The sequence below is a fragment of the Streptomyces sp. NPDC002499 genome (assembly GCF_053595415.1).
Genome location: NZ_JBSFXO010000009.1, coordinates 284,768 through 342,246 on the forward strand (window position 1 = coordinate 284,768; position 57,479 = coordinate 342,246).

The window sequence follows — 57,479 nt, forward strand, 5'->3', positions numbered from 1 at the left end:
GGCGGCGCCGACGGCAGGGGATCCCCGAAGCCGGGCGGCGACACGACCTGCGACGGGCGGATCGACGGCACCTCGCAGATCACCATCTGGTACCACTGGCCCACGGCTCAGGGCGAGTTGACGACCCTGCGGACCCAGGTACGGCGGTTCAACGCGTCCCAGCACGACGTGAAGGTCACCCTCATGACCCTTCCGGACGGCGACTACGACGCCGAGGTGCGCGCCGCCGCGGCCGGCGGCGGCCTGCCCGACCTGCTCGACTTCGACGCCCCGAAGCTCCTCGGCTACGCCTGGGCCGGCCGGCTGAGGCCGCTCGGCTCCTGCCTGTCCGACGCCCTGCGGGCCGACCTGCTGCCCTCGATCCTCCAACAGGGCACGTACGCGGGCCGGTTGTGGGGCATCGGCACCTTCGACTCCGGACTCGGCCTGTACGTACGGCCGTCGGTGCTGAAGCGGGCCGGCATCCGGATTCCGCAGGGCACCGCGGACGCCTGGACCGCCGAAGAGTTCACGGGCATCCTGAGGAAACTCCGCGAGGAGGGGTACGAGGCACCGCTCGACCTCGGGCTCCGGTACTCGACGCCGGGCGCCGAGTGGAACACGTACGGCTTCGCTCCCGCGGTCTGGTCGGCGGGAGGTGACCTCATCGATCCGAAGAACCACCGCACGGCCGACGGCTATCTGAACGGCGCAGACTCCGTCCGGGCGCTCACCGTGCTGCGGAAGTGGGTCGGGGCGGGTCTCGTCGACCCCGGCGCGGATGACAAGGCGTTCAGCTCGGGCCGCAGCCCCATCTCCTGGTCGGGGCACTGGAGATGGCGCGAGTACGCCGAGGCGTTTCCCGGTGACATCACGATCGTGCCGCTGCCCGACTTCGGCCACGGCACCGTCACCGGGATGGGCTCCTGGCAGCGGGCCGTCCCCGCGAACGGCGCCGACCCGGACGCCGTCTGGCGGTTCCTGGCCTTCCTGCTGAACCCCGACGAGGTGGTGCGCATGACGGACGTCAACGGCGCGATACCGGCGACCCGAACGGCGACCGAGCGCACCGCGCAGTTCCGCGGGACAGGTCCGGAGCGGCTCTACATCGAGCAGTTGCAGAACGGCACGGCCCGGCCCCGGCCGCGTACCCCCGCCTACGGCGCGGTCTCCGACGCGTTCTCTCGCGCCTTCACGAAGATCGTCCTCGACGGGGCGCCGGTCGGGCCCACACTCGACCGGGCGGTCGCGGCCGTCGACAAGGACCTGGCCGACCACCGGTACTACCCGCCCGCCGGCCGGTGAGGTCCGACCATGCGCAGCTCAGGACCCGCGGGACCGAGCGACCGGAGCGACCGGGCGCCCGGCGGGTTCGACGGGCTCGGGGGTGAACGCGTCCCCTTCCTCGCGCGCCTCCGGGTCGGCAGGAAGCTGATGCTGCTCGTCCTGCTGCCGGTGACCGGCCTGTTGGCGTTCACGGCGTTCAGCGGGGTCGCGCAGTGGGAGGAGGCGCGGACGCTGGGGCGGTTCCACACGGCGACCGAGGTGTCGTTCGCGACCACCGCGGTCTCCGACGCCGTCGCGGAGGAGCGGATCGCCGCCGTGGAGGCCCGGTTGCGCCCCGCGCCGGGCACGCTGGCCGAACGGTCCGCGGCCGAGCGGGCCACCGTCCGGGCCCTGACGCGGGCCACCGAACGGGCCGTCTCCTGGCCGGAGGTCGACGTCGCGGGCCAGCTCGACGCCGTCGGCCGCCGACTGCACGCGGTGCGGGTGCAGACGGGCACCGGCTCGCTCACCGCCCGCGCGCTCGCGCAGGAGTACCAGGGCGTCGAGGACGAACTCCTCGACACCGTCGGCGCCTTGGAGGCCGGACGCCCCACCCGGGCGTCGGGCCGGGCGGCCGACGCGCACGACGCGATCCTGGGAGCCGTCGAGGCCGCCGAACGGGAGCGGGCCGAGATCGCCATCCTGCTCGACGCGCCGCCCGACCAGCGACCCGCGGCCGTGGGACGCTGGCCCGCCCTGGAGGAGGCCCAGCTGCGGGAGTTCCGGCAGAACACCTCCGACCGGCTGCGGGCCGAGCTGTACAGCACCCAGTTCGAGGCGCCGGGCCGGGCCGTGCGCAAGGTGCGCGACCTGCTCACCGCGCCCGACCCGAAGGCCGCCGCCTGGCCGTCGTACACCCTCTGGCTGGCCGATTCCACGGCGCGGATCGACTCCCTGCGCGGCATCCAGGATCAAGCGGCGCGCGAACTCGCCGGGACGGCCGCGGACGACCTGCGCAGCGCCCGCGTCCGTTCGGTGCGCGACCTCGCCGTCTCCCTCGCCGTGCTGGCCGTCGTCACCGTCCTCGCGCTGGCCCTGCGGCGCTCGATCACCCGGCCGCTGGGCGAGGTCTCGGCCGGCGCGCGGGCCCTGTCGTCCGGCGATCTGTCGTACGACATCCGCTACGCGGGGCGCGACGAACTCGGCGACGTCGCCGACACATTCCGCGAACTGCGGGTCACCACCGAGAAGTTGGCCGCCGAGATCCGGTCCATGAACACCGCGATCGACGACAACCGGCTCGAACACCGCGCCGACGCCGTCTCCTTCGACGGCACCTGGGCCCAGCTCCTGGGCGGCATGAACGCCACGATGGCGTCCTTCGCGGCGGCACACGGCCGGCGCAGGAAGGCCGAGCGGGAACTGGAGAGCATCTTCAACCTCTCGCCCGACCTGCTGTGCATCACCGGAGTCGACGGCTACTTCAAGCGCGTCAACCCGGCCTTCGAACGCACCCTCGGCTACTCGGGCGAGGAACTGCTGGCCAAGCCGTCCATCGAGTTCGTCCACCGCGAGGACCGGCACACCACCCGGGTCGCCCTGGACCGGCTGGCCGGCGGCGTCGAACTCGCCGAGTTCGAGAACCGGTACGTACGCGAGGACGGCACCGAGTGCTGGCTGCAGTGGAGCGCCAGGGCGGTCCCCGAGGAGGGTCTCCTCTACGCCGCCGCCCGTGACGTCACCGAGAGCCGGCGCACCGCGCGGGAACAGAGCGCACTGCGCCGGGTCGCCACGCGCGTGGCCCACGGCGAGTCGCCGGAACGCGTGTTCGGGGCCGTGGCCGACGAGGTGGGAGACCTGCTGAGCGTCGGCGCCGCGGCAGTGCTGCGCTACGAGTCCGACGGCACCCTCACGGTCCTCGGCGCCTCGCCCGCTCGCGCCCCGGTCGTCGGGGGCGGGAGAGCCGAGAGCGAGGCGGCGGCGCGTGAGGTGGCCCGCACCAGGACCGCCGCGCGCGTGGGCCGCTCGGTGGGGGCGCCGATCGTCGTGGACGGCCGGCTGTGGGGCGTCGTCGTCGCGTCCTCGCCGCTGGAGCCGCTGCCCGACGGGACCGAGGCGCGCCTTGCCGACTTCACCGAGTTGATCGCCACCGCGGTCGCCAAGGCCGACAGCCGCGCCCAGTTGACGGCCTCACGCGCGCGTGTGGTCGCCGCAGGGGACGCCTCCCGGCGGCGCATCGAGCGCGATCTGCACGACGGCGTCCAGCAGCGGCTCGTCGCCCTCCAACTGGACCTGCGCCTGGCCGAGTCCATGATCACCGACCGGAGCTCCGAACTCGCCCAGCAGATCGCCCACGTGGGCAAGGGCCTCGACGACGCCTCCCAGGACCTGCTCCAGGTGGCCCGCGGCATCCACCCCGCGATCCTCTCCAAGGGCGGCCTCGGACCCGCCCTGCGCTCCCTGGCCCGCCGCTCCGCCGTGCCGGTGGAACTCGACCTCCGACTGCCCGCGCGGCGGCTCCCGGAGCAGGTGGAGGTGGCCGCGTACTACGTCACCTCCGAGTGCCTCACCAACGCGGCCAAGCACGCGCACGCCAGCGTGGTGGAGGTCGCGGCGAAGATCCACGACGACGTCCTGGAGCTGACCATCCGTGACGACGGCGTGGGCGGCGCGGAACCCGGCCGCGGCTCCGGGCTGATCGGGCTCGTCGACCGGGTCGAGGCGATCGGCGGCACGCTCGACGTCGCCGGCCCGCCGGGAAAGGGCACCACCATGGACGTACGGCTGCCGCTGACCGGACCGGCCACGCACGCGTGACCGCCCGGCCGTACGCGGGGGGAGTCGTCGAGGACGGGGGAGCCTTCGACGCGGTGACGTTGCGTACGTCCGGGCGGTCCTTCGGACGGAGAGGCGTCCGTCCGGCTCTGGGGGGCGGTCGAGGCCGCCTACTCGTCCGGCCGTGCGGCCGGTGCGGGCCGCTCCGGTCGCGGCAGCCGCTTGGCGCGCACCAGGTCGGGGTCCCTGGGGTCCAACAGGTCCCTCCACGCGTGCGTGCCGGGCGAGTACCGGCGGACGCGGACCGACCGCCGTCGTTTGTCGATCCGCGTCCGCCGCATCTCCCGCAGCCCTTCGATCCACGACCCGCCGGCTCCGGAGTGCGCCCGAACCGGCCGGTCCCCTTGCGTCTGCACTGCTACGAGAATCGCCTGTGAACGCCCCCGTGTCGTCATGGCAGGCCGCCAATTCCAGTTCCCGCTAGCCGGAACTCCGCCGGTCGGGCAGGCTGTTGAGCGCACCGCATCGGTCGGGCGATAGGTCGGGCAAGGGGAGCGGGGAGCCGGAACCATGGACGCCGCATCACAACGACCCGTGCGCGGACGGGTCGTCCTCGCCGACGACGACGTGCTGCTCAGAGAGGGACTGGCCAGCCTGTGCGAGCGGGTCGGATTCGACGTGGTGGGCCAGGCGGGTGATGCGGTCCGGCTCCTCGAGCTGGTCGCCGACGAGCGCCCCGATCTGGCGATCGTCGACATCAGGATGCCGCCGGACCACTCCACCGAAGGCCTCAAGGCCGCCCGCACGATCCGGGAGCGCCACCCCGACACCGGCATCCTCGTCCTGTCGGCGTTCGCCGAGGTGGAGGACGCCCTGGAGCTGCTGGCGAGCGGCCAGAAGGTCGGCTATCTGCTCAAGAGCCGCGTCACCGTCGTCGACGAGTTCATCGAGGCCCTGGAGCGGATCAACCGGGGCGGCTCGGTGGTCGACCCCTCCCTCGTGCAGGAGCTGTTCTCCGCCCAGCGCCGCGACGATCCCCTCTCCCACCTGAGCGCCCGCGAGCGCGAGGTGCTGGCATTGATGGCCGAGGGCCGCTCCAACGCCGGCATCGGCCGCCGGCTGTGGGTCACCGAGGGCACCGTCGAGAAGCACGTCCGGAGCATCCTGGGCAAGCTCAGCCTCCAGGAGGACACCGACGACCACCGTCGTGTCCTGGCCGTTCTCACCTTCCTGGAATCCCGCTAGGACTGTGCGGGGGTTGTCCACAGGCTCGTCGTCGTGTCAGTCCGCGCCAGTAGGGTGTGAGACATGGCCGATCCCTCCAGCTACCGCCCCAGGCCGGGTGAGATCCCGGACTCTCCGGGGGTGTACAGGTTCCGCGACGAGCACCGCCGGGTGATCTACGTCGGAAAGGCGAAGAGCCTGCGCCAACGCCTGGCGAACTACTTCCAGGACCTGGCGAACCTGCACCCGCGCACCCGGACGATGGTCACCACGGCCGCGTCCGTGGAGTGGACGGTGGTGTCCACGGAGGTCGAGGCCCTCCAGCTGGAGTACTCCTGGATCAAGGAGTACGACCCGCGGTTCAACGTCAAGTACCGCGACGACAAGAGCTACCCGTACCTCGCGGTGACGATGAACGAGGAGTACCCGCGCGTACAGGTGATGCGCGGTCACAAGCGCAAGGGCGTGCGGTACTTCGGGCCCTACGGGCACGCGTGGGCGATCCGCGACACCGTCGACCTCCTGCTGCGCGTCTTCCCCGTCCGCACCTGCTCCGCCGGCGTCTTCAAGAACGCCACCCGCACCGGCCGCCCCTGTCTGCTCGGCTACATCGGCAAGTGCTCCGCGCCCTGCGTCGACCGCGTCTCCGAGGAGGAGCACCGCGAACTGGCCGAGGAGTTCTGCGACTTCATGGCCGGCCGCACGGGCACGTATCTGCGCCGCCTCGAGAAGCAGATGACGGTGGCGGCCGAGGAGATGGAGTACGAGCGGGCGGCCCGGCTGCGCGACGACATCGGGGCCCTGAAGAAGGCCATGGAGAAGAGCGCGGTCGTCCTCGCGGACGCGACCGACGCCGACCTGATCGCGGTCGCCGAGGACGAGCTGGAGGCGGCCCTCCAGATCTTCCACGTGCGCGGCGGACGCGTCCGCGGCCAGCGCGGCTGGGTCACCGACAAGGTCGAGGAGGTCACCACCGCCGGCCTCGTCGAGCACGCCCTCCAGCAGCTCTACGGCGAGGAGAAGGGCGACTCGGTCCCCAAGGAGGTGCTCGTGCCGGCCCTGCCCGACCCGGTCGAGCCCGTCCAGGAGTGGCTCACCGAGCGCCGCGGGTCGATCGTCTCGCTGCGCATCCCGCAGCGCGGCGACAAGAAGGCCCTGATGGAGACCGTGGAGCGCAACGCCCAGCAGGCGCTCGCCCTGCACAAGACCAAGCGCGCCTCCGACCTCACCACGCGCTCGCGCGCCCTGGAGGAGATCGCCGAGGCCCTCGACCTGGTCAGCGCCCCGCTGCGGATCGAGTGCTACGACATCTCGCACCTCCAGGGCGACGACGTCGTGGCCTCCATGGTCGTCTTCGAGGACGGCCTGCAACGCAAGAGCGAGTACCGCCGCTTCCAGATCAAGGGCTTCGAGGGCCAGGACGACGTCCGCTCCATGCACGAGGTGATCACCCGCCGCTTCCGGCGCTACCTCGCCGACAAGGAGAAGACCGGGGAATGGGCCGACGGCGAGGACACGTTCACCGAGGAGGACGGCCGCCCCAAGCGGTTCGCCTACCCGCCCCAGCTCGTCGTCGTCGACGGCGGTCAGCCGCAGGTCGCGGCCGCCAAGAAGGCGCTGGACGAGCTGGGCATCGACGACGTCGCGGTGTGCGGCCTCGCCAAGCGCCTGGAGGAGGTCTGGCTCCCGGACGACGACGACCCAGTCGTTCTGCCCCGCAGCAGCGAGGGCCTCTACCTGCTGCAACGCGTCCGCGACGAGGCACACCGGTTCGCGATCACCTACCAGCGCAGCAAACGGGCCAAGCGTTTCCGCGCCAGCCCCCTGGACGACGTCCCCGGCCTCGGAGACGCACGCAAGCAGGCTCTTCTTAAGCATTTCGGTTCGCTGAAGAAACTTCGATCCGCCACCATCGACCAGATCTGCGAGGTGCCCGGCATAGGCCGCAAGACGGCCGAGACGATCGCCGTGGCACTCGCCCAGGCGGCCCCGGCCGCACCCGCTGTGAACACGGCGACGGGAGAGATCATGGAAGAGGAACCGAGCACGACGGGTTCCAGCGGGCAGCCCGTGACGACGGGCGCCCCGGACGAACGACGGGGGCAGGAGACATGAAGGTGAACAAGACCGATGGGCACGACGCGCAACAGAACCAAGGCGGAGACGGAGCACAGGTGAGTACGGGCACGACCGGCGAGACGACCGCGCCCACGGACGCGGCCATCCCCGAGCTGGTGATCATCTCCGGCATGTCCGGGGCAGGGCGGTCCACGGCCGCGAAGTGTCTGGAGGACCTCGGCTGGTTCGTCGTGGACAACCTGCCGCCGGCACTGATCCCCACCATGGTGGAGCTCGGCGCCCGCTCGCAGGGCAACGTGGCACGGATCGCGGTCGTCGTCGACGTCCGCGGCCGCCGCTTCTTCGACAACCTCCGCGAATCCCTCGCCGACCTCGACAGCCGGGGCGTCACCCGCCGGATCGTCTTCCTGGAGTCCTCCGACGACGCCCTGGTCCGCCGCTTCGAGTCGGTGCGCCGCCCGCACCCCCTCCAGGGCGACGGCCGCATCGTCGACGGCATCGCCGCCGAGCGCGAGCTGCTGCGCGAACTGCGCGGCGACGCCGACCTGGTGATCGACACGTCCAGCCTCAACGTGCACGAGCTGCGGGCCAAGATGGACGCCCAGTTCGCCGGCGAGGAGGAGCCCGAGCTGCGGGCCACCGTCATGTCCTTCGGCTTCAAGTACGGACTCCCGGTCGACGCCGACCTGGTCGCCGACATGCGCTTCCTGCCCAACCCGCACTGGATCCCGGAGCTGCGCCCCTTCAACGGCCTCAACGAGGAGGTCTCGGCGTACGTCTTCAACCAGCCCGGTGCCAAGGAGTTCCTCGACCGCTACGCCGAACTGCTGCGGCTCATCGCGGCCGGCTACCGCCGCGAGGGCAAGCGGTACGTGACCATCGCGATCGGCTGCACCGGCGGCAAGCACCGCTCGGTCGCCACCGCGGAGAAGCTCGCCGCGCGCCTGGTGGCCGAGGGCGTGGAGACGGTGGTCGTGCACCGGGACATGGGACGGGAATGACAGGACGTAGTCCACGGCTGGGCATGCTGCGCCGGGCGGTGCCCGAGGGGCGTACGACCCGGCCCGTCGAGGCCCGCGGCGGCAAGCCGCGCCGTCGCGGCGCCCAGCCCAAGGTCGTCGCCCTGGGCGGTGGCATGGGTCTGTCCGCCTCGCTCGCCGCACTGCGCCGGATCACCGGCGACCTCACCGCCGTCGTCACGGTGGCCGACGACGGCGGCTCCAGCGGCCGGCTCCGGGACGAGCTGGGCGTGCTGCCGCCCGGCGACCTGCGCAAGGCGCTGGCCGCGCTGTGCGGCGACGACGACTGGGGCCAGACCTGGGCCCGGGTCATCCAGCACCGCTTCCAGTCCAAGGGCGACCTGCACGAACACGCCGTCGGCAATCTGCTGATCGTGGCCCTGTGGGAGCAGCTCGGCGACCACGTGCAGGCCCTCGACCTGGTCGGCAAGCTGCTGGGCGCGCACGGGCGCGTGCTGCCCATGTCCGCCGTGCCCCTGGAGCTGCAGGCCCTGGTCAAGGGCCACGACCCGGACCGGCCCGAGGACGTCGATACGGTCCGCGGCCAGGCGACCGTGGCGCTGACCACCGGCGAGGTCCAGTCCGTGCACCTCGTGCCGAACGACCCGCCGGCCGTCCCCGAGGCCGTCGAGGCGGTCCTCGACGCCGACTGGGTGGTGCTCGGTCCCGGCTCCTGGTTCTCCTCGGTGATTCCGCACCTGCTGGTGCCGGAACTGCTCGACGCGCTCACCCAGACGAAGGCCCGCCGGGTCCTCTCGCTGAACCTCGCGCCGCAGCCCGGAGAAACCGACGGCTTCTCACCGCAGCGTCATTTGGAGGTTTTGGGACGACACGCCCCTAAACTCGCCCTGGACGTGGTGCTGGCCGACGAGGCCGCCGTGCCCGATCGCGATGTGCTCACCGAGGCCGCCAAGCGGCTCGGAGCCGCGGTCGAGCTGGCCCCCGTGGCCCGGAACGACGGAACTCCGAGGCACGACCCGGAGCTGCTGGCCGCCGCGTACGACCGTATTTTTCGGATGCATGGAAGGATCGGCCCATGGCGATGACGGCAGCGGTGAAGGATGAGATCTCCCGGCTCCCCGTCACCCGGACCTGCTGCAGAAAGGCGGAGGTATCCGCGATTCTGCGGTTCGCCGGCGGCCTTCACCTGGTCAGCGGGCGCATCGTGATCGAGGCGGAGCTGGACACCGCGATGGCGGCCAGGCGCCTCAAGCGGGACATCCTGGAGATCTTCGGGCACAGCTCCGAACTGATCGTGATGGCACCCGGCGGACTGCGCCGCGGCTCGCGGTACGTGGTGCGGGTGGTCGCCGGCGGGGACCAGCTGGCCCGCCAGACCGGCCTGGTGGACGGTCGGGGCCGGCCGATCCGCGGACTGCCCCCGCAGGTGGTCTCTGGGGCCACCTGCGACGCGGAGGCGGCCTGGCGCGGCGCCTTCCTGGCGCACGGCTCGCTCACCGAGCCCGGCCGCTCCTCCTCCCTGGAGGTGACCTGCCCGGGACCCGAGGCAGCGCTCGCCCTGGTCGGCGCCGCCCGCCGGCTGTCGATCGCCGCGAAGGCCCGTGAGGTGCGCGGCGTGGACCGGGTGGTCGTGCGGGACGGCGATGCGATCGGCGCCCTGCTCACCCGGCTCGGCGCGCACGAGTCGGTGCTGGCCTGGGAGGAGCGCCGGATGCGCCGCGAGGTGCGGGCCACGGCGAACCGTCTCGCCAACTTCGACGACGCCAACCTGCGCCGCTCCGCCCGGGCCGCGGTCGCCGCCGGCGCGCGCGTGCAGCGCGCCCTGGAGATCCTCGCGGACGACGTCCCCGAGCACCTCGCCGCCGCGGGCCGGCTGCGCATGGACCACAAGCAGGCCTCCCTGGAGGAGCTGGGTGCGCTCGCCGACCCGCCGCTGACCAAGGACGCGGTGGCCGGGCGGATCCGCCGGCTGCTCGCGATGGCCGACAAGCGGGCCTCCGACCTCGGCATCCCGGGCACGGAGTCCAGCATCACGGAGGAGATGGCCGACAACCTGGTCGGCTGACTCGGCGCAAGCGCAACACGCCGGTGTCGATGGCCACTTGGGTGATCGACACCGGCGTTCGGGTGTTCTCTTTCACCAGTCCTTGAGGCACCCTTGACTCGGCTGTGAACTGGCATGAGCCTGGCAACCGTTCGTCACCGTGACGAAAGATTGCTAGGGGGGTTCATGAGACCCAGAGCGAGAGCGATCCTCGCTGCCGGCGCGCTTCTGATCGGCGGCGCGAGCCTTGCGCCCGTCGCCCAGGCTCAGAGCGGAAGCCCGGCCACGTCCGACCCGAACGAGGTCAAGGTCTTCCGCGCCGACGTCACCAAGCAGCAGGTACCCCTGCTGCTGGCCGCCGGACAGGACAGCCACGAACTCGGCGAGGCGGTGCCCGACAAGGGCAAGGCGCCCGTCGAGGTCTACCTCACCGACCAGCAGGCACAGAAGCTGGAAGGGCAGGGCGTCGATCTCACCGAGCACACACTGTCGGCCAAGGCGGAGAAGCGGGTCGACGCGGCCGCCGAGGGCGTGTTCCGCCCGTACAGCGGCGCCGGCGGCCTCAAGGAGGAGATCGTCAAGGCCGGCCAGGACAACCCCGGCCTCACCAAGGTCGTCTCCATCGGCAAGACGGTCAACGGCCAGGACATCCTCGCGCTCAAACTGACCAAGGGCGCGAAGCAGTCCAAGGACGGCGCCAAGCCGTCCGTGCTCTACATGTCCAACCAGCACGCGCGCGAGTGGATCACGCCGGAGATGACCCGGCGCCTGATGCACTACTACCTGGACAACTACAGGACCGACAAGCGCGTCAAGAAGATCGTCGACTCCACCGAGCTGTGGTTCGTGCTCTCGGCCAACCCCGACGGCTACGACTACACCTTCAAGGACGCGGCCAACCGCCTGTGGCGCAAGAACCTGCGGGACGTCAACGGTGACGGCGTCATCTCCACGGGCGACGGCGTCGACCTCAACCGCAACTTCGCCTACAAGTGGGGCTACGACGACGAGGGTTCGTCCCCCAACCCCACCAGCGAGACCTACCGCGGCGCGAGCCCCGCGTCCGAGCCCGAGACCAAGGCGCTCGACGCCTTCGAGAAGCGGATCGGCTTCTCGTACGGCATCAACTACCACTCCGCCGCGGAACTCCTCCTCTACGGCGTCGGGTGGCAGGTGGCCACTCCCACCCCCGACGACGTGATCTACGAGGCGCTGGCCGGCACCCCGGAGAACTCCGCGATCCCCGGCTACCACCCGCAGGTCTCCTCGGAGCTGTACACCACCAACGGCGAGGCCGACGGACACGCGGGCAACGTCAACGGCATGTCGATGTTCACCCCCGAGATGTCCACCTGCCAGACCGCCTCGAACATCGACCCGAACGACCAGTGGAACGCGGCCGACTGCCAGTCCGGGTTCAACTTCCCGGACGACGAGAAGCTGATCCAGGACGAGTTCGCCAAGAACGTCCCGTTCGCGCTGTCGGTCGCCGAGACCGCCAAGCACCCCGACACGCCGTCCTCCTCGGTCGGCCTGAGCGCCGCCGACTTCACCCCGGCGAAGTTCACCACCTCGTACTCGCGCGGCGCCGACCAGGAAGTCTCCGTCGTCGTCCGCAAGGCGATCCGCGACAAGGAGCTCAAGTACCGCGTCAACGGCGGCCGTACGCTCGACATGGCGCTCAAGTCCTGGAAGGGCGGCGAGACCTTCGGCGGTGAGGACAACCTGCACTTCGACGAGTACCGGGCCAAGGTCAAGGACGGCGTCCCGGGCGACAAGGTCGAGGTGTGGTTCACCGGCGAGACCAAGGCCGGCAAGAAGGTCGCGAGCGAGCACTTCACCTACACCGTCGCCCAGCGCGCCAAGGCCGACACCCTGGTCGTCGCCGAGGAGGGCGCCGCGGCCACCCAGGCGCAGACCTACGTCGACGCGCTGAAGGCCAACGGCCACAAGGCGCTGGTGTGGGACGTCGCCACCCAGGGCGCGCCCGACGCGCTCGGCGTGCTGGACCACTTCGCCACCGTCGTCCACTACACCGGCGCGAGCACCCCCGGCATCGCCACCCAGCTCCAGCTGCGCGCCTTCCTCAACGAGGGCGGCAAGCTGATCGAGGCGGGCGAGCAGGCCGGCGGAAACGTCAACCTGGGCGACGGCACCCTGTCGAACGACTTCAGCCAGTACTACCTGGGCGCCTACTCGCGTACGTCCACCCCCGGGGCCACCGGCTTCACCGGCGCCGGCAAGCTCGACGGCTTCAACGGGGCCCTCGGGGCCGCCGCCGGCAACCCGCTCGACCGGGCGGGCACCTACGGCGTCACCTCCGAGGAGCTGAACCCGGCCACCTACCCGCAGTTCGCCAGCGCGGGCGCGGGCCAGTTCGCCGGGACCGTCAACCCGTACGGCCCGTACGCCGGTTCGTACATGGCCGCGGCCGTGCACACCGACGACGCGTACAAGCGCCTCACCCGCACCATCGACCTGGGCGCCGTGACCGCGGCCGACCAACCCACCCTGCGCTCCCAGCTGTTGTGGGACACCGAGCCCGGCTACGACAACGCCATCGTCGAGGTGCACACCGTCGGGGGCGACGACTGGACCACGCTCCCCGAGAAGGGCGGCGCCACCAGGACCATCGTCCCGGCCGAGTGCGGCGCCGGCTTCTACATCGGTGAACACCCGTGGCTGAAGCACTACCTGACGCTGGCCGGCGGCTCCTGCACCGCCACCGGCACCTCCGGCACCTGGAACGCCCTCACCGGCGCCTCCAACGGCTGGCAGCAGGTCAACTTCGACCTGAGCGCCTACGCGGGCAAGAACATCGAGGTCTCGATCAGCTACGTCACCGACCCCGGCAGCGGCGGTCACGGCGTGCTGGCCGACGACACCTCGCTGGTCGTGGGCGGCGCCGCCACCCAGACCGAGGGCTTCGAGACGTCGCTGGGCGCCTGGAGCGTCTCCGGACCGCCCGCGGGCAGCCCGGGCGTCCTGAAGGACTGGGCGCGCACCGGCACCCTGTTCAAGACGTACGGCGGTGTCACCACGGACCGGACCGTGCTGCTGGGCTTCGGCCTGGAGCACGTCACCGCGGTGGCCGACCGCAACGCCCTCGTCAAGAAGGCCCTCGCGGCCCTGGAAGGGTGACTTCCGGGGTGAATTCCCTGGTCAACCATGACTAGCCGACCGTAGTCAAAACGAGTGATCCGGTCGGACGGCCCGGGCGGTCCGTACCCCTACTGGCGGGTACGGACCGCCTGCCCGTGTATGGGGCATCTCGATGTCACCACGGGGGCCGCAGGGAGGTAGGGTCGTGGGTGGTCGGGGACATCCCAAAACAGCTCGCCGGCACCGCATAGTCGGCGTACCAACGAGGAGATCGGTTCGTGACGATCCGCGTAGGCATCAACGGCTTCGGTCGTATCGGACGTAACTACTTCCGCGCGCTCCTGGAGCAGGGTGCGGACATCGAGATCGTGGCTGTCAACGACCTGGGTGACACCGCGACCACCGCGCACCTGCTGAAGTACGACACCATCCTGGGCCGGCTCAAGGCCGAGGTGTCGCACACCGCCGACACGATCACCGTCGACGGTCACACCATCAAGGTGCTGTCCGAGCGCAACCCCTCGGACATCCCGTGGGGCGAGCTGGGCGTCGACATCGTCATCGAGTCGACCGGCATCTTCACCAAGAAGGACGACGCCGCCAAGCACATCGCCGGCGGCGCCAAGAAGGTCCTCATCTCGGCTCCGGCCAAGGACGAGGACATCACCATCGTGATGGGTGTCAACCAGGACAAGTACGACCCGGCCAACCACCACGTCATCTCCAACGCCTCCTGCACCACCAACTGTGTGGCGCCGATGGCGAAGGTGCTGGACGAGAACTTCGGCATCGTCAAGGGCCTGATGACGACGGTGCACGCGTACACGAACGACCAGCGCATCCTGGACTTCCCGCACAAGGACCTGCGCCGCGCGCGTGCCGCCGCCGAGAACATCATCCCGACCACCACGGGTGCCGCCAAGGCCACCGCGCTGGTCCTGCCCCAGCTCAAGGGCAAGCTCGACGGCATCGCGATGCGCGTCCCGGTCCCGACCGGCTCCGCCACCGACCTGGTGGTGACGCTGCAGCGCGAGGTCACCAAGGACGAGGTCAACGCCGCGTTCAAGAAGGCCTCCGAGGACGGCGACCTGAAGGGCTACCTGGTGTACACCGAGGACGAGATCGTCTCCTCGGACATCGTCAGCGACCCGGCCTCCTGCACCTTCGACTCCTCCCTGACCATGGTCCAGGAGGGCAACACGGTGAAGATCCTCGGCTGGTACGACAACGAGTGGGGCTACTCCAACCGCCTCGTGGACCTCACGGTCTTCGTCGGCGAACAGCTCTGATCGCCGAAGCAGGCACCTCGATGTGAGTGCAGGGCTCGGGCAGCGCACCGCCGCGCCGCCCGAGCCCTCACGCGCGTGTTCAGCCCTCGTTCGATCCAGAGCCCTCCTCAGGAGCCTTCTCCCATGAAGACCATCGACGAACTTCTCTCCGAAGGCGTGGACGGCAAGCGGGTCTTCGTCCGCGCCGACCTCAACGTCCCGCTGGCGGACGGCCTCATCACCGACGACGGCCGCATCCGCGCCGTCCTGCCCACCATCAAGGCCCTCGTCGAGGCGGGCGCCAAGGTGATCGTCGCCTCCCACCTGGGCCGCCCCAAGGGTGCCCCGGACCCGGCGTTCTCCCTGCTGCAGCCCGCCGAGCGACTCGCCGAACTGCTCGGCGCCCCCGTCGCGTTCGCCCAGGACACCACCGGCCCCGCCGCCCACGACGCGGTGCGCGGCCTGGAGCCCGGCCAGGTCGCGGTCATCGAGAACCTGCGCTTCAACGCCGGCGAGACGTCGAAGGACGACGTCGAGCGCGGCGAGTTCGCGGACCAACTGGCCGCCCTCGCCGACGTGTACGTCGGTGACGGCTTCGGCGCGGTGCACCGCAAGCACGCCTCCGTCTTCGACCTCCCGGCCCGGCTGCCGCACTACGCCGGCTACCTCATCGCCACCGAGGTCGACGTCCTGAAGAAGCTCACCGAGGACGTCCAGCGGCCCTACGTCGTCGCGCTCGGCGGCTCCAAGGTCTCCGACAAGCTCGCCGTCATCGACCAGCTGCTCGGCAAGGCCGACCGGCTGCTCATCGGCGGCGGCATGGCCTTCACCTTCCTCAAGGCCAAGGGGTACGAGATCGGCGCCTCCCTGGTCCAGGACGACCAGCTGGCCGCCGTCACCGAGTACGTCGAGCGCGCCGAGAAGAACGGCGTCGAACTCGTCGTCCCCGTCGACGTCGTGGTCGCGAGCCAGTTCCCCGATCTGAAGACGAAGGCTCCGGCCGACCCGACCACCGTCGCGGCGGACGCCATCCCCGCCGACGGGATGGGCCTCGACATCGGTCCCGAGACCGGTGCCCTGTACGCCTCGAAGATCGCCGACGCGGCCACCGTTTTCTGGAACGGCCCGATGGGCGTCTTCGAGCACCCCGATTTCGCCGAGGGCACCAAGGCGGTCGCCCAGGCCCTCGTCGACTCCCAGGCCTTCACGGTCGTCGGCGGTGGCGACTCCGCCGCGGCCGTCCGCATCCTGGGCTTCGACGAGAAGGCATTCGGACACATCTCGACCGGTGGCGGCGCCTCCCTCGAATACCTCGAGGGCAAGACGCTCCCCGGTCTCGCCGCACTGGAGGACTGACCGCAATGGCTCCATCTGTTTCTTCCGGACGCACGCCGATCATGGCGGGCAACTGGAAGATGAACCTCAACCACCTCGAAGCCATCGCGCACGTCCAGAAGCTCGCCTTCGCGCTGGCCGACAAGGACTACGAGGCCGTCGAGGTCGCCGTGCTGCCGCCCTTCACCGACCTGCGCTCCGTGCAGACCCTGGTGGACGGCGACAAGCTCAAGATCAAGTACGGCGCCCAGGACCTCTCGGCGTACGACTCCGGCGCCTACACCGGCGAGATCTCCGGCTCGATGCTGGCCAAGCTGAAGTGCACGTACGTGGCCGTCGGCCACTCCGAGCGCCGGCAGTACCACGCCGAGACCGACGAGATCGTCAACGCCAAGGTCAAGGCCGCCTACAAGCACGGTCTGACCCCGATCCTGTGCGTCGGCGAGGAACTGGAGGTCCGCGAGGCGGGCAACCACGTCGCGCACACGCTCGGCCAGGTCGAGGGCGGCCTCAAGGACGTCACGGCCGAGCAGGCCGAGTCGGTCGTGATCGCCTACGAGCCCGTGTGGGCCATCGGCACCGGCAAGGTCTGCGGCTCCGAGGACGCCCAGGAGGTCTGCAAGGCCATCCGCGGCAAGCTCGCCGAGCTGTACACGCAGGAGCTGGCCGACCAGGTCCGCATCCAGTACGGCGGTTCCGTCAAGGCGGGCAACGTGGCCGAGATCATGGCCCAGCCCGATGTCGACGGCGCCCTGGTCGGCGGTGCCTCCTTGGACGCCGACGAGTTCGTCAAGATCGTGCGCTTCCGGGACCAGTAGGTAGGCCCTGGCGGCGATCCGTCGTACCCTTGCGGGGGCACAGCCTGGCTGTGCCCCCGTCGTTCATCCGAATCCGAGAGAGTTGGTCCAGCCGTGGTTTTGGGGTTCTCGATCGCCCTGATCGTCTTCAGCCTGCTGATGATGCTGCTGGTGCTGATGCACAAGGGCAAGGGCGGCGGTCTCTCCGACATGTTCGGTGGCGGCATGCAGTCGTCCGTCGGTGGCTCCTCGGTCGCCGAGCGCAACCTGGACCGGATCACCCTGGTGATCGGTCTCGCCTGGTTCGCGTGCATCATCGTCCTCGGCATCCTGATGAAGACGAACAACTGAGCCGGGCGCTCGTTCCGCACGCATTCCGCACGTAAGGCCCCATGTTCGGTACGCGCAGCTGAGCGCGGCCTATCATGGGGCTTGCGTCTAGGTGTGGGGGCTGTAACTCCAATCACTGGACGCGCGTTGGGCCTTACGTAGACTGAGGCGCTCGCAACGAAGCGAAACGCCGACTCGCTTCGCGGCACCATCACGCAGGGAGTTACGACCGTGGCAAGTGGCAACGCGATCCGAGGAAGCCGGGTCGGGGCGGGGCCGATGGGCGAGGCCGAGCGCGGCGAGTCCGCGCCGCGTCTGCGCATCTCCTTCTGGTGCTCCAACGGGCATGAGACGCAGCCCAGCTTCGCCAGCGACGCGCAGGTTCCCGACACCTGGGACTGCCCGCGCTGCGGCTTCCCGGCCGGACAGGACCGGGACAACCCGCCGGACCCGCCGCGCACCGAGCCCTACAAGACGCACCTCGCGTATGTACGGGAGCGGCGCAGTGACGCGGACGGCGAGGCGATCCTCGCCGAGGCGCTCGCCAAACTGCGGGGCGAGATCTAGGAGTTGGGAACCGGCCGGGCACCGAGGGGTGTCGGGTCGGACCTGTTTCGGCCCCCGACGACCGGTCGACTCCGGACGGGTTGTCAGTGCTGACCTCTACGGTTCGTGTACCGCCTGGTGCGGACGCGAATCGTGAGGGGGAGCGGTGTCGAGGGTCGAGACGGGGGACGTGCGCGCGCCCGCATGGCGCGGGGGATTCGGGCTGCTGTGGACGGCCGCCGTGGTCTCCCGCTTCGGAGACGCGCTGCGGGGCTCGGCGCTGCCCCTGCTCGCCGTCTCGCTGACCGACCGCCCCCTGCTCATCGCCTCCGTGACCGCCTGCGGCTATCTGCCCTGGATCGTCTTCGGGCTGCTCGGCGGCGCGATCGCGGACCGGGTCGACCAGCGCCGCGCGATGTGGACGGTGGACGCGGTACGGGGACTGCTCGTCGCCGCCTTCGCCGGAGCCGTCGCGCTCGGTCACGTCTCGATCGCGCTGCTCATCGCGCTCGCCTTCGTGCTGACCACCCTCCAGACGCTCTTCGACAACGCCTCGACGGCGCTGCTGCCCGCCCTGGTGGACCGGGCGGCGCTGGGCCGTGCCAACGCCCGGCTGATGACCGGACAGCAGATCGCGGGCGGTCTGCTGGGGGCGCCCGTGGTGCCGCTGCTGCTCGTCGCGGGGGCCGCCGTGCCCTTCGTGGCCGACGCGGGGACCTTCCTGGTGGCCGCCGCGCTGGTCGCCTCGCTGCGGATCTCGGCGCCCGACCGAGCGCCGAGACCGGCGGGCAGCACCCTGCGCCGGGAGATCGCGGACGGGCTGCGCACCCTGTGGCGCGACCGCCCGCTGCGCGGACTGTGCGTGGCGACGGCCCTGTGCAACATCGGCATGGGCGCCCTGATCGCCACCCTGGTGATCCTGGTGACCGGGTGGCTGGACGCCGGTACGGCCGGCTACGCGGCCGCGACCACCGCGTACACCGTCGGTGGCCTGGCCGGGGGAGTGGCGAACCGGTGGATCACCGCGCGGCTCGGGCCGACGCGGGCCGTGCTGCTTGCCGGTGTCGTGCAGATCGGCGCCCTCGTCGTCATGGGGAGCGTGCGGAGCCTGCCGGCTCTCGCGGGGGCGATGGCCGTGTTCGGGTTCATGGGCATGGTGTGGAACGTCAACACGACGACGTCGATGCAACAGCGCACTCCCACCGAGCTGTTGGGCCGGGTCACCTCCGCCTTCCGCACCCTGGCCGTCGCCGGTGCCCCGCTGGGCGCCCTGCTCGGCGGGGCCGTCGCCACCGTCTGGGGACCGAACACGCCCGCGCTGCTGACCGCCGTCTTCTTCGTCCTGTCCGTCCTCGCGCTGATAACCACCGGCAAGGCGGACGTACTTGTGGGTGCGTCGCACGACGACGCCACGACAGCTAACGTCACGCGCTGATCCCATAGATTGGGACCGGCAGCGGGGCGAGGTACGAAAGAAGGCTGAAGTCCGATATGAACGCAGACGGCCGTACGAGGCTCAACCGGACGCCCGAGTGGACCGCGCTGGCCCAGCACCGCGAGGAGTTGGGGGAGGTCGGGCTGCGGGAGCTGTTCGCCGCCGACCCCGCCCGCGGCACCGGATACACGCTCCAGGTCGGTGACCTGTACGTCGACCACTCCAAGCACCTGGTCACCGACGAGACCCTGCGGCTGCTGCGCGAACTGGCCGTCGCCACCGACGTGTTCGGTCTGCGCGACGCCATGTTCCGGGGCGAGAGGATCAACGTCACCGAGGACCGCGCGGTCCTGCACACCGCGCTGCGCGCCCCGCGCGACGCGGTGATCGAGGTCGACGGCGAGAACGTCGTCCCGGCCGTGCACGCCGTCCTCGACAGGATGAGCGACTTCGCGAACCGCGTCCGCTCCGGCGAGTGGACCGGGCACACCGGCAAGCGCATCAAGAACGTCGTCAACATCGGCATCGGCGGCTCCGACCTCGGCCCCGCGATGGCCTACGAGGTGCTGCGCGCCTTCACCGACCGCGACCTCACGGTCCGCTTCGTGTCGAACGTGGACGGCGCCGACCTGCACGAGGCCACGCGCGACCTGGACCCGGCGGAAACGCTGTTCATCGTCGCCTCCAAGACGTTCACCACGATCGAGACGATCACCAACGCCACCTCGGCGCGCGACTGGCTGCTCACCGAACTGAAGGCCGGTCAGGAGGCCGTCGCCCAGCACTTCGTGGCGCTGTCGACGAACGCCGGGAAGGTGGCGGAGTTCGGCATCGACACGGCGAACATGTTCGAGTTCTGGGACTGGGTCGGCGGACGGTACTCCTACGACTCGGCCATCGGACTCTCGCTGATGATCGCCATCGGCCCGGACCGCTTCCGGGAGATGCTCGACGGGTTCAGGATCGTCGACGAGCACTTCAGGACCGCGCCCGCCGAGTCCAACGTGCCGCTGCTGCTGGGCCTGTTGGGCATCTGGTACGGCAACTTCCACGACGCCCAGTCGCACGCGGTGCTGCCCTACAGCCACTACCTCTCCAAGTTCACCGCGTACCTCCAGCAGTTGGACATGGAGTCCAACGGCAAGTACGTGGGCCGGGACGGGCAACCGGTCGACTGGCAGACCGGGCCCGTGGTGTGGGGCACGCCGGGGACGAACGGGCAGCACGCGTACTACCAACTCATCCACCAGGGCACGAAGTTGATCCCGGCGGACTTCATCGGCTTCGCCGAGCCGGTGGCCGGGCTGAGCGAGGGACTCAAGGCGCAGCACGACCTGCTGATGGCGAACTTCTTCGCCCAGACGCAGGCGTTGGCCTTCGGCAAGACGCCGGACGAGGTGCGCGCGGAGGGGGTGCCCGAGGAACTGGTGCCGCACAGGACGTTCAAGGGCGACCACCCGACGACCACGATCCTCGCCCGCGAGCTGACGCCGTCGGTGCTCGGCCAGTTGATCGCCCTCTACGAGCACAAGGTGTTCGTGCAGGGCGCGGTGTGGAACATCGACTCCTTCGACCAGTGGGGTGTCGAGCTGGGCAAGGTCCTCGCCAAGCGGGTGGAACCCGCGCTGACGGAGGGCGCGGAGGTCGAGGGACTGGACGAGTCGACCAAGGCCCTGGTGGCCAGGTACCGGGAGCTGCGCGGCCGTCGGTGACGGGTCGCTCTCAGGCCACCGCGCTCAGCGTGTCCGCCAGCCTGCGCCTCGCCGCGCGGGCCGCCGGCAGCGCGGCGAGGCCGGCCGCGCCCAGGACCGCCGCCGCGTCGAACAGCACCAGCATGGCCGGCGACGGTCCCTGGGCGATCCCCGCGCCGATGCCGCTCGACCGGCCCTGGGCGTTGATCAGCCAGTGCGCGAGCGGTGCGCCGAGGGCGGTCCCGACGAGGGCGGCGATCAGGGCGGTGCAGCCGGTGGCCGTCACGGTGACGGCGGTGATCTGGCGCGGGGACAGACCGATGGCCTTGAGCGCGAGCAGGTCCCGTTCGCCCTCGCGCACGGTCCCGCCGATCGCGGTGAGCAGTTCGATGAGGCCGATCAGGGCGAGCACGACGATCAGGCCCAGCACCACTCCGCGCAGCGGCGAGAGCCCGTCGGCCGGGTTGGTCACGGTGTGCACGTCCAGGTGGCCGGCTCCGGCGACGGTCAGCCGGTCGGCGACCTCCCGCGGGTCGGCGCCGGGGCGCAGCCGGAGTTGGTAGAGGCTCGGCGTCAGGCCGGGGTCGATCTCGCGGAGGGTGTCGAGCGAGGTGGTGACGACCCGGCCGGCGTTCTCGGGTTCGATGCTGCGGCCCACGATGTGCAGGCCGTAGGGCTGGGAGCCGACGGTGATCCGCACCCAGTCGCCGACCCGCGCGTTCGTCAGGGAGAGCAGGCCCTGGCCGGCCACGGCCTCGTGGCTGAGGCGTGCGGGGCGGCCCTCCGCCAGGGCGTACGGATACGGGTCCTCGTGGGTGCCGAGGCCGCGCAGGGCGATCGTGACGGACTGGTTGGGAATGAGGGCGGCCATCTTGACGCCCGGGTAGGCGTCGGCGACCTCTGGGTCCTCGGCCAGCAGGGCCCGGGTGTCCCGGTCGCTCAGGCCCGTGTCCGCGCGGACGGTGAGCGCGGCCGGGAGACCTATCTGCTCGGGCCTGCTGTGGAAACGGTCGATGGTGGTCCACGCGCTCATCGCCACGACGATCAGCAGCAGGGGCAGGGTCAGCCGGGCCACGGTGGCGAGCGACCGCAGCCGACGGGCGAACGCGGTGTGCCAGCCCAGCACCAACGCGGGCGGCACCCGCAGGGCGAGGGCCCGGCGGGCGGGCGCGGAGAGCCGGCCGCTGGACTGGGCGCCGCGACGGGATCCGCGGGCCGGTGGAGCGGGGTGCGGGCGCCGCACGCCCTCCGGTGCGGACGACCGTGCTGCGGATGCGCGTCCCGTCCTGGCCGACAGACCCCGCATCCCCCGTACCGAAGGAATCGGTACCGGTACCGGTGGCACCCGACCCGCTCGCCAGGCGGCCAGGCCCGTGGTCGCGGCGATGAACAGGACCGCGCCGGACGGGATGGCGAAGAGAGCCACCGCGTGGCCGGGCAGGCCCTGCCAGACGCCGATCGCGTCGCCGAGGCGGCCCGGGATCCGGTTGCCCAGGGACTGCGTCAGCGCCGCCGCGGTGACGGCGCCGAGAAGGGCGTAGGCGATGTGCTGGAAGAGGAAGACGCGGACGACCTGGCCCGGGGTGAAGCCGATCGCCTTCAGGACCGAGATGTCCCGCAGGTGCCCGCGGATACGGGTGGAGATCGCGCCGTGCACCGCGAGGCCCGCGGCGACCAGGGCGCCCAGTCCGAACAGGGCCAGCACCTGGCCGAGCAGCCGGTTGTCGCCCTGGGCCTCGGCGCGCGCCTGCTGCCAGGTGTCGACCTCGCCGATCGCGTCGGCGCCGCCCACGGCCTTGACGGCGCGCGGGGCGACGAAGTCCGTGTCGTCGGGGTCGGTCAGGCGCAGTCCTATGACCTGGCCGTTGGGGTCGCGTACGGCGTCCGGCAGGGTCCAGACGAGGCCCGGCTGGTCGCCCGGGCTGTAGCGCGACTCGGCGCTGTCGGCCACGCCCAGCACGGTCACCTTCCGCGCGGTGCCCGGCAGGGTGAGGGTGTCGCCCGGTTCGGCGAGCAGGGCACGGGCGAGGTGGCTCTCCAGGACCACGCCGTCGGGTGTCGCCGGGTCCAGCCAGTCGCCGGAGACGATCAGCGGGCGGCCGATGGCCGGCAACCGCTCGGGCATCGCGCGCAGTTCGACGGAGGCGCGGGCGCCGCGGGAGGCGAGCGTGGCGGACTCGGTCGGGTAGGGACCGGCGACGGAGTCGACACCGTCGAGCCGGGCGAGCCGGTCCGCGCGGGCGGACTCGGACGTGTGGATCCACACATGCGCGCCGTGCGTCTGGGTGAAGACCCGCTGCCAGGGGTTGGTGGCGTACCCGAACAGGGCCGTGGCCAGCAGCAGCGACACCACGATCCCGGCGGTGGCCAGCACCAGGAACAGCGCTTCACCGCGGTGCGTGCGCAGATCGGAGTGCGCCCAGCGCAGCGTGGCCCGCATGCGGCTCAGCCCTTCCGGGGGTCGTCGTACGTCCGCATGTCAGTCCCTGAGTTCCAGCACGCCGGAGATGCCGGCGCCGGGTGACGGCACGCCGTCCAGGGTCGCGTCGTCGGCTATCCGGCCGTCGAAGAAGCTGATCACCCGGTCCGCGGCGCTGGCCAGCCGGGCGTCATGGGTGACCAGCACGATCGTCTGGCCGCGCTGGTGGAAGCGGGACAGCAGCCGCATCACCTCGCGGGTGCCCTTGCTGTCCAGGCTTCCCGCGGGTTCGTCGGCCAGCAGCAGCGGCGGGTGGTTGACCAGGGCCCGGGCCAGCGCGACCCGCTGCTGCTCGCCGCCGGACAGCTCGCCCGGCATGCTCCGCTCCTTGCCCACCAGGCCCAGCTCGGCCAGCAGCTCCTCCCGCCCGGCGCGCGCCTGCTTCGGCGCGGTCCCGGCGAGCAGCGCGGGCAACTCCACGTTGTCGGCGACCGACAGATTCGACACCAGGTTGAAGAACTGGAAGACGATGCCGATCCGCTTGCGGCGCTCCATGGCCCAGCGCGCCTCGCTCCACGCGTTCGCGCACACGCCGTCCAGCCAGATGCTGCCGCCGTCCGGCCGCTGCAGGCCGCCCAGCAGATGCAGCAGCGTCGACTTGCCGGCGCCGGACGGACCGGTGACGGCCACGAACTCGCCCTGCCGGACGCGCAGATCGACCCCGCGCACGGCATGCGCCGGGGCGCCCTCGCCGTAATGGGACTTGACCAGGCCCTCGGCGCGCAGCACGGGAGCGGGACCGTCGCTCACTCCAGCTCCTCCAGCTCTTCCTGGCACCGCTCCAGCCAATCGAGGTCGGCCTGAAGGTGCAGCATCGCGCCCTCGATCAGCAGTTGGGCGATGCGGTTGTCGCGGTTCTCGGCTGCGGCCAGCTTCGACAGACTGCGCATGGCGGTCAGGTACTGGCGTCGCTGTTTGTTGATCAGGGCGATCTGGTCGGCGAGCCCCGTCTGCGGAGCGAGCGCCAGCTTCATGAAGAACTCGTCCCGCACCCGCGGCTCGTCCTCGGGCTCCTCGAACCAGGCGCGCAGCTCTTCCCGCCCGGATTCGGTGAGGTGGTAGACCTTCTTGTTGGGCCGGCTGGACTGCTCGACGTCCTCGCCCTCGATCAGTCCCTGCTTCTCGAGGCGGCCGAGGGTCACGTAGATCTGGCCGACGTTCGGCTGAGGGTACGCGGACCCCAGCAGTTGCTCAAGGTCCTGCTTGAGCTCGTAGCCGTGGGCCGGGCCGCGCGCGAGGAGAGCCAGGAGGGGCAGGCGCACGTGGGCAGTCCTCCTGTCTGTGTGATGTGCTCCAGGCCCTAGTATCGCCCATACCTAACAGGTATACATGGCTTCGGACCCAGGGCGAAGATGCCCGGCGCCGCTGTACAGGGAGGAACCTATGCGGTGGATGCGTGCCGCGGGTAGGGGCCTCCTCGTCTCCGTGGTGGTCCTGAGCGGGTACGTCGCCTCGGGCGCGCACGCCGAGGAGGGCACCGGCGAGAGCCGCGGCCCGCTGACGCTGGCCACGGCCGGAGACCTCACCGGCTATCTCGGCCCGGTCCTGGACGGCTGGAACCGCAGCCATCCCGACGAGAAGGTCAAACTCGTCGAGCTCCCGGACTCCGCCGACGAGACCCACGCGCAGATGGCCAGCGACCTGCGCGACGGCGACCGCAGCCGGTTCGACGTCCTCAACATCGACGTCAGCTGGACCGCGGAGTTCGCCGACGCCGGCTGGATCCGTCCGCTGTCCCCCGACCGGTTCCCGCTGGACACCTTCCTGGGCGGGGTCCGCAACACGGCGACCTACGACGGGCGGCTGTACGCCGTCCCGTACGTGACCAACGCCGGCCTGCTCCTCTACCGCAAGGACATCCTCGACAAGGAGGGCGTCCCGCCGCCGCGCACCTGGGCCGAGCTGGAGCACGACGCGAAGACCATCGCGCCCAAGTACGGACTCGACGGCTACGCGGGCCAGTTCCTGCCCTACGAGGGGCTCACCGTGAACGCGGCCGAGGCCGTCTACTCGGCGGGCGGAAGCATCCTGCGCGAGGAGGGTGCCAAGGTCACCGTCGACTCCGCGGCCGCCCGCGAGGGCATCGGGTTCCTCGCCCGCGGGGTGCGGGAGGGATGGATCCCGAAGGCGGCGCTGACGTACAAGGAGGAGGAGTCCAAGCAGGCCTTCCAGGACGGCCGGCTGCTCTTCCTGCGCAACTGGCCCTACGCGTACGTCGGTGCGTCGGCCAAGGGCTCGCCGGTCGCCGGGAAGATCGGCGCCGTACCGCTGCCAGGGCACGACGGGCCGGGTGCCAGCGTGCTGGGCGGCTCCAACCTGGCCGTCAACACCCATGCGCGGCACCCCGATTCGGCCGCGCGTCTGATCGCCTACCTCACCAGCGAGCCGGTCCAGCGCCAGGTCCTCACCCGCGGCGCGCTGCCGCCGGTGCGTGCCGCGCTGTACCAGGACCCCGCGCTGATCCGGCGGTTCCCGTACCTGCCGACCCTGCGCGAGGCCCTCCAGACGGCCAAGTCCCGCCCCAAGAGCCCCCGTTACGACCAGGTGAGTCTGGTGGTGCAGGCCGTCGTGCAGGACGCGATGGCCGGGCACGTGACGCCGAGGGCGGCGGTGGCACGACTGGCGGCGGAGCTGGCCGCCATCCCGGGTCTCTAGTTACTTGTTAAGTAACGCGGCGGTCTCCTTTCGTCTTCGCTCGGCCCACTAAATCACCATTTGCCGGGCCAACTCTCCGGTAGCTTCTGCCTACTCGTTGACACCCTCGCGACACACCTACTTAACATGCATGCATGCTGAGTAAGTACCGCTGGTGGCGGGACGCGGTGATCTATCAGGTGTACGTCCGTAGCTTCCTGGACAGCACCGGCGACGGCGTCGGCGATCTGGCCGGGGTCAGGGCCGGGCTGCCGTACCTCAAGAAGCTGGGCGTCGACGGGATCTGGCTGAGCCCCTTCTATCCCTCGCCGCAGCACGACCACGGCTACGACGTGGCGGACTACTGCGACGTGGACCCGCTCTTCGGCGACCTCGCCGAGTTCGACCTGCTGATGGGCGCCGCACGGCGGCTCGGCGTCAAGGTGCTCCTCGACATCGTCCCCAACCACTGCTCCCACGAGCACCCCTGGTTCCAGGAGGCGCTCGCCGCCGGACCCGGCAGCGCGGCCCGGGCCCGCTTCCACTTCGCCGACGGCCGGGGCGCGGACGGCGCCGAGCCGCCCAACAACTGGCACGCCATGTTCGGCGGTCCCGCCTGGAGCCGGGTCACCGAGGCGGACGGCCGGCCGGGCCAGTGGTACCTGCACATGTTCACGCCCGAGCAGCCGGACTGGAACTGGCGCAGCCCCGAGGTCGCCGCCGAGTTCGACCGCACGCTCCGCTTCTGGCTCGACCGGGGCGTCGACGGCTTCCGCGTCGACGTGGCCGCGGGCCTCTTCAAGCACCCGGACCTGCCCGACTCCCCGGACCCGGAGGCCGACGCCCGCACCCGCGACTCCGTCAACCCGCTGGCCTGGAACCAGCCCGAGGTGCACGACGTCTGGCGGCACTGGCGCGCGGTGTGCGAGGAGTACACCGCACGGGACGGCGACGAACGGCTGCTCGTCGGCGAGGTCTCCGTCCCCACCGCCCGCGAACACGCGCGGTACGTCCGCTCCGACGAACTCCACCAGGCCTTCTTCTTCGACCTGTTGAGCGCGCCCTGGAACGCCGACGCCTTCCGCAAGGTCATCACTGAGGCCATGCAGGACATCGCCGGCACCGGCTCCACGGTCACCTGGGTCCTCAACAACCACGACCAGGTCCGCACGGTCACCCGCTACGGCGAACCCGCCACCGAGGGCAGCGGTCTCGGTGCCGCCCGCGCCCGGGCCGCCGCGCTGCTCATGCTGGCGCTGCCCGGGGCCGCGTACATCTACCAGGGCGAGGAGTTGGGGCTGCCCGAGGTCGTCGATCTGCCCGACGACGTGCTCACCGACCCGATCTTCCGGCGCACCGGCAGCCGGGCCCGGATCCGCGACGGCTGCCGGGTGCCGCTGCCGTGGTCGGGACAGGCCTCCCCGTTCGGGTTCACCTCAGGCGCGGAGGGCGCGCGGCCCTGGTTGCCGCAGCCCGAGTACTTCGCGGAGTACGCCACCGACCGCGCCCTCGCCGACACCCGCTCCTTCTGGCACCTGTACCGCGACGGCCTCCAACTGCGCTACCGGCTGCCCCAGTTGGGCGAGGGCTCGCTCAACTGGCTGGAGACCCCGCCCGGCGTCCTCGGTTTCGTCCGCGGGGACGGCCTGGTCTGCGCCGTCAACTTCGGTACGGCGCCGGTGCCCGCGCCGGTCTCCGGCACCCCCTTGCTGTCCAGCGGTCCCTGCCCGGCAGGAGTGCTGCCCGGTGCGACGGCCGCCTGGTGGATCAACGATCTCTGACCCTCGATCTCTGCCCCTCGATCTCTGACCCTCCGTCACTCGCCCATCCCCCGAAGGGACATCAACGATGATGCTTCGACGCTCCACCCTCCTCGTCAGCTGCACCGCCCTGGTCCTCGCGCTCGGCGCGACCGCCTGCGGCAGCAGCGACCCGGTCTCGGCCGGTGGCGGCGACAAGGCGCTGGCCGGCCAGACGGTCAGCGTGGCCGGTGTCTGGTCCGGCAGCGAGCAGAAGAACTTCCAGAAGGTGCTGGACGCGTTCAGCGCCAAGACCGGCGCCAAGACGACGTTCACGTCCACCGGGGACAACGTCTCCACCGTCGTCGGCAGCAAGATCGAGGGCGGCAACGCACCCGACGTCGTGATGGTCCCGCAGGTCGGCGTGCTCCAGCAGTTCGCCGGGCAGGGCTGGCTGAAGCCGCTGTCCACGACCACCAAGCAGTCCGTGGACGCCAACTACGCCCCCGTGTGGAAGAACTACGGCAGCGTCGACGGCACCCTCTACGGCCTCTACTTCAAGGCCGCCCACAAGTCGACGGTCTGGTACAGCCCCGACGCCCTCGAACAGGCCGGCGTCACCCCGCCGACCACGTACGCCGACCTGCTGAAGGCCGGCCACACGATCTCCGACTCCGGCCTCGCCGCCTTCTCGATCGGCGGTCAGGACGGCTGGACCCTCACCGACTGGTTCGAGAACATCTACCTCTCGCAGGCCGGCCCGGAGAAGTACGACGCCCTCGCCACCCACAAGCTGAAGTGGACCGACGCGTCCGTGGTCAAGGCGCTCGGCACCCTGGGCACGCTCTTCAAGGACAAGCAGCTGATCGCCGGCGGGCAGAAGGAGGCCCTCAACACCGACTTCCCGGGCTCGGTGGAGAAGGTGTTCGGCCCCAAGCCCGAGGCCGCCATGGTCTACGAGGGCGACTTCGTCGCCGGTGTCGCCAAGGACCAGTTCGGCAGGACCATCGGCACCGACGCGAACTTCTTCCCCTTCCCCGCGGTCGACGGCGGCACGGCACCCGTGGTCAGCGGTGGTGACGCGGCCGTCGTCCTGAAGGACGGCAAGAACGCCAAGGCCGGCATGAAGCTCCTGGAGTACCTCGCGACCCCGGAGGCGGCGGCCGTGTGGGCGAAGGCGGGCGGCTTCCTGTCCCCGAACAAGAAGCTCGACCTCGCCTCCTACGGCGACGACGTCACCCGCGCGACCGCCAAGTCCCTTGTCTCGGCCGGGGATTCGGTCCGCTTCGACATGTCCGACCAGGCGCCCGCGGCCTTCGGCGGCACCAAGGGCGCCGGCGAGTGGAAGCTGCTCCAGGACTTCCTGCGCGACCCCTCGGACCCGAAGGGGACCGCGGCACAGCTGGAGAACGCGGCGGCCAAGGCCTACAAGGGCTGACGGCCATGACCGCGACCCTGGTGAAAGAGACGAGTCCACCACCCGCGTCCCCGCACGCCGAGCGCGCCCGCCGCGCCCGGCGCCGGGCCTGGATCATCGGCCTGCTCTTCGTCTTCCCCGCGCTCCTCCTGCTGGGCGCGCTCGTCGTCTACCCCGTGCTGTTCTCGATCGGCCGCAGCTTCTTCGACGCGTCCGGCGACCGTTTCGTGGGCGGCGACAACTACACCGAGATGTTCCGCGACCCGGCCACCCTCACCGCCGTACGCAACACGGCGATCTGGGTGGTGGTGGCGCCGACCCTGCTGACCGGGCTCGGTCTGATCCTCGCCGTGCTGGTGGAGAAGGTGCGCTGGGCGACCGCCTTCAAGCTGCTGCTGTTCATGCCCATGGCCGTGTCCTTCCTGGCCGCCGGCATCATCTTCCGGCTCGCCTACGACGACGACCCGAACAAGGGCGTCCTGAACGCGGCCGCGGTCGGCGTGCACGACGTCTTCAAGGGCACCTCCGAGTACCCCACCGCCCGCGCCCGCACCGGCCAGGGCCTCGCGGCGGAGCCCGACGGCTCGTACCGCACGACCGCGAGCGTGTCACCGGGCGACTCCGTGAACCTCGGCCTGGTGGGCGTCGCCCCGAAGGACCTGCCCAGCGGCGCCGAGCCCGCGTACCCGGCGGCGAACCGCACGGCGTCCGCCGGTGAACTGCGCGGTGTGGTCTACCTCGACTTCACGCTCGGCGGGGGAGGCAAGCAGGGCGTGGTCGACCCGAAGGAGAGCGGGCTGCCGCGGATGAAGGTCCAGGCGGTGCGCGACGGCAAGACGGTCGCGAGCACGAGCACCGCCTCCGACGGCTCCTTCCGCTTCACCGGCCTCGACCCCGGTTCGTACGCGGTCCAGTTGCCGGGCTCCAACTTCGCGCAGCCCTACCAGGGCATCTCCTGGCTCGGCCCGACCCTCGTCACGCCCGCCATCATCGGGGCCTACCTGTGGATCTGGACCGGGTTCGCGATGGTGCTGATCGGCGCGGGCCTCGCCGCGCTGCCCCGGGACGCGCTGGAGGCGGCGCGGATGGACGGCGCCAACGAGTGGCAGATCTTCCGGCTCATCACCGTGCCGCTGCTCGCGCCGGTGCTCACGGTGGTGTTCGTGACCCTCGTGATCAACGTGATGAAGGTCTTCGACCTCGTGTACATCATCGCGCCCGGGCCGGTGGCGCAGGACGCGGCCGTCCTCGCCACCCAGATGTGGCTCGTGTCCTTCGGCGGTGGCAACAACCAGGGGCTCGGCAGCGCGTTCGGCGTGCTGCTCCTGGTGCTGGTCATCCCCGCGATGGCCTTCAACGTCCGGCGTTTCCGAAGGAGTCAGTGATGAACGCGATCAGGCGCGGCCTGGGCAACGGGGTGGTGCAGGCCTTCCTCGTGGTGATCGGACTGGTCTGGCTCACGCCGCTCGCCGGGCTGCTGCTGTCCTCGATGCGGTCCGCCAAGGACTCGTCGAGCAGCGGCTGGTGGACCGCGTTCACCAGCCCGGGCCAGCTCTCCCTCGACAACTACTCGGCCCTGCTGAAGAACGCGGGCATCACCCGCGCCTTCTGGAACACCGTGCTGATCTCGGTCCCGGCGACGGTCCTGGTGGTCGTGCTCGCCGCGCTGGCCGCGTACGCCTTCGCCTGGCTGGACTTCCCCGGCCGCGAGCCCGTGTTCCTGATCGTGGTCGCGCTGTTGGTGGTGCCCGTGCAGATCGGTCTGCTGCCGGTCGCCAAACTCTTCGGCACCTTGGGGCTGTTCGGCACGATCCCCGGAGTGGTGCTGTTCCATGTGGCGTACGGACTGCCGTTCGCGGTGTTCCTGCTGCGCAACTACTTCGCCGAGATGCCCAAGGAGATGCTGGAGGCCGCCCGGATGGACGGCGGCAGCGAGTGGCGGATCTTCACCCGCCTCGTGCTGCCGGTGGGCCGGCCGGCGATCGCCAGCCTCGCCATCTTCCAGTTCCTGTGGGTGTGGAACGACATGCTGGTGGCGCTGCTGTTCGCGGACGCCTCCTCGCAGCCGCTGACCGTGGAACTCCAGTCGCAGATACGCCAGTTCGGCAGCAACATCGACGTGCTCGCGCCGGGCGCGTTCGTGTCGCTGATCGTGCCCGTGGTGGTGTTCTTCGCCTTCCAACGGCACTTCGTGCAGGGCGTGATGGCCGGCTCGGTCAAGTGACCTGCCGGGACGGTGAGTTGAGGCGGTAGAACGGAGGCGGGGTGCGGCGAGAAGTTCCTCGCCGCACCCCGCCCCGTGTCGATTCAGACGCCGGTCACGGGGACGCCGGTGGATACAGCGACCGCGGCAACTGCGAGGCCGCCGCCGCGTCGAGCAGCCACAGTGTGCGGGCCCGCCCGTACGCGCCGGCCGCCGGGGCCTGGATCTCGCCCGCGCCGGACAGCGCGATCGCCGCCGCCTCCGCCTTGTCCTCGCCCGCCGCGAGCAGCCACACCTCACGGGCCGCACGGATGGCCGGAAGGGTCAGCGAGACGCGGGTCGGCGGGGGTTTCGGCGCGCCGTGCACCCCGACCACCGTGCGCTGCGTCTCGCGCACCGCCGGCAACTCCGGGAACAGGGACGCCACATGGGTGTCCGGACCGACGCCCAGCATCAGCACGTCGAACGTCGGCACCGCCCCGTGGTTCTCCGGACCGGCGGCCCGCGCCAGCTCCTCGGCGTAGGCCTCGGCCGCCGCCTCGACATCGGCGCCGTACGGACCGTCGGACGCGGGCATGGCGTGCACGCGCTTCGGATCCAGCGGTACGGAGTCCAGCAGGGCCTCCCGGGCCTGCGTGACGTTCCGCTCCGGGTCGCCCTCGGGCAGGTACCGCTCGTCGCCCCACCACAGGTCCAGCCGACCCCAGTCGACCGCGTCCCGGGCGGGCTGACCGGCGAGGGCCGCGAGCAGCCCGTTGCCGTTGCGGCCACCGGTCAGCACCACGGACGCGTAGCCCCGGGAGGCCTGCGCGTCCACGATCTTCGTGATGAGCCGGGCCGCGGCGGCCTGCGCCATCAGCTCCTTGTCGCGGTGCACGACCAGCTGCGGGGTGTTCACTTCGCCGCCGCCTTCTTCTTCACCGGTGCCTCCGCCGCCGCTTCCGGCCCGGCAGCTTCCGCAAGGCCTTCGCCAGGGGTTTCGTCTCCGGCCCGTGCTCCTTTGGCCGGCGACTCCACCGCCTCGGCAGGCAGTACGGCGACCGCCGACGGCGCGTTGAGCCGGTCCACCCCGAACCGCAGCGCCGAGGCGTACGTGTCGTCCGGGTCCAGCCGCCGCAGCTCCTCCGCGATCAGCTCGGCCGTGTCCCGGCGCTTGAGCGCCACCGCACGGTCGGGCTGCCCCTGGATGGAGAGCGTCGCCAGCGAGCCGTCCGCCCGGTCGAGCACGATCGGCCCGCTGTCGGTGTGCATGCGCACCGCCGTCAGACCGGGGCCCGACGACAGCGACCGCTTCACCGGCACGTCGAGACGGTCCGCGAGCCACATCGCCAGCAGCTCGCAGCTCGGGTTGAACTCCTCGCCCTCCACCTCGACCGTCTCGACCTCGCAGACGACCTGGTCGAGCGCGGCGGCCAGCATCGAGCGCCAGGGCGTGATGCGGGTCCAGGAGAGGTCGGTGTCGCCCGGGGTGTAGGTGTCGGCGCGGGCCGTGAGGTCCCGTACCGGCTGCTCCGAGGCGTAGGTGTCCGTCACCCGGCGCTGGGCGAGGGCGCCCAGAGGGTCGCTCGCCGGGTCGATGGGCGCGTTCACCGGCCACCAGACCACCACCGGCGCGTCCGGCAGCAGCAGCGGCAGGACGACCGACTGGGCATGGTCCACGATCTCGCCGTACAGCCGCAGGATCACCGTCTCGCCGGTGCCCGCGTCCGCGCCCACCCGGACCTCGGCGTCCAGGCGGGACGCCGTGCGGTCGCGGGGGGAGCGGGAGACGCGCTTGACGACCACCAGGGTGCGCGAGGGGTGCTCGTGCGAGGCGTCGTTCGCCGCCTTGAGGGCGTCGTACGCGTTCTCCTCGTCCGTGACGATGACCAGCGTGAGCACCATGCCGACGGCCGGCGTGCCGATCGCCCGGCGGCCCTGCACCAGCGCCTTGTTGATCTTGCTGGCCGTGGTGTCCGTGAGGTCTATCTTCATGGCCGGCGCCAGCTCCGTCCGTCTCGCTCGAGCATTTCGTCCGCCTCGACGGGGCCCCAGGTCCCGGACGGGTACTGGGCGGGCTTGCCGTTGGTGTCCCAGTACTCCTCGATCGGGTCGAGGATCTTCCAGGACAGCTCGACCTCCTCCGTGCGCGGGAAGAGGTTGGAGTCGCCCAGCAGGACGTCGAGGATGAGCCGCTCGTACGCCTCCGGGCTGGATTCCGTGAAGGACTCGCCGTACGCGAAGTCCATGGAGACGTCCCGGATCTCCATCGAGGTGCCCGGCACCTTGGAGCCGAAGCGGACCGTGACGCCCTCGTCCGGCTGGACGCGGATCACGATCGCGTTCTTGCCCAGCTCCTCCGTCGCCGTGTGGTCGAAGGGGGAGTGCGGGGCACGCTGGAAGACCACCGCGATCTCGGTGACACGCCGGCCGAGACGCTTGCCGGTGCGCAGGTAGAACGGGACGCCCGCCCAACGGCGGTTGTCCACCTCGACCTTGATCGCCGCGTAGGTGTCGGTCTTCGACTTGGGGTCGATGCCGTCTTCCTGGAGGTAGCCGACCGCCTTCTCGCCACCCTGCCAGCCCGCCGCGTACTGTCCGCGCACGGTGTCCCGGCCCAGGTCCTTGGGCAGCTTCACCGCGCCGAGCACCTTGGTCTTCTCGGCGGCCAGCGCGTCCGCGTCGAAGGAAGCGGGCTCCTCCATGGCCGTCAGGGCCATGAGCTGGAGCAGGTGGTTCTGGATGACGTCACGGGCGGCGCCGATGCCGTCGTAGTAGCCGGCCCGGCCGCCGATGCCGATGTCCTCGGCCATGGTGATCTGCACGTGGTCCACGAAGGACCGGTTCCAGATCGGCTCGAACATCGTGTTGGCGAAGCGGAGCGCCAGGATGTTCTGGACGGTCTCCTTGCCGAGGTAGTGGTCGATGCGGAAGACCTGGTCGGGCGCGAAGACGTCCTCGACCGTCGAGTTGAGCTCCTCGGCCGACTTCAGGTCGTGGCCGAAGGGCTTCTCGATGACCGCGCGCCGCCAGGAGCCACCGGTCTGGTCGGCCAGACCGTGCTTCTTCAGCTGCTGGATGACCACCGGGAAGGAGCGCGGCGGCACCGACAGGTAGAAGGCGAAGTTGCCGCCCGTGCCCTGTGCCTTGTCCAGCTCCTCGATGGTGCCGCGCAGTCGTTCGAAGGCATCGTCGTCGTCGAAGGTGCCCTGGACGAAGCGCATCCCCTGGATGAGCTGCTGCCAGACCTCCTCGCGGAACGGGGTGCGGGCGTGCTCCTTGACCGCGTCGTGGACCTCCTGCGCGAAGTCCTCGTTCTGCCACTCGCGGCGGGCGAACCCGACCAGGGAGAAGCCCGGCGGCAGCAGACCTCGGTTGGCGAGGTCGTACACGGCGGGCATGAGCTTTTTGCGTGACAAATCGCCCGTGACACCGAAGATGACCAGGCCCGACGGCCCCGCGATACGCGGGAGCCGTCGGTCGGCGGGGTCACGGAGCGGATTCGCTCCGGAACCGGCAGTAGGAGCCAAGACCTCAGCCCTCCGAGGGGGCGAGACGCTGGAGCTCCGCCTCGGTCGAGTCGAGCAGGTCGGTCCAGGACGCCTCGAACTTCTCGACGCCCTCGTCCTCCAGGACCTGGACCACGTCGTCGTACGCGATCCCGAGCTTCTCGACGGCGTCGAGGTCGGCGCGGGCCTGTACGTACGTACCGGAGATCGTGTTGCCGGTGATCTCGCCGTGCTCCTCGGTGGCCTGGAGCGTCGCCTCCGGCATGGTGTTCACCGTGTTCGGCGCCACCAGGTCGTCGACGTACAGGGTCGGCTTGTAGGCCGGGTCCTTGACACCGGTCGAGGCCCACAGCGGACGCTGCTTGTTTGCGCCCGCGCTCTCCAGGGTGCTCCAGCGAGCGGTGGAGAAGACCTCTTCGTACGCCTGGTAGGCAAGGCGAGCGTTGGCGACGGCGGCCTTGCCGCGCAGCGCCAGCGCCTCGTCGGTGCCCAGCGCGTTCAGCCGCTTGTCGATCTCGGTGTCCACGCGGGACACGAAGAAGGACGCCACCGAGTGGATCAGTGACAGGTCCAGGCCGCGCTCCTTGGCCTTCTCCAGGCCTGCCAGGTAGGCGTCCATGACCTCGCGGTAGCGCTCCAGCGAGAAGATCAGCGTCACGTTCACGCTGATGCCGAGGCCGATGACCTCGGTGATCGCCGGCAGACCCGCCTTGGTGGCCGGGATCTTGATCAGGGTGTTGGGGCGGTCGACCAGCCAGGCCAGCTGCTTGGCCTCGGCGACGGTCGCCTTGGTGTTGTGCGCCAGGCGCGGGTCGACCTCGATCGACACGCGGCCGTCCTGGCCGTCGGTGGTGTCGTAGACCGGGCGCAGGATGTCGGCGGCGTCGCGGACGTCCGCCGTGGTGATCATGCGGATGGCCTCTTCGACGGTGACCTTGCGCGCGGCGAGGTCCGACAGCTGCTGGTCGTAGCCGTCGCCCGACGAGATCGCCTTCTGGAAGATCGTCGGGTTGGTGGTGACGCCCACGACGTGCTGCTGGTCGATCAGTTCCGCGAGGTTGCCGGACGTGATCCGCTTGCGCGACAGGTCGTCCAGCCAGATCGCGACGCCCTCCTCGGAGAGGCGCTTGAGTGCGTCTGTCATGGAATTACTCTCCTACGTGTCGTATGTGGGCGTCAGCGCTGGGCGGCGGCGATGGACTCGCGGGCCTTGGCAGCCACGTTCTCGGCAGTGAAGCCGAACTCGCGGAAGAGGACCTTTCCGTCGGCCGAAGCACCGAAGTGCTCCAGGGAAACGATGCGACCGGCGTCCCCGACGAACCTGTGCCAGGTGAGGCCGATGCCCGCCTCCACCGAGACCCGTGCGCGCACGCTCGGCGGCAGCACGCTGTCCCGGTACCCCTGGTCCTGGTCCTCGAACCACTCCACGCACGGCATGGACACGACCCGGGTCGGCACCCCGTCCGCCTGGAGCTGCTCGCGCGCCTCGACGGCGACGTGCACCTCGGAACCGGTGGCGATGAGGATGACCTCGGGGGTGCCGCCGTCGGCCTCGAACAGGACGTAACCGCCCTTGGCCGCGTCCTCGTTGGCGTCGTACGTCGGCACGCCCTGGCGGGTCAGCGCCAGACCGTGCGGGGCGCCCTCGCCGAAGACCTTGGTGTAGCGGCGCAGCACCTCGCGCCAGGCGATCACGGTCTCGTTGGCGTCGGCCGGACGGACCACGTTCAGGCCCGGGATGGCGCGCAGCGAGGCCAGGTGCTCGACCGGCTGGTGGGTCGGACCGTCCTCACCCAGACCGATGGAGTCGTGCGTCCACACGTACGTCACCGGCAGGTGCATCAGCGCCGACAGCCGTACCGCGTTGCGCATGTAGTCGGAGAAGACGAGGAACGTACCGCCGTAGACACGGGTGTTGCCGTGCAGGGTGATGCCGTTCATCTCGGCGGCCATCGAGTGCTCGCGGATGCCGAAGTGGATCGTGCGCCCGTAAGGGTCCGCCTCCGGCAGCGGGTTGTCGGCCGGCAGGAACGAACTGTTCTTGTCGATGGTCGTGTTGTTCGAGCCGGCCAGGTCGGCGGAGCCGCCCCACAGCTCGGGGATCACGGCACCGAGCGCCTGGAGCACCTTGCCGGACGCGGCACGGGTGGCGACACCCTTGCCCGTCTCGAAGACCGGGAGCTTCTCCTCCCAGCCCGTGGGCAGTTCGCCCTTGGCGATGCGGTCGTACTCGGCCGCCCGCTCCGGGTTGGCGGTGCGCCACTGCTGGTACGACGGGTCCCACGCGGCCTTCGCCTCGCGGCCGCGGTCCAGCGCCTGACGGGTGTGCTTGAGGACCTCGTCGGAGACGTCGAAGGACTTCTCCGGGTCGAAGCCCAGGACGCGCTTGGTGGCCGCGACCTCGTCGTCACCGAGCGCCGAGCCGTGCGCGGCCTCGGTGTTCTGCGCGTTCGGCGCGGGCCAGGCGATGATCGAGCGCATCGCGATGAACGACGGCTTGTTCGTCACCTTCTTCGCGGCCTCGATGGCGTTGTAGATCGCGTGCGGGTCGATGTCGCCGTCCGGCTTCGGGGCGACACGCTGCACGTGCCAGCCGTACGCCTCGAAGCGCTTGACGGTGTCCTCGGAGACGGCCGTCTCGGTGTCGCCCTCGATCGAGATGTGGTTGTCGTCCCACAGCAGGATCAGGTTGCCCAGTTCCTGGTGGCCGGCCATCGAGGACGCCTCGGCGGAGATGCCCTCCTGGAGGCAGCCGTCACCGGCGATCGCGTAGATGAAGTGGTCGAAGGGGGACTCGCCCTGCGGCGCGTCCGGGTCGAACAGGCCGCGCTCGTAGCGGGCGGCCATGGCCATGCCCACGGCGTTGGCGACACCCTGGCCCAGCGGGCCGGTCGTCGTCTCGACACCCTTGGTGTGGCCGTACTCCGGGTGCCCGGGGGTCTTGGAACCCCAGGTCCTGAAGGACTCCAGGTCGGACAGCTCCAGGCCGAAGCCGGCCAGGTAGAGCTGCGTGTAGAGGGTCAGGGACGAGTGGCCGGCGGACAGCACGAAACGGTCGCGCCCGACCCACTGGGGGTCGGCCGGGTCGTGCCGCATCACCTTCTGGAACAGGGTGTACGCGGCAGGAGCCAGGCTCATCGCCGTACCAGGATGGCCGTTGCCGACCTTCTGTACGGCATCGGCGGCCAGGACGCGGGCGGTGTCCACGGCCCGCTGGTCCAACTCGGTCCACTCGAGGTCTGTTGTGGTCGGCTTGGTGCTCACCCTGGGTCAGGGCTCCTCTCCACATGTCACACATGTCGAATGCCGGTGCAGTCGAATGCCGGTGCACGGGGGCGCCCACCGGCCGTTGTCGAGCCTACCCCTGTAAGAACGTGCATTTTTTCGAGTCATTCCAGACTGCCGGGACTATGGAGGATCCGCCTCCCGACTGGTCCGGATCGCATTCGGAACCTGAATACGGAACCGTTCGTCCGACTGCTCAATCGAGCTGTCGTGCGATCTTCCGGAAGACCGATGAGAGGCCCCTGCGCGCCTGGTGGGGGACCCCTCCCAACACGACCCGACCCCCGCGAGTTCCGGGGTATGGGCAACGTCTAGAGTGGCGTGGTACGCGCGGGCCTTTACCGGGACTTCACACGGGAGAGGTCTGCTGGGATGTCTCTGTAGGGGTGTGCGTGACGGCCGTCGAATCCCGTCCAGCGGGGGTGCTCGGTGCGAGCCAGAGCCCGAGTCACCGGCCGTTCGGGGCCCGTGTCAAGGCGTTCGTGGCGCTGACCAAGCCGAGGATCATCGAGCTTCTGCTCATCACCACCGTTCCGGTGATGTTCCTCGCCCAGCAGGGCGTGCCCGATCTGACCCTGGTGCTGCTGACCTGCCTCGGCGGCTACCTCTCGGCGGGCGGCGCCAACGCGCTGAACATGTACATCGACCGCGACATCGACGCCCTGATGGACCGCACCTCGCAGCGCCCGCTGGTCACCGGCATGGTCAGCCCCCGCGAGTGCCTCGCCTTCGGCATCTCCCTCGCGATCGTCTCCACCCTGCTGTTCGGCCTGGCCGTCAACTGGCTGTCGGCCTGGCTCTCCCTCGGGGCGCTCCTCTTCTACGTCGTCGTCTACACGATGATCCTCAAACGCCGTACCTCGCAGAACATCGTGTGGGGCGGCATCGCCGGCTGCATGCCGGTGCTGATCGGCTGGTCCGCGGTCACCAACTCCATGTCGTGGGCGCCGGTCATCCTCTTCCTCGTCATGTTCTTCTGGACGCCGCCGCACTACTGGCCCCTGTCCATGAAGGTCAAGGAGGACTACGCGCGCGTGGGCGTGCCGATGCTGCCGGTCGTCGCCTCCAACAAGGTCGTCGCCAAGCAGATCGTCATCTACAGCTGGGTGATGGTGGCCGTCTCCCTGCTCCTCACCCCCCTCGGCTACACGGGCTGGTTCTACACGTCCGTCGCCCTGGTGGCGGGCGGCTGGTGGCTGTGGGAGGCGCACGGCCTGCAGAACCGGGCGAAGGCCGAGGTGACGGGCGGCAAGCTCAAGGAGATGCGGCTGTTCCACTGGTCCATCACCTACGTCTCGCTGCTGTTCGTGGCGATCGCGGTGGACCCCTTCCTGCGCTGACGCCCGCGCCGGGCGCCCGTACTGACGTACGCACTGACGTACGTCACAGAGCCCTGCCCTCGCCTGTCGATCTACCGGTGAGTAGCATCCTGGCCATGGCAGACACGCAGCAGGAAGACACCCAGCAGGCCGACGCGAAGGCCGAGCGCAAGGTCGCGAAGCTCGCCAAGCGGATCGACGCCTTCGCCAAGGCGCACGGCGGTGCCGAGGCCCAGGTGGCCTACATCGGCGAGCGGGGCGCCCGCATCGTGCTCGTCGGCGAGGACGGCGGCTGGGGCGACCTGGTGGTCACCTCCTACGAACTCGCCGAGCAGGCCGTGGCGAAGTCCGGCCTCACCCTCCACGAGTCCTTCGACGGCGAGTTCGCGGCCAAGGTGAAGACGGGTCCGTACGAGTGGACCCGCATGGCGGGGATCCAGGTCGGCGGCCCGCGCAACGGCTGACGCCCTTCGGTGATTCGCACGGGGTGTGTCCCAGCAACACCTCGCAGCCGGTTCACCCGTTAGGACCTGTACGGAGTGCACGGTCCAGTACGGGGAGTCCGGATGATCGAAACGCCGTCCCTCGTGGACCAGTACTGCCACGGTGTCCTCAGAACGGAGTTGGGCCTGGGCACCTTCGAGGCCCAACTCGCCCGTACCGAGGGCCCGCCCGCCCCCGGCACCACCCTCTTCGACACCCAGACGGGCTTCGCCGTACGCCGGTGGTGTCCGCCGCTGCTCGGTCTGGAACCGCACTGCCCGCCCGCCCGCTATCTCGCCCGGCGCCGCGAACTGGGCGTGCTGGAAGCGGGCCGCAGGCTGCTGCGGGGCAGCGGCATCACCACCTACCTGGTCGACACCGGACTGCCCGGCGACCTCACCTGCCCCGACGAACTGGCCTCGGCCGGGGCCGCCGAGGCCCGCGAGATCGTCCGTCTGGAGTTACTGGCCGAGCAGGTCGCCGACACCTCGGGCACCGTCGAGTCCTTCCTCGCCAACCTCGCCGAGTCGGTGCACGGCGCCGCCGCGAACGCGGTCGCCTTCACCTCGGTCGCGGGGCTGCGGCACGGACTGGCGCTGGCGCCCGAGCCGCCGGGACCCGGCGAGGTGCGGGGCGCGGCCGGACGGTGGCTGGCGGGCCGCCGGGTCGGCGGTGAGCTGAGCGATCCGGTCCTGCTGCGCCACCTGCTGTGGATCGCCGTCGCCTCGGGGCTCCCGCTCCAACTGCACGCGGGGCTGGGGGAGCCGGGGGCCCGCATCGACCGCACGGACCCGGTGCTGCTGACGGATTTCGTCCGCGCCACGGCCGGCCTGGGCACCGACCTGGTCCTCCTGCACGGCTACCCGTACCACCGCCACGCCGCCCACCTCGCCGGCGTCTTCCCGCACGTGTACGCCGACTCCGGCGCCGCCCTCGTACGCACCGGCGCCCGCGCCGCGACGATCCTCGCCGAGATCCTGGAGCTGACCCCCTTCGGCAAGATCCTCTTCTCCAGCGGCGCCCACGGCCTGCCCGAACTCCACGTGGTGGCCGCCCGCCTCTTCCGCGAGGCCCTCGGCCGGGTCCTGGGCGGCTGGGTCGCCGAGGGCGCGTGGTCACTGGCGGACGCGCAGCGGGTGGCGGGCATGGTCGCGGCGGGGAACGCGCGGAGGGTGTACGGGCTGGAGTGAGCGGGGGCACGAGCGGGGGAGTCAGGTCGGCTGGGGCGCTAGGGGTGTACGGACCGGACCGAGCTGTCCAGACTGTCGGGGTGACGACGACCGACGCTCTGCTCGACCGTTTCCTCGACGACCTGACCCCGCTGCGCCCCATCGCCGTGTGGGCGCACGGATCCCTCGCGGGCGGCGACTACCAGGAGGGCCGCAGCGACCTGGACCTGATCGCGGTGCTCGACCGTCCCGCGGCCCTGGGCACCGTATGGCGGATCGCGACGCTGCACCCGCGCCTGCGCGCGGCCGAACCGCTGGCCGTCAAGCTGCACTGCAGCTATCTGACGCCCGCGCCGACCGCCGACGCCGATCGCTCGCATCTCACCTGGGCCCACGATCAGTTGATGCGGCGGCCCGTCACCCCGGTCACCCGTCGTGAACTGCACGCCTTCGGCCGGGTGTTGCACGGGCTCGCGCCCGCGGATCTGCTTCCGGCGGTGTCGGACCGGGAGTTGGCCGACTTCGTCGTGCGTGATCAGCGGGAGTTCTGGCGGCCGAACGTGGAGCGGGCGCGGCAGTGGACCGAGGATCCGTGGGTCGACGTCGGGATGACGACCTTCGCCCGTGCGAGCGCCACGCTGAAGGACGGGCGGCTGATCACCAAGCGCGAGGCGCTCGACCTGCTGCCCGAACTGGGCGCGCCCGTCGAGGTGGTGGAGGACATCAGACGACGGCGGTACGAGGAGCGGCCGGTGCCCGTCACCGAGGAGTGGGCGGTACGGCGGGGCGAGTTGACCCGGAGCTACCTGGGACCGGCGATCGACGGACTGGTGTCCGCGTACGCCTGATCCGGCAACTCGACCTCCGTCTGCGGGCGTTCGCGCATCGCGAGCAGCACGCGCAGCACCGCGATCCACACCAGGGCCGAGCCGAGCATGTGCAGGCCGACCAGGAACTCGGGGAGGTCGGTGAAGTACTGGACGTAGCCGATGACGCCCTGGGAGAGCAGGACCAGGAACAGGTCGCGGGTGCGGTGCAGCGGGCCCTGGGGGGCGTCGACCGCCTTGAGGACGAACCAGAGGGCGAAGGTCAGCGTGACCACGATCCAGGCCAGCACCGCGTGCAGCTTGCTGACCGTCTCCCAGTCCAGCGGCATCCGCTCGACCTCGCTGGAGTCGCCCGCGTGCGGCCCCGAGCCGGTCACCACCGTGCCCACCGCGATCAGCAGCACGGCGGCGGCGACCAGGAACCACACCATCTGCCGCACCGGCTGGCCGACCAGCGGACGGGGCTCGCCGTCGCCCTCGCGGGTGCGCTGCCACATCAAGGTGGCCACCGCGATGAGACCGGAGGAGAGCAGGAAGTGCGCCGCGACCGTGTACGGGTTGAGGCCGACCAGCACCACGATGCCACCGAGGATCGCGTTGCTCATCACGACCCAGAACTGCGCCCAGCCGAGCCGGGTGAGCGAGCGCCGGTACGGCTTCTCGGAGCGGGCGGCGATGATCGCCCAGCCGACGGCCGCGCACAGCACGTAGGTCAGCATGCGGTTGCCGAACTCGATCACACCGTGCACGCCCATCGCACCGGTGGTGGTGAGCGAGTCGTCGGTGCACTTGGGCCAGGTCGGGCAGCCGAGCCCGGAACCGGTCAGCCGCACCGCGCCGCCGGTGACCACGATCACCACCGACATGACGAGGGCGGCGAGGGCCGCCCGCCGGACCGTCCGAGGGGTCGGTGTCCAGCGTGCGGCGATGAAGGCGAGGGGGTTGCGCGCGGCGGGGAGAACGTCGGCGAGGGTCAGGTTCGGCACGCGCACCATCGTAGGGCGCCGCTTGTGCACGCTTTCACGAGGGTGGGGCCTGACGCGGGTGGTCCTGCTCACGCCCATGGTCACGCCCGTGGTCACGCCTGTGCTCACTCCCAGCGGAAGAACCTGCCGGCCGCCGCGAGACCCACGACCGCCCACACGGCGAGGATCCCCAGGTCGCCCCACGGTGTGCCGGCGCCGTGCTGGAGCACGTCCCGCAGGCCGTCCGAGAGGGCCGAGATGGGGAGCAGGCCCAGCACGTCCTGGGCGCCCTGCGGGTACTTGTCCATCGGCACGATCACGCCGCCGCCCACGAGCAGCAGCAGGAAGACCAGGTTGGCGGCGGCGAGCGTCGCCTCCGCCTTGAGGGTGCCGGCCATCAGCAGGCCGAGGCCCGAGAAGGCCGCCGTGCCCAGGACGAGGAGGAGCAGGACGGCCGCCGGGTTGCCGTGCGGGGACCAGCCGAGCGCGAAGGCGATCACCGTCAGCAGGACGATCTGGAGGACCTCGGTGACCAGCACCGACAGCGTCTTCGCGGTCATCAGGCCCCAGCGCGGGAGAGGGGAGGAGGCCAGCCGCTTCAGGACGCCGTAGCGGCGCTCGAAACCGGTGGCGATGGCCTGGCCGGTGAAGGCGGTCGACATGACGGCGAGCGCGAGGATGCCGGGGGCGAGGAAGTCCACGGACTTGCCGGCGCCCGTGTCGACGATGTCCACCGCGCTGAACAGCACCAGCAGGAGGGTGGGGATCACGACGGTGAGCAGCAGCTGTTCGCCGTTGCGCAGCAGCATCTTCGTTTCGAGGGCCGCCTGGGCCGCGATCATGCGGGGGAGCGGGGCGGCGCCGGGCCTCGGCGTGTACGTACCGACACTCACGAACGCAGCTCCTTGCCGGTCAGTTCCAGGAAGACGTCCTCCAGGGTGTGGCGCTCCACCGAGATGCGGTCCGGCATCACCCCGTGCTGTGCGCACCAGGACGTCACCGTCGCGAGCAGCTGCGGGTCGACCTTGCCGCCGACGCGGTAGGAGCCCGGCGTCAGTTCGACGGCCGTGCAGTCGGCGGGCAGGGCCTTGAGCAGGGAGCCGACGTCGAGGCCCGGGCGGCCGGTGAAGCGCAGGGTGTTCTCGGCGCCGCCGCGGCACAGCTCCTCGGGGGAGCCGTGGGCGATGACCCGGCCGGCGTCGATGATCGTCACGTCGTCGGCGAGCTGCTCGGCCTCGTCCATGTAGTGCGTGGTGAGGATGACCGAGACGCCGTCCGTGCGCAGGTCGCGGACCAGGTCCCAGGTCGCGTGCCGGGCCTGCGGGTCCAGACCCGCGGTCGGCTCGTCCAGGAACACCAGCTCCGGGCGGCCCACCACCGCCATCGCGAGGGCGAGCCGCTGCTGCTGGCCGCCGGAGAGCCGGCGGTAGGTGGTACGGCCGCAGCCGCCGAGGCCGAGCCGCTCGATCAGGGCGTCCACGTCCAGCGGATCGGCGTGCAGCTTCGCCACGTGCCGCAGCATCTCGTCGGCCCGCGCACCCGAGTACACCCCGCCGGACTGGAGCATCACGCCGATCCGGGGGTGCAGCTCACGGGCCTGACGGACCGGGTCGAGGCCCAGGACGCGCACCGTGCCGGAGTCCGGCTTCCGGTACCCCTCGCAGGTCTCGACCGTGGTCGTCTTGCCCGCGCCGTTCGGGCCGAGTACGGCGGTCACGCCCGCCTGGGCCGTCAGGTCGAGGCCGTCCACAGCGGTTTTGCTGCCGTACCGCTTCACCAGGGCCTGAACCTGGACCACGGGCTCACTTCGCATGATGGCGAGTCTAGGTACGCGGTCCGCGCCCGGGACGGGCGGGTGCAGGATCTCCACCCACCGGATCTCCGCCCATCGGCAGCTCCTCCTCGCGCGGCCGGTGCAGCGCGAGCCACCGCTCGGCGTACGCCACCGCGTCCGCGACCGGGAACAGCCGCGCGTCGGCGGCGCCCACCGTCCCCCGTACGACGGGCCGGTCGCGCTCGAAGTCGTGGCCCAGCTCGTCGAACCGCTCCGAGCTGATCGACACCTCGGTCACCGTCTCCCAGCCCCCGCCCGGCGCCGGCCGGCCGACCCGGACCAGCGGGGACGGGATGCGGTACTCGGCGAGGTGGAAGCTCGTGCACGTGTCGTAGCCGGCCCCGAGCAGCAGCACGCGCGCGTCCAGCTCCTCCAGGCGCGCCAGCGGGCTGCGCTCGCCGAGCCGGCAGTCCGGCGCGTGGCCGTCGACGATCCGCGCGGCCCTCGGGCCGAGCGCCGCGAACGAGGTCTGGGGGTGCGCGCTGCGCAACGCGCCCGGCCAGCGTCGTACGGTCTCCGGGATCACGCCCACCCCGCGCGAGGGTGTGATCAGCGGGTCGTAGTCGGGCATCGAGGACCGGATCCGCTCCCACCACTCCTCCGGCACCGGCGGATTTCCCCACAGCGCCGGGTCCGAGAGGTCGCCGGACTGGGTGGGGACGGCCAGAGTGCCGCCCGGACCGAGCGCGTCGAGAATTCCTTGGACGACCGCCACGGCACCCCCGCAGACCCAGCCGAGGCTGCTGAGGGAGGAGTGCACGAGGAGGGTCTCGCCGGTCTCGACACCCAGCAGGCGCAGCTGTGCGGCGACTGTGTCGCGGGTGACAAGTGGGCCGGTCGGAGGGGGTATCGCCATGGTTCCGGAGTGTCGCGCACGGGGTCCGGCGGCGCCACCGAATTGACCGCGCCTGATCGATCAAAGATCGTTTTCGCAGGTCAGATTAGGTATGCCTAAGTGACGCAGGGCACCGCCCATCGGCCCGGACGTGGGTTGCCCGGTCCTGAGGAATTACGCAACAATGGCGTTGTGAAAAACGTCGGCGAGGCTCGGGAGACCCCCACGGGGGCCCCTCAGGAGGAGCTCGCGACCGGTGAGCGGTCCACCCGCAACCGCGTCGCGCGATCCATCCTGGACCACGGCCCGTCGACCGTCGCCGCGCTCGCCGAGCGGCTCGGGCTGACCCAGGCCGCCGTCAGGCGCCACCTGGACGCCCTGGTCGCCGACGAGGTCGTCGAGGCCCGCGAGCAGCGGGTCTACGGGGCACGGACCCGCGGACGCCCCGCGAAGGTCTTCGCCCTCACCGACTGCGGCCGGGACGCCTTCGACCAGTCCTACGACAAGCTGGCCGCGGACGCCCTGCGCTGGATCCAGGAGCGGTTCGGCGGGGACGAGGCGGTCGTCGCCTTCGCCCGCGCGCGGATCGCCGAGCAGGCCGCCGCCTACCGCGCGGCCATCGAGGCCGCCGCCCCCGAGGAGCGGACCGAGGCCCTGGCCAGGGCGCTGAGCGCGGACGGGTACGCTGCTACGGCGCGCAGCGCGCCCCTCCCGCAACAGGGTGAGCAGCTCTGCCAGCACCACTGCCCGGTGGCCCACGTCGCGGAGAAGTTCCCACAGCTCTGCGAGGCGGAGACGGAGATCTTCTCCCAACTGCTCGGAACCCACGTCCAGCGGCTGGCGACCATCGCGCACGGCGACGGCGTCTGCACGACGTTCATCCCAAAGATTTCCAAGACGCAACTCCATAGCCAGAACGCATCTGCACGTACCGCCGGGAGGAACCCCGCATGACGCTCCCCATCGAGGAGACTGCCCACCCCGAGCTCGAGGGTCTGGGTACGTACGAATACGGCTGGGCCGACTCCGACGTGGCCGGTGCCTCCGCCAAGCGCGGCATCAACGAGGACGTCGTCCGGGACATCTCCGGCAAGAAGAGCGAGCCGGAGTGGATGACCAAGCTCCGCCTCAAGGGCCTGCGCCTGTTCGAGAAGAAGCCCATGCCGAACTGGGGCTCCGACCTCTCAGGCATCGACTTCGACAACATCAAGTACTTCGTGCGCTCCACGGAGAAGCAGGCGGAGTCCTGGGAGGACCTGCCCGAGGACATCAAGAACACGTACGACAAGCTCGGCATCCCCGAGGCGGAGAAGCAGCGCCTCGTCGCGGGCGTCGCGGCCCAGTACGAGTCCGAGGTCGTCTACCACCAGATCCGCGAGGACCTGGAGGAGCAGGGCGTCATCTTCCTGGACACCGACACCGCGCTGAAGGAGCACCCGGAGCTCTTCAAGGAGTACTTCGGCACCGTCATCCCGGTCGGCGACAACAAGTTCGCGTCGCTCAACACGGCCGTGTGGTCCGGCGGTTCCTTCATCTACGTGCCGAAGGGCGTGCACGTCGAGATCCCGCTCCAGGCCTACTTCCGCATCAACACGGAGAACATGGGCCAGTTCGAGCGGACGCTGATCATCGTCGACGAGGACGCCTACGTCCACTACGTCGAGGGCTGTACGGCGCCGATCTACAAGTCGGACTCCCTGCACTCCGCGGTGGTCGAGATCATCGTGAAGAAGGGCGCCCGCTGCCGCTACACGACCATCCAGAACTGGTCGAACAACGTCTACAACCTGGTCACCAAGCGCGCCGTCGCCTACGAGGGCGCGACCATGGAGTGGATCGACGGCAACATCGGTTCCAAGGTGACGATGAAGTACCCGGCCGTCTACCTGATGGGCGAGCACGCCAAGGGCGAGACCCTCTCCATCGCCTTCGCGGGCGAGGGCCAGCACCAGGACGCCGGCTCCAAGATGGTCCACATGGCGCCGAACACCTCCTCCAACATCGTCTCCAAGTCGGTGGCGCGCGGCGGTGGCCGTACGTCCTACCGCGGTCTCGTCGAGATCGGCGAGGGCGCCCACGGCTCCAAGTCGAACGTGCTGTGCGACGCGCTGCTCGTCGACACGATCTCCCGCTCGGACACGTACCCGTACGTGGACGTCCGCGAGGACGACGTGTCCATGGGCCACGAGGCGACCGTCTCCAAGGTCTCCGAGGACCAGCTCTTCTACCTGATGAGCCGCGGTCTGAGCGAGTTCGAGGCGATGGCGATGATCGTGCGCGGCTTCGTCGAGCCGATCGCCAAGGAGCTGCCGATGGAGTACGCCCTCGAACTCAACCGGTTGATCGAGCTGCAGATGGAAGGCTCGGTCGGCTGATCCCGGCCACCGGCCCGCACACGTCCTGACATCAGAAAGCGAGCACTACGACAGCCATGGCTGAGGCTCAGAACTCCACGGTGGGGTCCTCCACCACCGCCGGATCGATCGCGGTGGCCGCCGAGTCGACCGTCGCCACGCGCATGAGCGCGCCCCCGTCCTTCGACGTGGCGGACTTCCCGGTCCCCCACGGTCGCGAGGAGGAGTGGCGGTTCACGCCGCTGGAGCGGCTGCGCGGGCTGCACGACGGCACCGCGGTCGCCACCGGCACCGGCGTCAAGGTCGACGTGGTCGCCCCCGAGGGCGTCACCGTCGAGACCGTCGGCCGCGACGACGCGCGCCTCGGCAAGGCGGGCACCCCCGTGGACCGCGTCGCCGCCCAGGCGTACTCGGCGTTCGAGCAGGCCGGCGTGATCACCGTCCCCAAGGAGACGGTCCTCGCCGAGCCGATCCGGATCGCCGTGCACGGCGAGGGCGGGGTCGCCTACGGCCACCAGGTCGTGGAGCTCGGAGCCTTCGCCGAGGCCGTCGTCGTCATCGACCACACCGGTGACGCCGTGCTCGCCGCCAACGTCGACTACGTCCTCGGTGACGGCGCCAAACTGACCGTCGTCTCCGTCCAGGACTGGGACGACAAGGCGGTGCACGTCGGCCAGCACAACGCGCTGATCGGCCGGGACGCCACCTTCAAGTCGTTCGTCGTCACCTTCGGCGGCGACCTGGTACGGCTGCACCCGCGCGTCGCCTACGCCGGTACCGGCGGCGAGGCCGAGCTGTTCGGGCTGTACTTCACCGACTCCGGCCAGCACCAGGAGCACCGCCTCCTCGTCGACCACAACACCCCGCACTGCAAGTCCAACGCGATGTACAAGGGCGCGCTCCAGGGCGAGGGCGCCCACGCGGTGTGGATCGGTGACGTGCTCATCGAGGCCACGGCCGAGGGCACGGACACCTACGAGATGAACCGCAACCTGGTTCTCACGGACGGCGCCCGGGTCGACTCGGTGCCGAACCTGGAGATCGAGACCGGCGAGATCGTCGGCGCCGGCCACGCGAGTGCCACCGGCCGCTTCGACGACGAGCAGCTCTTCTACCTGATGGCCCGCGGCATCCCGGCCGACGAGGCCCGGCGCCTGGTCGTCCGTGGCTTCTTCGCCGAGCTGGTCCAGCAGATCGGTGTCGACGACATCGAGGCCCGCCTGCTGGAGAAGATCGACGAGGAGCTGGAGGCGTCGGTCTGATGACTGCCTCTTCCTCTTCGACGTTCGTACGCGTCTGTGGCCTTGGCGAGCTGGAGGACGACACCCCCAAGCGGGTGGAGCTCGACGGCACGCCGGTCTCGGTCGTGAAGACCGAGGGGGAGGTGTTCGCGATCAACGACATCTGCTCGCACGCGAACGTCTCGCTCTCCGAGGGCGAGGTGGAGGACTGTCAGATCGAGTGCTGGCTGCACGGCTCCGCGTTCGACCTCCGCACCGGCAAACCGTCCGGCCTGCCCGCGACGCGCCCCGTCCCCGTATACCCCGTAAAGATCGAAGGGGACGACGTGCTCGTCTCCCTCACCCAGGAGTCCTGAGGAACCCATGGCAACGCTTGAAATCCACGACCTGCACGTCACCGTCGAGGCCGACAACGCCACGAAGGAGATCCTCAAGGGCGTCGACCTCACCGTGAAGCAGGGCGAGACGCACGCCATCATGGGCCCGAACGGCTCCGGCAAGTCGACGCTCGCCTACTCGCTCGCGGGCCACCCCAAGTACACGATCACCGGCGGCACCGTCACCCTCGACGGCGAGGACGTCCTGGAGATGTCCGTCGACGAGCGCGCCCGCGCCGGCCTGTTCCTGGCGATGCAGTACCCGGTCGAGATCCCCGGCGTCTCCGTCTCCAACTTCCTGCGCACCTCCGCCACCGCCGTCCGCGGCGAGGCCCCCAAGCTGCGGACGTGGGTGAAGGAGGTCAAGGAGACCATGGAGCGTCTCCACATGGACCCCACCTTCGCCGAGCGCAACGTGAACGAGGGCTTCTCCGGCGGTGAGAAGAAGCGCCACGAGATCCTTCAGCTGGAGCTGCTCAAGCCGAAGATCGCGATCCTCGACGAGACCGACTCCGGCCTGGACGTCGACGCCCTGCGCGTCGTCTCCGAGGGCGTCAACCGCGTCCGCGAGACCGGTGAGGTCGGCACCCTGCTGATCACGCACTACACGCGCATCCTGCGCTACATCAAGCCCGACTTCGTGCACGTCTTCTCCGGCGGCAGGATCGTCGAGTCCGGCGGCGCCGAGCTGGCCGACAAGCTGGAGAACGAGGGCTACGAGGTCTACACGAAGGGTGGCGTATCAGCGTGACACAGACGCCGGGCCTCCTCACGGGTACTTCCCAGCTGCTCGACGAGGCGATCCGCAAGGACTTCCCCATCCTGGACCGCACGGTCCACGACGGTAAGAAGCTCGTGTACCTGGACAACGCGGCGACCTCGCAGAAGCCGCGCCAGGTGCTCGACGCCCTGAACGAGTACTACGAGCGCTACAACGCCAACGTCCACCGCGGTGTGCATGTGCTCGCCGAGGAGGCCACGGCGCTGTACGAGGGCGCGCGCGACAAGGTCGCCGAGTTCATCAACGCGCCCTCCCGCGACGAGGTGATCTTCACCAAGAACGCCTCCGAGTCGCTCAACCTCGTGGCGAACATGCTGGGTTGGGCCGACGAGCCCTACCGCGTGGACCACGAGACCGAGATCGTCATCACGGAGATGGAGCACCACTCCAACATCGTGCCGTGGCAGCTGCTCTCGCAGCGCACGGGCGCGAAGCTGAAGTGGTTCGGCCTGACCGACGACGGCCGGCTCGACCTGTCGAACATCAACGAGATCATCACCGAGAAGACGAAGATCGTCTCCTTCGTGCTGGTGTCGAACATCCTCGGCACGGTCAACCCGGTCGAGGCGATAGTGCGCCGTGCGCAGGAGGTCGGCGCGCTGGTCTGCATCGACGCCTCGCAGGCCGCGCCGCACATGCCGCTGGACGTCCAGTCGCTCCAGGCCGACTTCGTGGCCTTCACCGGCCACAAGATGTGCGGCCCGACGGGCATCGGCGTCCTCTGGGGCCGCCAGGAGCTCCTTGAGGACCTCCCGCCGTTCCTCGGCGGCGGCGAGATGATCGAGACCGTGTCGATGCACTCGTCGACGTACGCTCCCGCCCCGCACAAGTTCGAGGCGGGTACGCCCCCGATCGCGCAGGCGGTCGGCCTCGGCGCGGCGATCGACTACCTCTCCGCGATCGGCATGGACAAGATCCTCGCCCATGAGCACGCGCTCACGGAGTACGCGGTCAAGCGCCTGCTGGACGTCCCCGACCTGAAGATCATCGGCCCGACCACGGCCGAGGACCGGGGCGCGGCGATCTCCTTCACGCTCGGCGACATCCACCCGCACGACGTGGGTCAGGTCCTCGACGAGGAGGGCATCGCGGTCCGGGTCGGCCACCACTGCGCACGGCCGGTCTGCCTGCGGTACGGAATTCCTGCGACCACGCGAGCGTCGTTCTATCTGTACTCCACGCCGGCCGAGATCGACGCACTGGTCGACGGACTGGAGCACGTACGGAACTTCTTCGGCTGAGGGGCTGGCTGGATCGTGAAGCTGGATTCGATGTACCAGGAAGTCATCCTGGACCACTACAAGCACCCGCACGGCCGGGGCTTGCGGGATGGCGACGCCGAGGTGCACCACGTGAACCCGACGTGCGGCGACGAGATCACCCTCCGAGTGAAGTACGACGGCTCGACCATCGAGGACGTCTCGTACGAGGGCCAGGGCTGCTCGATCAGTCAGGCCAGCGCGTCCGTCCTCAACGACCTGCTGGTCGGCAAGGACCTGACCGAGGCCCGGCGGATCCAGGAGACCTTCCTGGAGCTGATGCAGTCCAAGGGCCGCATCGAGCCCGACGACGAGATGGAGGAGGTGCTGGAGGACGCGATCGCGTTCGCCGGTGTCTCCAAGTACCCGGCACGGGTGAAGTGCGCCCTCCTGAGCTGGATGGCGTGGAAGGACGCGACGGCCCAGGCCCTGGGCGGAGCCGAAGCCGAAAGGAAGACGGCATGAGCGAGACCATCGAGATCAAGCCCGCCTCCGAGGAGGAGGTCCGCGAGGCCCTGCTCGACGTGGTCGACCCCGAACTGGGTATCGACGTCGTCAATCTCGGCCTCATCTACGGCGTGCACATCGACGACGCCAACATCGCGACCATCGACATGACGCTGACCTCGGCGGCCTGTCCGCTGACCGACGTCATCGAGGACCAGGCCAAGTCCGCCACGGACGGCCTCGTCAACGAGCTGCGCATCAACTGGGTCTGGATGCCGCCGTGGGGTCCGGACAAGATCACGGACGACGGGCGGGAGCAGCTTCGGGCGTTGGGGTTCAACGTCTGAGGGTGACACTCGGCGCAGACACGGAAGACGGCCACATCCCTCGGGGTGTGGCCGTCTCGCTGTCCGGTGTGTCAGGCCAGCCCGTCCACCAGCAGGAACGCCGAGTCGGCCTGGTACTGCGACGACGAGCGCTGGTGGCCGTAGCCGCTGTCCAGGACGAGTTGGAAATTCTCGTGGCGCAGGAAGCGGCCGGGGTAGTTCACCGACTCCAGCATGATCGCGCCGGTGATCGAGGAAGCGCGGCGGCAGAAGGTCGCGTCCTGTTTGAAGAGGGCCGAGCCGTCGTTGCGCTCGGCGCGCAGCACGAAGTCGCGGTGGCGCAGGTAGGTGCCGTCGGCCGTGGCGAACGAGTAACAATCGGCCTTGGCAAGGCCCTTGACCAGCTTGAAGGTGGCGTTGCGGCGGTCGGCGGCCGAGGTGATCGGGTCGAGCTTCACGTAGTCGCCGCTCACGTGCCAGTAGCGGTCGGGGTAGTTGACCGAGCGGACGGACTTCCAGGTGCCCTTGGGTTTCGGCTTGCTGGACGAAGTCGCTTTGTGCGTCGGCGACTTGGACGGGTTCGCGCCGCCGGCCGGGGGCGGGGAGGCGGGTGCGGTGGGCGTGCTCCGCGCGGTCGACTGGCCGACCTTGCCGCCGGGTGCCGAGGCACCGGTGTCGGAGGGCGAGGCGAAGGTGATCAGCCCCGGTTCGGTCGCGGTGCTGGCGGACGGGACCGGCGACCTCGCGGCTCGTGACGGCCCGTCAGAAGCCTTCTTCATGAAGGCTATCGCCATCACGCAGGTGATGACCGTGGCCAGGGCCAGCACGCCGGCCAGCCAGAGTCTTCGGGTGCCGGGGGTCCGTGAGGTGTCGGGGGCCCAGCCGTTCTCCCAGGGTTGGTTCCGCGGGGGCCGGGGGGTGTTTTCTGGCATGCGCTGTTCCTCCAGCGGCGCCAAAGGCGGCGGCCGGGGGTGTGAGGGTGAGGTGAGTGACCGGTGAAACCCTAGTGGAGTGGTGAGGCGCCCGGGAACCGTTTCAGGGAGCGGTTTCTATGAATATTGAACCTCCCTCTGTTTTGAACCGCTGTACACGCCAGGCCCGTTGCGGCATATGTTGTGCCTTGAACCAGCCTTGCCCCTGAACAGCACCGCTCCTGCCTCTGCCCACGGCCCACGCCCTGCCGAAAGACGGAACGCCTCCCATGACCGACAAGGCCACCACCCCCGGATCCGCGGACTCCCAGAAGATCGACACGTCGGTGCCGCACTCGGCACGGATCTGGAACTACTGGCTGGGAGGCAAGGACAACTACCCGGTCGACGAGATGGCCGGCGACGCCTACACGGACGTCTTCCCCGGCATCGTCACCATCGCCCGCAGCAGCCGCGCCTTCCTGGCCCGCAACATCACGTACCTGGTCGCCGAAGCGGGCATCAGGCAGTTCCTGGACGTCGGCACCGGCCTGCCGACCGCCGACAACACCCACCAGGTCGCCCAGCGCATCGCCCCCGAGGCCCGGATCGTCTACGTCGACAACGACCCGATGGTCCTCGCCCACGCGCACGCGCTGCTCTACTCGACGCGCGAGGGGGTCACCGACTACATCGACGCGAACGTGACGGACACCCCCCGCATCCTGGAGGCGGCCGCGCGGACGCTGGACCTGTCCCGGCCGACCGCGCTGATCCTCAGCAACATCCTCGGGCACGTCGCCACCTACGAGCAGGCCAAGTCGATCGTCACCGATCTGATGAGCGCGCTGCCGTCCGGCAGCTACCTCTCCATCAACGACGGTTCGGCGGGCATCGACCCCGTCTTCGAGCAGGCCCAGAACGCGTACAACGAGAGCGGCGCGGTCCCCTACAACCTGCGCACGGTCGAGGAGATCACCTCCTACTTCGACGGCCTGGAACTGCTGGAGCCCGGCGTCGTCTCCGTCCCGCTCTGGCGGCCGGACACCACCACCCCGGAGCCCAAGGTCATCGGCGAACACGGAGGCCTCGCCCGCAAGCCGTGACCGGGGCAGGGGCGTGACCCCGGGCAGAGTCGGGAGGCCGGGGCAGGGTCGGGAAGCGGCGGACCGGTACGTACGCTCGTACGCATGGGATACCTGTTGCTCGGCGCGGCGATCGCCGCCGAGGTGGGCGCCACGACCGCCATGAAGTACAGCGAGGGCTTCAGCAGGCTGTTGCCCTCGCTGCTGACCGTCCTCGGGTACGTCGTCTCCTTCCTGCTGCTCGCGCAGACCCTCAAGACCGTCTCGGTGGGCACGGCCTACGCGATCTGGTCCGGGATCGGCACCGCGGCCATCGCCACCATCGGCATGCTGTTCCTGGGTGAGGGGATGACGGCGACCAAGGCGGCCGGGATCGCGCTGATCATCGTCGGGGTCGTGGTGCTCAACATGGGTGGCGCGCACTGAGGCGTACGGCGGCGCTCGCACCCTGAGACACCCGTGCCGCTGGTTCGCCTCCGCGGGCCCTCGCCGGTTAGGTTGCCCTCATGACCGACACGACTGCACCCAGCACCACCGGGGCGGTGGCCGCCGGCCTCGCCACGATCGCCGCCGACGGCACTGTTCTCGACACCTGGTTCCCCGCGCCCGAGCTGGCCGCCGAGGCCGGACCGTCCGGCACCGAGCGGCTGTCGGCCGAGCGGGCCGTGGAACTGCTCGGCGCGGGTGCGGCGAAAGCGGTCGGGCCGGACGCGCGGCGTGGCGTCGAGGTGATCGCGGTCCGTACCGTCATCTCCTCCCTGGACGCGAAGCCGATCGACGCCCACGACGTCTACCTCCGGCTCCACCTGCTCTCCCACCGGCTGGTCCGGCCGCACGGCCAGAGCCTGGACGGCATGTTCGGCTTCCTCGCCAACGTCGCCTGGACCTCGCTCGGTCCGGTCGCCGTGGACGACGTCGAGAAGGTGCGGCTCAACGCCCGCGCCGAGGGCCTGCACCTCCAGGTGACGTCCATCGACAAGTTCCCGCGCATGACGGACTACGTGGCCCCGAACGGCGTCCGCATCGCCGACGCCGACCGGGTCCGGCTGGGCGCGCACCTCGCCGACGGCACCACCGTCATGCACGAGGGCTTCGTCAACTTCAACGCCGGCACGCTCGGCACGTCGATGGTCGAGGGCCGGATCTCCGCCGGTGTCGTGGTCGGCGACGGCTCGGACATCGGCGGCGGCGCGTCCACGATGGGCACGCTGTCCGGTGGCGGCAACGTCCGCATCACCATCGGCGAGCGCTGCCTGGTCGGCGCGGAGGCGGGCGTGGGCATCGCGCTCGGCGACGAGTGCGTGGTCGAGGCCGGCCTGTACGTCACCGCCGGCACCCGCGTCACGATGCCCGACGGCCAGATCGTCAAGGCCCGCGAACTCTCCGGCGCCTCCAACATCCTCTTCCGCCGCAACTCCGTCACCGGCACGGTCGAGGCCCGCCCGAACAACGCGGTCTGGGGCGGCCTGAACGAGATCCTGCACAGCCACAACTGACGCCGACGGTACGACACTTGGGTGAGCGCCCGGCCGAGCAGGACAGCCGGGCGCTCAGCCGTGTTCGCCGCTCACCGGTGTCCGCCGCTCACGAGTGGTGCGCCGTCGCGAACGCCGCCAGTGCCGTGAAGTCCGGCTCGCGCAGGCCGATGCGCGGGTTCACGTGGTGCAGCAGCGCCGGCGCCGGATGCCTCGCGGCCACGAACTCGTCGTCCGCCGGGCCCTGTTCGTCGTCCACCCAGGCGAAGGGACGGCCGTCGGCGTACGCCAGGATCGCCTCCGTCTTCCAGTGCACGCCGTCGGGGCGCTGGGCGAACAGGCCCTCGCCGAAGTCGACGTAGGGGAGTTCGGGCAGGCCGACGACGGGCCCTATCCAGCGGTTCGCGGTCTCCATCCACGTGGTCGCCCAGCACAGGTCGTAGTCCAGGGCGAGCAGCGCGGCGCCGTGGGCGGGGTTCAGCCAGACCCGTAGGCGGCGGCCCGACTCGAGGGACACCCTCAGCGTCGTATAGCCCTCGGGGCGTCGTTCGGGCTGTGCCGCGTAGGGGTTGAGGGGGCCGTCGACGTCGAGGAAGAGCAGGGGGCGGCTCATGGGGGACAACGTACGGCAGCCGGCGTGGGAACTCGCCCGAGAATTCTTTGCGCGACAGGCATAGCGGCAGGGTGGCGTGCGCGTCACAAGGAGCACAGGAGCGGGGCACGGGCGCCGCCGGGGGAAGAGAAGGTGACGATGGATGCCGAAGGGCTCGATGGTTTTCGCGAGTTCGTGGAGAACCGGTCGTCGGCTCTGCTGAGGACCGCCGTGCTGCTGTGCGGGGGTGACCGGCACGCGGGTGAGGATCTGCTGCAGAACGCGCTCGTGAAGGCGGCGGGCAAATGGCAGCGGATCGACGAACCCGAAGCCTATGTACGGCGGATCCTCTACCGGCAGCAGGTCAGCCGCTGGCGGCTGAAGTGGGGCCGGAGCGAGGTCAGTGTCGCCGAGCCGCCCGAGGGCGGTGAACGGGCGGCGGGTGACTCCGCGGCCAACGCCGAGTTGAGGGTCGTGATGCGCGCGGCTCTCGGCCGGCTCACCGCGCGGCAGCGCACCGTGCTGGTGCTGCGCTACTTCGAGGACCTGCCCGAGGCCGACGTGGCCCGGCTGCTCGGCTGCTCGGTGGGCACCGTACGGTCCACCACCCACCGCTCGCTGGCCCGACTGCGCACGCTGGCACCGGAGTTGGCGGCCCTGGGACCGGCCGAGGCCGAACAGCCGCCGTCCCGTGACTACTCACCCGTGGAGGTGCGTCCGTGAACGTCGATGAACTCCTGCGTGACGCCCTGCGCGAGCAGGCCGATGAACAGGCCTCGGTGGGACCGGGGTTGGCCGACCGGGTGCTCACCCTGCGCCGCCGCCGGCGCAACCGCCGGTACGTGACCCTCGCCGCCGTCACCGTCGCGGTGGTGGCCGTCGCCGTGGCGGTGCCGATGCTCGACTCGGGCAAGGACGAGGTACGCCCCTCGGGCGGTATCCAGCAGGTCGAGGTCAACGCCCACCCGAACCAGTCGCCGCCGCGCGACCTGATCTCCGCCGGGGGCACGGCACTTGCCGCGTACTCGGTCCCGAAGACCGTCGCGCAGTCGGCCAACGAGGGCGTGACCGTGCGTACCTACTGGCTGCTCGATCCCAAGACC

The 57,479-nt window shown here is 70.4% G+C and carries 52 protein-coding genes (2 of these 52 running past the window's edge); 37 read left to right on the plus strand and 15 right to left on the minus strand.

What is annotated here, in order from left to right:
- Positions 1-1,284 carry the 3' portion of an ABC transporter substrate-binding protein gene (locus tag ACWD5F_RS26565; RefSeq protein WP_451257961.1) on the plus strand. 102 nt of this gene lie to the left of the window's left edge, so only the last 1,284 of its 1,386 coding nucleotides appear in the window; its start codon lies beyond the left edge, outside the window; its stop codon occupies positions 1,282-1,284.
- Positions 1,285-1,293: 9 nt separating this feature from the next.
- Entirely contained in the window at positions 1,294-4,062 is a 2,769-nt protein-coding gene (locus ACWD5F_RS26570) for a PAS domain S-box protein (protein WP_451257963.1), read from the plus strand.
- A 128-nt stretch (positions 4,063-4,190) separates the two neighbouring features.
- Here ACWD5F_RS26570 and ACWD5F_RS26575 read toward each other — a convergent pair whose 3' ends face one another.
- Positions 4,191-4,436 (minus strand): hypothetical protein, encoded by a 246-nt coding sequence (locus ACWD5F_RS26575; protein ID WP_451257965.1) that lies wholly within the window; start codon positions 4,434-4,436, stop codon positions 4,191-4,193.
- Positions 4,437-4,590: 154 nt separating this feature from the next.
- On the opposite strand from ACWD5F_RS26575, the gene ACWD5F_RS26580 reads away from it, so the two are divergent.
- The 13 genes from ACWD5F_RS26580 to pgi all read left to right on the plus strand — a co-directional run bounded on the left by ACWD5F_RS26580 (position 4,591) and on the right by pgi (position 20,872).
- A complete protein-coding gene (locus tag ACWD5F_RS26580) occupies positions 4,591-5,265 on the plus strand; it encodes a response regulator transcription factor (RefSeq protein ID WP_451257967.1) in 675 nt (224 codons plus the stop codon).
- A gap of 63 nt (positions 5,266-5,328) precedes the next feature.
- Positions 5,329-7,359, plus strand: a complete 2,031-nt coding sequence (uvrC, locus tag ACWD5F_RS26585) for an excinuclease ABC subunit UvrC (RefSeq protein WP_451257969.1) — start codon at positions 5,329-5,331, stop codon at positions 7,357-7,359.
- Entirely contained in the window at positions 7,356-8,324 is a 969-nt protein-coding gene (gene rapZ / locus ACWD5F_RS26590) for an RNase adapter RapZ (protein WP_401729569.1), read from the plus strand. Before uvrC ends, rapZ begins: the two co-directional genes overlap by 4 nt.
- Complete coding sequence (locus ACWD5F_RS26595) at positions 8,321-9,388, plus strand: gluconeogenesis factor YvcK family protein (RefSeq protein ID WP_401729568.1); 1,068 nt, start codon at positions 8,321-8,323, stop codon at positions 9,386-9,388. Before rapZ ends, ACWD5F_RS26595 begins: the two co-directional genes overlap by 4 nt.
- Entirely contained in the window at positions 9,379-10,368 is a 990-nt protein-coding gene (gene whiA / locus ACWD5F_RS26600) for a DNA-binding protein WhiA (protein ID WP_020120074.1), read from the plus strand. The genes ACWD5F_RS26595 and whiA overlap by 10 nt, the downstream gene beginning before the upstream one ends.
- Positions 10,369-10,533: 165 nt before the next feature.
- On the plus strand, positions 10,534-13,488 hold the full coding sequence (locus ACWD5F_RS26605) for a M14 family zinc carboxypeptidase (protein ID WP_451257971.1): 2,955 nt from the start codon (positions 10,534-10,536) through the stop codon (positions 13,486-13,488).
- Positions 13,489-13,727: 239 nt separating this feature from the next.
- Positions 13,728-14,738: a type I glyceraldehyde-3-phosphate dehydrogenase gene (gene gap / locus ACWD5F_RS26610; RefSeq protein ID WP_401729565.1), complete on the plus strand. Its 1,011-nt coding sequence runs from the start codon at positions 13,728-13,730 to the stop codon at positions 14,736-14,738.
- A gap of 123 nt (positions 14,739-14,861) precedes the next feature.
- Entirely contained in the window at positions 14,862-16,073 is a 1,212-nt protein-coding gene (locus ACWD5F_RS26615) for a phosphoglycerate kinase (RefSeq protein ID WP_451257974.1), read from the plus strand.
- Between the two features lie 41 nt (positions 16,074-16,114).
- Positions 16,115-16,870, plus strand: a complete 756-nt coding sequence (tpiA, locus tag ACWD5F_RS26620) for a triose-phosphate isomerase (RefSeq protein WP_451258284.1) — start codon at positions 16,115-16,117, stop codon at positions 16,868-16,870.
- Positions 16,871-16,963: 93 nt separating this feature from the next.
- Positions 16,964-17,200 (plus strand): preprotein translocase subunit SecG, encoded by a 237-nt coding sequence (gene secG, locus ACWD5F_RS26625; RefSeq protein WP_401729562.1) that lies wholly within the window; start codon positions 16,964-16,966, stop codon positions 17,198-17,200.
- 210 nt (positions 17,201-17,410) lie between these two features.
- The gene (locus tag ACWD5F_RS26630) at positions 17,411-17,746 is read left to right on the plus strand and encodes an RNA polymerase-binding protein RbpA (protein ID WP_003957010.1); all 336 of its coding nucleotides are present in this window, start codon (positions 17,411-17,413) and stop codon (positions 17,744-17,746) included.
- Between the two features lie 145 nt (positions 17,747-17,891).
- Entirely contained in the window at positions 17,892-19,160 is a 1,269-nt protein-coding gene (locus ACWD5F_RS26635; protein WP_451257977.1) for an MFS transporter, read from the plus strand.
- A gap of 56 nt (positions 19,161-19,216) precedes the next feature.
- Positions 19,217-20,872, plus strand: a complete 1,656-nt coding sequence (pgi, locus tag ACWD5F_RS26640) for a glucose-6-phosphate isomerase (protein ID WP_451257979.1) — start codon at positions 19,217-19,219, stop codon at positions 20,870-20,872.
- A 10-nt stretch (positions 20,873-20,882) separates the two neighbouring features.
- Here pgi and ACWD5F_RS26645 read toward each other — a convergent pair whose 3' ends face one another.
- From ACWD5F_RS26645 to ACWD5F_RS26655, 3 genes are read right to left on the minus strand one after another with little or no spacing between them, the layout of a single operon-like run.
- A complete protein-coding gene (locus tag ACWD5F_RS26645; RefSeq protein ID WP_451257981.1) occupies positions 20,883-23,291 on the minus strand; it encodes an ABC transporter permease in 2,409 nt (802 codons plus the stop codon).
- A gap of 39 nt (positions 23,292-23,330) precedes the next feature.
- Entirely contained in the window at positions 23,331-24,080 is a 750-nt protein-coding gene (locus tag ACWD5F_RS26650) for an ABC transporter ATP-binding protein (RefSeq protein ID WP_401729554.1), read from the minus strand.
- Complete coding sequence (locus ACWD5F_RS26655; RefSeq protein ID WP_124004458.1) at positions 24,077-24,592, minus strand: PadR family transcriptional regulator; 516 nt, start codon at positions 24,590-24,592, stop codon at positions 24,077-24,079. Before ACWD5F_RS26655 ends, ACWD5F_RS26650 begins: the two co-directional genes overlap by 4 nt.
- Positions 24,593-24,713: 121 nt before the next feature.
- Here ACWD5F_RS26655 and ACWD5F_RS26660 point away from each other — a divergent pair, with 121 nt between their 5' ends.
- From ACWD5F_RS26660 to ACWD5F_RS26680, 5 genes are all read left to right on the plus strand, one after another.
- Positions 24,714-25,985 (plus strand): ABC transporter substrate-binding protein, encoded by a 1,272-nt coding sequence (locus ACWD5F_RS26660; RefSeq protein ID WP_451257983.1) that lies wholly within the window; start codon positions 24,714-24,716, stop codon positions 25,983-25,985.
- Positions 25,986-26,119: 134 nt separating this feature from the next.
- The gene (locus ACWD5F_RS26665; RefSeq protein ID WP_451257985.1) at positions 26,120-27,745 is read left to right on the plus strand and encodes a glycoside hydrolase family 13 protein; all 1,626 of its coding nucleotides are present in this window, start codon (positions 26,120-26,122) and stop codon (positions 27,743-27,745) included.
- A 67-nt stretch (positions 27,746-27,812) separates the two neighbouring features.
- Positions 27,813-29,141, plus strand: coding sequence for an ABC transporter substrate-binding protein (locus ACWD5F_RS26670; protein WP_451257987.1), 1,329 nt, complete (start codon positions 27,813-27,815; stop codon positions 29,139-29,141).
- Positions 29,142-29,146: 5 nt separating this feature from the next.
- Positions 29,147-30,505 (plus strand): ABC transporter permease subunit, encoded by a 1,359-nt coding sequence (locus ACWD5F_RS26675; protein WP_451257989.1) that lies wholly within the window; start codon positions 29,147-29,149, stop codon positions 30,503-30,505.
- A complete protein-coding gene (locus tag ACWD5F_RS26680) occupies positions 30,505-31,344 on the plus strand; it encodes a carbohydrate ABC transporter permease (protein WP_451257991.1) in 840 nt (279 codons plus the stop codon). The genes ACWD5F_RS26675 and ACWD5F_RS26680 overlap by 1 nt, the downstream gene beginning before the upstream one ends.
- A gap of 94 nt (positions 31,345-31,438) precedes the next feature.
- On the opposite strand, the gene pgl is transcribed toward ACWD5F_RS26680, so the two are convergent.
- From pgl to tkt, 5 genes are read right to left on the minus strand one after another with little or no spacing between them, the layout of a single operon-like run.
- Entirely contained in the window at positions 31,439-32,221 is a 783-nt protein-coding gene (gene pgl / locus ACWD5F_RS26685) for a 6-phosphogluconolactonase (protein ID WP_451257993.1), read from the minus strand.
- Entirely contained in the window at positions 32,218-33,297 is a 1,080-nt protein-coding gene (gene opcA, locus ACWD5F_RS26690) for a glucose-6-phosphate dehydrogenase assembly protein OpcA (protein WP_451257995.1), read from the minus strand. The genes pgl and opcA overlap by 4 nt, the downstream gene beginning before the upstream one ends.
- Positions 33,294-34,832: a glucose-6-phosphate dehydrogenase gene (gene zwf / locus ACWD5F_RS26695; protein WP_451257997.1), complete on the minus strand. Its 1,539-nt coding sequence runs from the start codon at positions 34,830-34,832 to the stop codon at positions 33,294-33,296. The genes opcA and zwf overlap by 4 nt, the downstream gene beginning before the upstream one ends.
- 4 nt (positions 34,833-34,836) lie before the next feature.
- Positions 34,837-35,955, minus strand: a complete 1,119-nt coding sequence (gene tal, locus ACWD5F_RS26700; protein WP_451257998.1) for a transaldolase — start codon at positions 35,953-35,955, stop codon at positions 34,837-34,839.
- Between the two features lie 32 nt (positions 35,956-35,987).
- Positions 35,988-38,075 (minus strand): transketolase, encoded by a 2,088-nt coding sequence (tkt, locus tag ACWD5F_RS26705; protein WP_451258000.1) that lies wholly within the window; start codon positions 38,073-38,075, stop codon positions 35,988-35,990.
- 407 nt (positions 38,076-38,482) lie between these two features.
- Here tkt and ACWD5F_RS26710 point away from each other — a divergent pair, with 407 nt between their 5' ends.
- The 4 genes from ACWD5F_RS26710 (at position 38,483) to ACWD5F_RS26725 (ending at position 41,915) form a co-directional block, all read left to right on the plus strand.
- A complete protein-coding gene (locus ACWD5F_RS26710; RefSeq protein ID WP_451258002.1) occupies positions 38,483-39,436 on the plus strand; it encodes a heme o synthase in 954 nt (317 codons plus the stop codon).
- 95 nt (positions 39,437-39,531) lie between these two features.
- Positions 39,532-39,879: a hypothetical protein gene (locus ACWD5F_RS26715; protein WP_451258004.1), complete on the plus strand. Its 348-nt coding sequence runs from the start codon at positions 39,532-39,534 to the stop codon at positions 39,877-39,879.
- A gap of 102 nt (positions 39,880-39,981) precedes the next feature.
- The gene (locus ACWD5F_RS26720; protein WP_401728073.1) at positions 39,982-41,088 is read left to right on the plus strand and encodes an amidohydrolase family protein; all 1,107 of its coding nucleotides are present in this window, start codon (positions 39,982-39,984) and stop codon (positions 41,086-41,088) included.
- 44 nt (positions 41,089-41,132) lie between these two features.
- Entirely contained in the window at positions 41,133-41,915 is a 783-nt protein-coding gene (locus ACWD5F_RS26725; RefSeq protein ID WP_451258006.1) for a nucleotidyltransferase domain-containing protein, read from the plus strand.
- Here ACWD5F_RS26725 and ACWD5F_RS26730 read toward each other — a convergent pair.
- From ACWD5F_RS26730 to ACWD5F_RS26745, 4 genes are all read right to left on the minus strand, one after another.
- Positions 41,870-42,889 (minus strand): COX15/CtaA family protein, encoded by a 1,020-nt coding sequence (locus ACWD5F_RS26730; RefSeq protein WP_451258008.1) that lies wholly within the window; start codon positions 42,887-42,889, stop codon positions 41,870-41,872. The genes ACWD5F_RS26725 and ACWD5F_RS26730 overlap by 46 nt on opposite strands.
- A 95-nt stretch (positions 42,890-42,984) precedes the next feature.
- The gene (locus ACWD5F_RS26735) at positions 42,985-43,701 is read right to left on the minus strand and encodes an ABC transporter permease (RefSeq protein WP_451258286.1); all 717 of its coding nucleotides are present in this window, start codon (positions 43,699-43,701) and stop codon (positions 42,985-42,987) included.
- A 47-nt stretch (positions 43,702-43,748) separates the two neighbouring features.
- Positions 43,749-44,672 (minus strand): ABC transporter ATP-binding protein, encoded by a 924-nt coding sequence (locus ACWD5F_RS26740; protein WP_401728067.1) that lies wholly within the window; start codon positions 44,670-44,672, stop codon positions 43,749-43,751.
- Positions 44,673-44,682: 10 nt separating this feature from the next.
- A complete protein-coding gene (locus tag ACWD5F_RS26745; protein ID WP_451258010.1) occupies positions 44,683-45,549 on the minus strand; it encodes an aminoglycoside N(3)-acetyltransferase in 867 nt (288 codons plus the stop codon).
- Positions 45,550-45,720: 171 nt separating this feature from the next.
- On the opposite strand from ACWD5F_RS26745, the gene ACWD5F_RS26750 reads away from it, so the two are divergent.
- The 8 genes from ACWD5F_RS26750 to ACWD5F_RS26785 are packed head-to-tail and all read left to right on the plus strand — an operon-like array spanning position 45,721 to position 52,334.
- On the plus strand, positions 45,721-46,482 hold the full coding sequence (locus tag ACWD5F_RS26750) for a helix-turn-helix transcriptional regulator (RefSeq protein WP_401728063.1): 762 nt from the start codon (positions 45,721-45,723) through the stop codon (positions 46,480-46,482).
- A complete protein-coding gene (gene sufB, locus ACWD5F_RS26755) occupies positions 46,479-47,903 on the plus strand; it encodes a Fe-S cluster assembly protein SufB (protein WP_124004476.1) in 1,425 nt (474 codons plus the stop codon). Before ACWD5F_RS26750 ends, sufB begins: the two co-directional genes overlap by 4 nt.
- 56 nt (positions 47,904-47,959) lie before the next feature.
- Positions 47,960-49,144 (plus strand): Fe-S cluster assembly protein SufD, encoded by a 1,185-nt coding sequence (gene sufD / locus ACWD5F_RS26760; protein ID WP_401728061.1) that lies wholly within the window; start codon positions 47,960-47,962, stop codon positions 49,142-49,144.
- The gene (locus ACWD5F_RS26765; protein ID WP_451258013.1) at positions 49,144-49,479 is read left to right on the plus strand and encodes a non-heme iron oxygenase ferredoxin subunit; all 336 of its coding nucleotides are present in this window, start codon (positions 49,144-49,146) and stop codon (positions 49,477-49,479) included. Before sufD ends, ACWD5F_RS26765 begins: the two co-directional genes overlap by 1 nt.
- Before the next feature lie 7 nt (positions 49,480-49,486).
- Positions 49,487-50,251: a Fe-S cluster assembly ATPase SufC gene (sufC, locus tag ACWD5F_RS26770; protein ID WP_451258015.1), complete on the plus strand. Its 765-nt coding sequence runs from the start codon at positions 49,487-49,489 to the stop codon at positions 50,249-50,251.
- On the plus strand, positions 50,248-51,522 hold the full coding sequence (locus tag ACWD5F_RS26775) for a cysteine desulfurase (RefSeq protein ID WP_451258017.1): 1,275 nt from the start codon (positions 50,248-50,250) through the stop codon (positions 51,520-51,522). Before sufC ends, ACWD5F_RS26775 begins: the two co-directional genes overlap by 4 nt.
- Positions 51,523-51,537: 15 nt before the next feature.
- Positions 51,538-52,005, plus strand: coding sequence for a Fe-S cluster assembly sulfur transfer protein SufU (sufU, locus tag ACWD5F_RS26780; RefSeq protein ID WP_401728054.1), 468 nt, complete (start codon positions 51,538-51,540; stop codon positions 52,003-52,005).
- A complete protein-coding gene (locus ACWD5F_RS26785) occupies positions 52,002-52,334 on the plus strand; it encodes a metal-sulfur cluster assembly factor (RefSeq protein ID WP_019067540.1) in 333 nt (110 codons plus the stop codon). Before sufU ends, ACWD5F_RS26785 begins: the two co-directional genes overlap by 4 nt.
- A 71-nt stretch (positions 52,335-52,405) precedes the next feature.
- Here the strand turns inward: ACWD5F_RS26785 and ACWD5F_RS26790 are convergent, their stop codons facing one another.
- A complete protein-coding gene (locus ACWD5F_RS26790; RefSeq protein ID WP_451258018.1) occupies positions 52,406-53,245 on the minus strand; it encodes an AbfB domain-containing protein in 840 nt (279 codons plus the stop codon).
- Between the two features lie 269 nt (positions 53,246-53,514).
- On the opposite strand from ACWD5F_RS26790, the gene ACWD5F_RS26795 reads away from it, so the two are divergent.
- The 3 genes from ACWD5F_RS26795 (at position 53,515) to dapD (ending at position 55,805) form a co-directional block, all read left to right on the plus strand.
- On the plus strand, positions 53,515-54,330 hold the full coding sequence (locus ACWD5F_RS26795) for an SAM-dependent methyltransferase (RefSeq protein ID WP_451258020.1): 816 nt from the start codon (positions 53,515-53,517) through the stop codon (positions 54,328-54,330).
- 84 nt (positions 54,331-54,414) lie between these two features.
- On the plus strand, positions 54,415-54,735 hold the full coding sequence (locus ACWD5F_RS26800; RefSeq protein ID WP_401728048.1) for a DMT family transporter: 321 nt from the start codon (positions 54,415-54,417) through the stop codon (positions 54,733-54,735).
- An 80-nt stretch (positions 54,736-54,815) separates the two neighbouring features.
- Positions 54,816-55,805, plus strand: coding sequence for a 2,3,4,5-tetrahydropyridine-2,6-dicarboxylate N-succinyltransferase (gene dapD, locus ACWD5F_RS26805; RefSeq protein ID WP_451258022.1), 990 nt, complete (start codon positions 54,816-54,818; stop codon positions 55,803-55,805).
- Positions 55,806-55,893: 88 nt separating this feature from the next.
- Here the strand turns inward: dapD and ACWD5F_RS26810 are convergent, their stop codons facing one another.
- Positions 55,894-56,397 (minus strand): hypothetical protein, encoded by a 504-nt coding sequence (locus ACWD5F_RS26810; protein ID WP_451258024.1) that lies wholly within the window; start codon positions 56,395-56,397, stop codon positions 55,894-55,896.
- 138 nt (positions 56,398-56,535) lie between these two features.
- Between ACWD5F_RS26810 and ACWD5F_RS26815 the strand changes: the two genes are divergently transcribed.
- Both ACWD5F_RS26815 and ACWD5F_RS26820 read left to right on the plus strand, forming a co-directional pair.
- The gene (locus ACWD5F_RS26815; RefSeq protein ID WP_401728042.1) at positions 56,536-57,099 is read left to right on the plus strand and encodes a SigE family RNA polymerase sigma factor; all 564 of its coding nucleotides are present in this window, start codon (positions 56,536-56,538) and stop codon (positions 57,097-57,099) included.
- A protein-coding gene (locus ACWD5F_RS26820; protein ID WP_451258026.1) for a WD40 repeat domain-containing protein crosses the window boundary here: on the plus strand, positions 57,096-57,479 show its beginning. The gene runs 834 nt beyond the window's last position; 384 of the gene's 1,218 nt are visible here — the first part of the coding sequence; it begins with the start codon at positions 57,096-57,098; its stop codon lies beyond the right edge, outside the window. The genes ACWD5F_RS26815 and ACWD5F_RS26820 overlap by 4 nt, the downstream gene beginning before the upstream one ends.

Bases quoted from the DNA above. Each gene is read 5' to 3' on its own strand.
- ACWD5F_RS26570 (WP_451257963.1), top strand. From the start codon at position 1,294: ATGCGCAGCTCAGGACCCGCGGGACCGAGCGACCGGAGCGACCGGGCG.
- ACWD5F_RS26580 (WP_451257967.1), top strand. From the start codon at position 4,591: ATGGACGCCGCATCACAACGACCCGTGCGCGGACGGGTCGTCCTCGCC.
- uvrC (WP_451257969.1), top strand. From the start codon at position 5,329: ATGGCCGATCCCTCCAGCTACCGCCCCAGGCCGGGTGAGATCCCGGAC.
- rapZ (WP_401729569.1), top strand. From the start codon at position 7,356: ATGAAGGTGAACAAGACCGATGGGCACGACGCGCAACAGAACCAAGGC.
- ACWD5F_RS26595 (WP_401729568.1), top strand. From the start codon at position 8,321: ATGACAGGACGTAGTCCACGGCTGGGCATGCTGCGCCGGGCGGTGCCC.
- whiA (WP_020120074.1), top strand. From the start codon at position 9,379: ATGGCGATGACGGCAGCGGTGAAGGATGAGATCTCCCGGCTCCCCGTC.
- ACWD5F_RS26605 (WP_451257971.1), top strand. From the start codon at position 10,534: ATGAGACCCAGAGCGAGAGCGATCCTCGCTGCCGGCGCGCTTCTGATC.
- ACWD5F_RS26615 (WP_451257974.1), top strand. From the start codon at position 14,862: ATGAAGACCATCGACGAACTTCTCTCCGAAGGCGTGGACGGCAAGCGG.
- tpiA (WP_451258284.1), top strand. From the start codon at position 16,115: ATGGCGGGCAACTGGAAGATGAACCTCAACCACCTCGAAGCCATCGCG.
- pgi (WP_451257979.1), top strand. From the start codon at position 19,217: ATGAACGCAGACGGCCGTACGAGGCTCAACCGGACGCCCGAGTGGACC.
- ACWD5F_RS26645 (WP_451257981.1), bottom strand. From the start codon at position 23,291: ATGCGGGCCACGCTGCGCTGGGCGCACTCCGATCTGCGCACGCACCGC.
- ACWD5F_RS26660 (WP_451257983.1), top strand. From the start codon at position 24,714: ATGCGGTGGATGCGTGCCGCGGGTAGGGGCCTCCTCGTCTCCGTGGTG.
- ACWD5F_RS26665 (WP_451257985.1), top strand. From the start codon at position 26,120: ATGCTGAGTAAGTACCGCTGGTGGCGGGACGCGGTGATCTATCAGGTG.
- ACWD5F_RS26670 (WP_451257987.1), top strand. From the start codon at position 27,813: ATGATGCTTCGACGCTCCACCCTCCTCGTCAGCTGCACCGCCCTGGTC.
- ACWD5F_RS26675 (WP_451257989.1), top strand. From the start codon at position 29,147: ATGACCGCGACCCTGGTGAAAGAGACGAGTCCACCACCCGCGTCCCCG.
- ACWD5F_RS26680 (WP_451257991.1), top strand. From the start codon at position 30,505: ATGAACGCGATCAGGCGCGGCCTGGGCAACGGGGTGGTGCAGGCCTTC.
- opcA (WP_451257995.1), bottom strand. From the start codon at position 33,297: ATGAAGATAGACCTCACGGACACCACGGCCAGCAAGATCAACAAGGCG.
- tal (WP_451257998.1), bottom strand. From the start codon at position 35,955: ATGACAGACGCACTCAAGCGCCTCTCCGAGGAGGGCGTCGCGATCTGG.
- ACWD5F_RS26715 (WP_451258004.1), top strand. From the start codon at position 39,532: ATGGCAGACACGCAGCAGGAAGACACCCAGCAGGCCGACGCGAAGGCC.
- ACWD5F_RS26720 (WP_401728073.1), top strand. From the start codon at position 39,982: ATGATCGAAACGCCGTCCCTCGTGGACCAGTACTGCCACGGTGTCCTC.
- ACWD5F_RS26730 (WP_451258008.1), bottom strand. From the start codon at position 42,889: ATGGTGCGCGTGCCGAACCTGACCCTCGCCGACGTTCTCCCCGCCGCG.
- ACWD5F_RS26735 (WP_451258286.1), bottom strand. From the start codon at position 43,701: ATGATCGCGGCCCAGGCGGCCCTCGAAACGAAGATGCTGCTGCGCAAC.
- ACWD5F_RS26740 (WP_401728067.1), bottom strand. From the start codon at position 44,672: ATGCGAAGTGAGCCCGTGGTCCAGGTTCAGGCCCTGGTGAAGCGGTAC.
- ACWD5F_RS26745 (WP_451258010.1), bottom strand. From the start codon at position 45,549: ATGGCGATACCCCCTCCGACCGGCCCACTTGTCACCCGCGACACAGTC.
- sufB (WP_124004476.1), top strand. From the start codon at position 46,479: ATGACGCTCCCCATCGAGGAGACTGCCCACCCCGAGCTCGAGGGTCTG.
- sufD (WP_401728061.1), top strand. From the start codon at position 47,960: ATGGCTGAGGCTCAGAACTCCACGGTGGGGTCCTCCACCACCGCCGGA.
- ACWD5F_RS26765 (WP_451258013.1), top strand. From the start codon at position 49,144: ATGACTGCCTCTTCCTCTTCGACGTTCGTACGCGTCTGTGGCCTTGGC.
- sufC (WP_451258015.1), top strand. From the start codon at position 49,487: ATGGCAACGCTTGAAATCCACGACCTGCACGTCACCGTCGAGGCCGAC.
- ACWD5F_RS26785 (WP_019067540.1), top strand. From the start codon at position 52,002: ATGAGCGAGACCATCGAGATCAAGCCCGCCTCCGAGGAGGAGGTCCGC.
- ACWD5F_RS26790 (WP_451258018.1), bottom strand. From the start codon at position 53,245: ATGCCAGAAAACACCCCCCGGCCCCCGCGGAACCAACCCTGGGAGAAC.
- ACWD5F_RS26795 (WP_451258020.1), top strand. From the start codon at position 53,515: ATGACCGACAAGGCCACCACCCCCGGATCCGCGGACTCCCAGAAGATC.
- ACWD5F_RS26800 (WP_401728048.1), top strand. From the start codon at position 54,415: ATGGGATACCTGTTGCTCGGCGCGGCGATCGCCGCCGAGGTGGGCGCC.
- dapD (WP_451258022.1), top strand. From the start codon at position 54,816: ATGACCGACACGACTGCACCCAGCACCACCGGGGCGGTGGCCGCCGGC.
- ACWD5F_RS26810 (WP_451258024.1), bottom strand. From the start codon at position 56,397: ATGAGCCGCCCCCTGCTCTTCCTCGACGTCGACGGCCCCCTCAACCCC.
- ACWD5F_RS26815 (WP_401728042.1), top strand. From the start codon at position 56,536: ATGGATGCCGAAGGGCTCGATGGTTTTCGCGAGTTCGTGGAGAACCGG.